This window comes from Caballeronia sp. GAWG2-1, assembly GCF_023631405.1.
Lineage (GTDB): Bacteria > Pseudomonadota > Gammaproteobacteria > Burkholderiales > Burkholderiaceae > Caballeronia.
The window spans coordinates 1-57,197 of record NZ_JALQDD010000039.1 but is presented as its reverse complement, the minus strand read 5'-3'; the positions used below and the strand labels follow the sequence as shown (position 1 = coordinate 57,197).

The window sequence follows — 57,197 nt, the reverse complement described above, 5'->3', positions numbered from 1 at the left end:
AATTCGGCAAGCGCGTTGTTCACGACGGCATGTATCGGCCGGCCGCTTTTAGCGAGCGCTTCGTCGAAGAGACGCGCGACGGATGCCTGATCCGTGATGTCGGCCTGAACCGCCACGACGCGCGGTCCAAGCCGCTCGACCAGCGCGTTCGCTTGCGCTTCGCTACGACGATAGTTGATGACGACACTGGCGCCTTCACGCGCGAGGGCTTCAGTGATCGCCGCGCCCAGTCCGCGCGCGCCGCCGGTGACGAGTACGTTTTGTTCAGACAGCAGCATCGACATCTCCAAGGTTTGTTCTGGAATAGCCGATGCATTATGCAGCATGGGGTTAAGCGGCGCGTAAGTACACACGCGCTTCAGGCGCGCCGCAGCCTTCGTTTAAGGCGTACGCAGTTGCGTCACGAGCAATCTTTGCGTCTAATTTAGCTAGACCATAGCGTGGCTTCGGACAGCGCCTGCGCGGCTATCAGCCTTTGCCAGAGCGCTCGAAAAAATTGCAAGCCACGCGCTTCTTGCCAGCAACCGTCAATGCAGCCACTAAACCCAATTCGCTCAGGCGAGATCGACTTGTCGCGGTCGCAGAATCTTTTCGAATTCTTTTCTTAAGATGCAATAGCAAGCGCACGCCTGCTTCTCTAGACCAGCGCGATCGAGAATTTCAATGCTGCCTCGGCCGTGCCGAATCAAGCCTGCATCGTGAAGTTTGCCCGTCGCCTCGGTGACGCCTTCTCTTCGCACGCCAAGGCTGTCCGCGACGCCTTGTTGAGTGACGCGCAAGACCATTGACGGCGCCCGGTCCGCTTGCGTCAATAACCATCGGCACAATTGCTGGCGCAGCGAATGATGTCGGTTGCATGCGGCTGTCTGTGCGACCTGTGTCAGCAACGCCTGCGTGTAAAGAAGCATTAAACGGCGCAAGAACGCCGAACGGCCAATGAGTTCACGCAACGCATGAGCCTTGATGCGGTACGCAGATCCGGGAAACTGGACCTGAACACGCGTTGGCATGAACTTGCCGCCCGTTAGCACCGGCAAACCTGTCATGCCCTCGCGCCCGACGGCGGCAATCTCGGTCGATGCACCGTCCTCCACCATGTGAAGAAGCGAGATGATCGACGTAGTCGGAAAATAGACATACTGCATTTGTTGGCCGGGATCATACAGGCGTTGTTCGCTACGCAGTTCGATCAACTCCAGATGGCGTGCGATCTCTTTCCACTCCGGCGCGCGAAGCGAACATAGCAAGGCATTACCATGCAGATCCGATGTCAAATTCAGCATGCTCTTCGCTCGTTTAAGCTATTGCATAACCTTAGCATTTTTTCGTTTGCAGGTTGCTTTTAGCCTTAAGCGGTTGTTGGTCCGGCAGCTATCCTGTCAAGCGAAAGCTATAAGCGCTTAGCGTCTTAGCGGTCGTTTTGTTAAGGCGCCATCAAGGTCTGATCTTAAGCCTTGAACGGCTTTTGTCGAAGTGGTGACAAGAAGCTAAGAAAATGCTTCTTCAGACGCTAAGGCATTAATAGCTGAATTTGGCTCAAGCGTCTTTGAAGATCGCCACCGCTGATTCTTCTTCTTAGAATCGAACGAATCGCTCTGTTGCCAGCCATCGTCGTGAGTCAAAAATCCGGGCACGACTATCTGTTGTTTTAGGCAAAGTCAGCCACCCGACCTCCGCCGCGCGCCGACTGCATGCTTGCCATCTTGCTGTCGATAGTGGCTCCTGCACTTTCAACAAATGCTCGCGAACACGTCCATGAACACAACCCAATGCTTTCTAAATAATTCTATTTTCCTGTCATATACATTTCATCATCCTGCCTTACATTCCTCTTTCGACGCTGCACGCGGGCCGAGTACCTAAGCAGCCTGATCCCCCGATCATCGATAAAAACAGGAACTCCCCATGTCCGACCGGACGAATCTTTCCCGCCGCCGCACGCTTAAACTTCTTGCGGGGGCGCCGATGTTACCGCTCGGCGGATTCGCCGCCGCCACGACGCTCGCCGGCTGCGGCGGCAGTGATTCCAATGCGGCCCCGGCTGCCACCGCGACGTTCGCAAGCGCGGCATTCACGTCGATGGCCGCACCCACGCTCAACGACCCCGCGTCGATGGCGACGACCACGGTGAAATCGTCACTCAACGTCACGTTCGCGGACGGCACCACGCAAGCGTACAAGCTCGCCTATCAACCGTTCTTCGTCACCGGCGACATGGTGCCGAACGGCAGTGGCGGCAACATCCTTGCAGGCGGTTATTACGATATCAACGGCCAGCCGATCATCGATACCTCGGTGCCGGGCAAGGAGCGTCAGTTCTATTCCGACTGCCCCGACGGCAGTTCGTTGCTCACGCTTGCCAATGCAACGGTGCCGGGCATCAAGGGCAAGACCGTATTCGCCGTGGTGCAGTTCGAATACACCACGCGGGATCAGAGCCTCGCGTCGCAGTACGGCCAGTTACCCTCGCCTATCGCGGTATTGACGCTCGATCAGAACCCGACGACGGGCCACCTCACGCTGGTGAAATATCACAACGTAGACACCTCGAAAGCGAACGGTCTGTGGATCACGTGCGGCGCGAGCCTTTCGCCCTGGAATACGCACTTGTCGAGCGAGGAGTACGAGCCGGACGCGTCGAGCATCGCGAAAAACGCGCAGTTCAAGGCCTTCAGCCTAGCGCTATATGGCGACGCGACGCGCGCCAATCCCTACCACTACGGGCACTTGCCGGAAGTCACGGTGAATCCGGACGGGACGGCATCGATCAAAAAGCATTACTGCCTCGGACGCATCTCACACGAATTGATCCAGGTGATGCCGGACCAACGCACCGTCATGATGGGCGACGACGCGACCAACGGCGGCTTGTTCATGTTCATCGCGGACAAAGCGGCGGACCTCTCGTCAGGCACGCTGTACGTCGCCAAGTGGACGCAGACCTCGTCGGCGGGCGCGGGATCGGCGAACCTCTCGTGGATTCGCATCGGCAATGCCACGAGCGCTGAAATCGAAGCACTCGCCGGATCACTCAAGGCAGCCGACATCATGGACATCGCCACCGCGGACCCGGCGGACGCCAGCTACACGAAGATCAATTTCAACGGCACGTTCAACTGGGTCCGCGTCAAGCCGGGCATGGACAAAGCGGCGGCGTATCTGGAAACGCACCGCTATGCGGCGCTTATTGGCGGCAGCCTGGGATTCACGAAGCTCGAAGGCACGACGGTCAACTCGAAGGACAAGATCGTGTACACGGCGATGTCCCGAGTCGAGAAATCGATGGTCAAGGGCAACGCGGCCTCGCGCGATGTCGCGGTCGACAAGACCATCGTCGCAGGCGCAGTGTACGCGCTCAATCTCAAGGCCGGTCAGAAAGACGTGACGGGCGCGGCGATAGACAGCGAATGGGTGCCGGTCGACATGGCCGCGCCCGCCGCGCTCGTCGGCGAGGACCTGGCTGCGCCCGACGCGCTCGGCAACCTCGCGAACCCCGACAAGATCGCGAATCCGGACAACCTGAAGTTCTCGGAGAAGCTGCGCACGTTGTTCATCGGCGAAGATTCCAGCACACACGTGAACAACTTCCTTTGGGCCTATAACGTCGATACCCAAACGCTTGCACGCGTGCTTTCGTGCCCGTCGGCGGCGGAATCCACCGGATTACACGCGGTCGACGAGATCAACGGCTGGACCTACATCATGAGCAACTTCCAGCATGCGGGCGACTGGGAGAGTCCGCTGCATGACAAGGTCAAGGCGACCGTCGATCCTTTACTGCGCGCGAATTATAAGGATCGATTCGGCGCGACTGTCGGTTATCTCACTGGCGACGCGAGCAGCATCAGGCTAGCGAAGGCTTGAGAAGCGGCATGCCGGCACTTCGCTGCGTCTGCAATGGATGAACCGAACTTGAATCTGCAGCCAGGCCCGCAGTGTCGCTCACGACCGTCGGGCCTGACGATAAAAATCGCTACGACGCGTTCGCCTCAAGCAAACTACTTGACGGCACCCGACGACATGTCCGAACTCTGCGGCATGGCTTGCGACGAGGCTTTGTTGCCCGGCTCATAGGTTCGGTTCACATCTCCCGGATCTCTGTTCCACGGACTCGACACTGGCTCGCTGTGGTAGGTCCTTTCGGACGTAGCCGCGCCATGAGCACCACCGCTGCCGCTCCCGCCGTTACCGTTTCCGCCCGCCAGCGCGGGCATGGACACCAGCGCGGAAACGAGTGAAGCCAACACGCACGAAACCTGGACATACGACGCAGTCTTTGCCATTTCGGAACTCCTTAAGGACCACAAGCCTCGACACCCGTGTTCGATTCGTCGGTCTGATTTTGATAGAGCCGCGACGGGTCAAACATGCCGCAGCAAAATCAATTACGTAGAAGCCTGGGTGTTGGATGCAGCATTTCTTTTATTCATCAGAGTATGCAGTTGCTTTTCCGCCAACGAGCAAAGACGATCGACGGGTACAAATCTGGCTAAAGCGCTCACTTGGAGCGCTGATCGAGGAACGAATTCAGCGCTCGGTCCCGACCATCCAGAGAAACTCATGCTCCCTTACAGCAGACAGGGCCAAGGCGACGTCACCTTCGTGCTCATGCATTTCTTAGGCGGCTCACACCGTACTTGGTTTCCTACCTTGCCTTTTCTCGACCATGAACACCTTTGCGTCGCGCTCGATACCCCCGGCTTCGGCGATGCCGCGCATATCGAAGGCTACAGCGTGAGCGAGATGGCCGATCACATCGACGCTACCATCCGTGCATTGCAACTCGAACGTTGCGTGCTCGTCGGTCATTCGATGACGGGCAAAGTCGCGGTTGTGCTCGCGGCCCGCAAGCCGGACTATTTGGCAGGCTTGATCCTCGTCGCGCCCTCGCCTCCCGGACCGCAACCTATGAGTGAGCAGGACCGGGAACAGCAACGAGCGTATGGCAAGACTCGGCCGGAAGCGGAAGCGTTCGTGGATGAATCGAGCGCACACCGCTTGCCGGATGATGTTCGCGAAGTCGCAATCCACGATGCCCAACGCGTCGATCTCGTTGCCTGGCGCGCATGGGTGGATGGCGGCAGCAAGGAGGATTGGAGCGATCGCATCGGTACGCTCGATTATCCGGCGTTGCTCGTTTGCGGCGCGGACGATAAGCAAGTGCCCGGTCCGGACGAGCAACGCATGACAACATTGAAGCATTTTCCGAATGGCAACGTGAGCGTGATCAATGGCGCAGGCCACCTCATGCCCTTGCAGACGCCGCGGATCTTGGCACAGGAGATGCTGAAATTCGCAAAGGCGCTTTAGCCACGATGACTTGCGTGGTTGCGGAATCAATCAACTAAGGGGAATTCATGGACTTGGGAATCAGGGGGCGCGTGGCGCTCATCACCGGCGCGAGCGGCGGCATTGGTCTCGCGGTTGCAAAACAATTGAGTGAGGAAGGCGTGCATCTGGTGCTGTCGGACGTGGATCAACAAAAGCTCGAAAAGGAAAGCGGCGCGCTCGCGCAATCCAGCTTGTTGATTGCGGCCGATATGACTAAGCAACAAGAGGTAGACGATCTCGTCAAGCGAGGCACGGAACGGTTCGGGCAGATCGACATCGTGGTTCATACGGCTGGCGTTACCGGTGCAAAAGGCGATCCGCTCGAACTGGCGGATGCAGACTACGAGGAAGCTTGGGCGACCGACTTTTTTTCGGCTGTACGTGTGGCTCGTGCGGCCATTCCGCCCATGCGTGCGAAAGGCTGGGGGCGCTTCGTTTGCATCACGTCCGAGAACGCGGTGCAGCCTTACTGGGAAGAGGCGGTGTACAACGTTGCCAAGGCCGCGCTTGCTGCATTCATCAAAAATCTGTCCTACAAAGAGGCTGCACACGGCGTGCTGTGCAATACCGTCTCGCCTGCATTCATCGAAACCGGCATGACGAACGGCATGATGGAAAAACGCGCCAAGCAAATGGGCGTGTCCTTCGACGAGGCGGTCAAGAGTTTTCTCGACGAGGAACGGCCGGGAATCGTTCAAAAGAGACGGGGTCAGCCCGAGGAAGTCGCGGCGGCCATCGCTTTGCTGGTTTCGGATCGTGCGTCGTTCATCAACGGCAGCAACGTTCGGGTGGATGGCGGCTCGGTTCAGGCAATCCAGAACTGATTTCGATTCGAAGCGCGCACGCTCGCCAGACATGCGCGCTTCAAAGCCAGCCCATTGCCGATGCCTTGAGCGTTGCCGCCGCGCGTGTCGAGCATTCGAGTTTGCGAAAAATATTCTCTACGTGTGTGCGCACGGTGCTTGGACTCAAGACGAGTTCGCGTGCGGCTTCCTTGTTACTCGCGCCGCGAGAGATCGCTTTCAAGACGTCGATCTCTCGCACGGAGAGCAGCGCCCGCGACGGGGCATCGCTTACCTGACGTCTTACGGGAGCGTCGGCGTCGGTGAGCAGCGCATCGACCGCATTGGCATCGAAGCGGCCTTTAGCGACTTCGTTGAGCATTCTCTGTGCGGCCTCGTTGGGTGAAAGCGCCGCTCGCCACGGACGCAGGGAACGAAGCGCCACCCACGCAACAGACGCGGCCAGCACGCGCGCTTCCAACCCAAGCGCCTGATCGCGCACGCCGCGAAAATAGCCCGAGCCGTCGAGGCGTTCATAGGCATACGATGCGACCTCCGCCGCTTCACCTATCGCGCCCGCCAGACGTCCCGCACGCGACGTCCAGTACGGCACCAGACGCACCTTTTCCCACGCGCTTTCGCTCAAACGCTCCGGTTGATTCCACACCGCGTTAGGCACCGACGCGCGGCCAATGCCGTGGATCAACCCGGCGTGATAGACCCGGGCGCGCGATTCATCGCTCGAGGTGAGCCGGGCGCACGCCGCCAGTGCCGTCGATGCAACCGCGCGCGAGAAGCCCGTCATCCACGGAAGTTTGAGGTCGATGACGTCTGCGATCAACTCCGGCGAAGTGGTCTGCCGCATGTGCGCGGTTGAAAGAACCGCATCGACTTCGGCGGGCGTCAGGCAATCCAACTCCTTCAGCCAATGCACCGCATGGCGCTTCGCATATCCTACAAGCACTGCCGGATAGCGCATGTCGGCGCGCTTCGCGATTTTAGCGAGCGCCCCGTCCACGCCATACACGCGGCTGTAGATTTCCAGATCGCCCGCTAGCGAGACGATGGACACAGGCACGGGAACCGCTTCGTGCGTGAGATGCGAAGGCAAGCCGCGACCGTCCCACGTCTCGAAGATGTGCCGCAACGCCGTTTCGGTCGCGCGCGCGAGTCCGAGCATGCGCGCCACTTCTCCCGCGACCTCGCAATGGGTCACGGCAAGCGGCGTGAGCGCCGCGCCAGCGTCGTCGAGCGCTTCGAGCGGTTCCGCCCAATCCGGATGATCCTCGAGCATGGCCTGGCGAAACGCTACATCGTCACCGAAAACCTGCGCGAAGCCCGACGCATTTGCCGTGCAACCGGACCAGCGCAGCAACGCCGCCTCGCGCACTACGTCGGCATTCGCGATCGCGAGACCGGCCGCACTCGCCAGACGCGAGGCGAGCCACGCCGTACGAGGCGAGTGGTCGGTTGGCTGCCCCATGCTCAAGTCACCGATGAAGGCGAGCGCCTTCACACAATCGAACACGAGCAAGGGAGACTGGCCGGCTTCCTGATCAGTCATGGGATGACCACGAGAGTTTTGCACGGAAATGCGCCCACTATACGCGACATCAATTTCCCATAGCCTCGGTCATTTGACCGATGCACAGTGCACGCGCGAGGTGCAAAGATCTCGGTCATCGTGAAGCGCCAACCAGTCATTGCAAGGAGTCACCATGTCCGACTACTCACTGCCAGAAAAAACGCTCGCCAACGCAGAGCGCTGGCTCAAGAACTACTATTTCACCCGCGCGGCGGTTTCGATCGTATGGGTGGCGCTGGCCTTCGTGGTCGGATTGCACTCCGTGGCCGGCGCTGCGGTTTTGCTGGTCATCTACCCGGCATGGGATGCGCTCGCGAACTATATCGACATGTCGCGAAGCGGCGGGAAGACCGGCAATCGCACGCAGGCGATCAACGTTGCGATCAGCGCGGCCACGACCGCCGCCGTGATCATTGCGCTCAAAACGAATACGGCATGGGTCCTCGGCGTCGTCGGCGTCTGGGCCATTTTGTCCGGGCTGCTTCAACTCGCCACCGCGTTACGTCGATGGAAGCGCTTCGGCGCGCAATGGGCCATGGTTCTTAGCGGCGCGCAATCGGCACTTGCAGGATGCTTCTTTCTGGCGCTTACACCCGCACCTCTTACGCTTGCGATTTCGAAGATAGCCGGTTACGCGGGCGTCGGTGCGGCCTACTTCCTTATCTCGGCCTTGTGGTTATCGGCTGCGCAATTTCGGCGTCACCGCGCGAGCACGGTCTGAGCAATCGAGCGCGCCGAGATGGGTTGCAGCGAAGAATGCTCATACAACGACCGCGATGTATGGGCACCTTTATTTGTAACCCTGCGCCTGTAGGCCGAACAGGTGCGCGTAACGTCCATTCAGCGCGAGTAGCTGTCGATGGCTTCCGCTTTCCAGTATCCGCCCCTGGTCCAGCACGATGATTTGGTCGGCTCCTCGCACGCTCGAAAAACGATGTGAAATCAGAATGGACATCCGCTGCCCTGACTGCGCCTGAAACTGCTCGAACACCCCAGCCTCGGCTTCGGGGTCGAGGGCGGCGGTCGGCTCGTCGAGAATCAGGATATCCGCGCTTTCCCGCATATAGGCCCTTGACAGCGCAATCTTCTGCCACTGCCCGCCCGACAGTTCTCGACCACCCGCAAACCAGCGTCCGAGTTGCGTCTCGTATCCGTTCTCCATCTGCTCGATGAACGCGGCAGCCATGCCCTTCTGTGCCGCTTCGCTCCATCGGGTCCTGTCCGAGAAGGCTTCGATATCGCCGACGCCCAAGTTCTCGCCAGCCTTGAACTGGTAACGAATGAAGTCCTGGAAAATAACACCGATCCGGCGACGCAGTGTGTATTCGTCCCACTCCTGGAGGTCCGAACCATCGAGAAAAATACGACCGGCGGACGGCGTGTAAAGGCGCGTGAGAAGCTTGATGAGCGTGGTCTTGCCCGAGCCGTTCTCGCCTACCAAAGCAAGTGTCTGCCCGGGCTTCAAATCGAAGCTGATGTCGGTCAGTGCCGGGCGCTCGGCACCCGGATAAGCGAACGACACCCGCTCGAACTGCAGACCTTGTCCCGGAAGCGTTCCCTGAGTCAGATGACCGGAGCTCACGTTTTCGGGCTGCGCGAGGAACTCGAACAAGTCGCTCAGGTAGAGACCATCCTCGTAGAGCCCGCCAATCGAGGACAGGCTGCTGCTCACCGCACTCTGACCTTGCCTGAACAGCACGAGGTACATCGTCATCTGCCCCAGCGAGATGGCTCCGCTCACCGTCTCAAGGACAATCCATCCATAAGCCGCATAGAACGCGATGGTGCCGACCACGCCGAGCAGAAAGCCCCAACCGTCTCGTCGCAGCGTGAGTGCGCGGTCTTCGGCATAGAGCTTCTCGAAGGTGTCGCGATAGCGCTGCAGAAGAAGCGGGGCAAAGCCAAACAGCTTGACTTCCTTGATGTTCGCTTCACTCGAGAGCAGAGACTCGATGTAATTCTGCTGTCTGCTTTCGGGCGTCCTTCGCCCAAAGAGCCGGAACGCGCTACCCGAGAATCGCGCTTCGGAAATAAAGCTCGGAATGGCACCGACGACCAGAATAACAAGCGCCCACGGCGAAAATCTCACAAGCAACACCGCGAAAGTCGTGACGGAGATGAGGTTTTGTACCAGACCGAGCGACTTCATCACGAGCGACAACGGCCGTGAAGACGCGTCTCGCCGTACTCTTACAAGGCGGTCGTAGAACTCTGAATCCTCGAATTGAACGAGACTCAATTTTTGAGCCTTCTCCAATATAAGCAGGTTGACCTTCTGCCCGAGTTGCGCGCGGAGTAGCGCCTGCAGCAAGGACAACGACCGCTGGCTTGCCGCAAGCGCGATGAGCACCAATGCTTCGAGGAGGAGATAGCGAACGACCGGCCAATGTAAGCGATGCGCTGGTTCGTGGGAGGCCGTGACGACCGCGTCGACGATACGCTGCCCAATGACCGCGGCCGCCGCGGGAAGCACGCCGGCAACGATGGTCGCGACGAGAAGCCCACTGAGAAATAGCGGTGACGTGCTCCAGACGAGCATGAACGCTTGCGTAGCTCGCTTGAGAAACTCGCCGACCTGACGCAGCATTTTCATGGTTCTGCTAGGCGACATTAGAATGAGAGATGATCCGGAATATGCAGTGGATGCCTGGTCGCACGTGGCGAGCCTGCCAACGTAGACGGTCCCGTTGTCCGCGAGACGAGCTTACCTCACAACGAATGGCAAGACCGCATGAACAGACGTGCGCAGACCGTATGAGCGGTCGGTAAGAAAACACGCTTCTCCGGGAACTCCCACCAACGGCATCCGCTGCTTCGCTTCCGGACGTGCAGAAATCTGGAGCTGCAATGGCTGGGAGCCTTGGAAATAGAATACAGTCCGGCAGTTCAGCACGCGGGTATGGCCGGCGTCCGGACGGCAAGATGGATTGACCACAAGGAAGACGCATGGACTTCGATGCAGTCGTATTGGGCGGGGGTATTGTCGGAACGTCGATAGCGATTCATTTGCAGCGCCGTGGACTCGCCGTTGCACTGATCGATCGCAAGCCTCCAGGCAATGAAACCTCACTCGGCAATGCAGGAATAATTCAGCGCGAGGGCGTTTATCCCTATGCTTTCCCTCGTGACCTCGCCAAGATTGCCAGGTATGCGAGCAATCGCGCCACGGACGTTCGATTTCATGCGGCGGCAATGCCTAAGCTGGTGCCGTTTCTTTATCGTTATTGGCATCATTCGCGCGCCGACCGTCACGCAAAGATTGCGAAGGCTTACTCGACCCTCATCGAGCACAGCGTCTCGGAGCATCGCGAGTTGATCGAAGCGGCCGGAGCGCAATCTTTAGTGCGAACGCAAGGCTGGATAAACGCTTTCCGAACTTCAAAAGCGTTCGAAGCGGCCATGGCGGAGGCGTCGCATTGGCAGGACGCCTATGGCATCCCGTTCGACGTTCTCGCCGACGGCGCTTTACAGGCAGCCGAACCCTCTCTTGGTCCCGCGCTCAGATATGCAATCCGGTACTCGTCGGCAGAGTCCGTGAGCGATCCATCGGGGCTCGTCGGCGCTTACGCAAACTTATTCGAAAAGCTCGGCGGCACGTTCTTCATTGGCGACGCGTCGACACTCGAGTCCGGGTGGCGGGTCACCACCGAGTCGGGTGTGGTCACCGCGGACCAGGTCGTCGTTGCCTTGGGACCGTGGGCCAATGACGTCACGACGAAGCTGGGTTACGCGTTGCCGCTCGAAGTAAAGCGCGGCTACCACATGCACTATGCGGCGAAGCCTGGAGCAACGTTGAATCAGCCCGTTCTCGATGCGGAAATCGGTTACGTCATCACGCCGATGGTTCGTGGCATCAGATTGACGACCGGCGTCGAGCTAGGCCTTCGTGACTCACCGAAAACGCCTGTGCAACTCGAGGCCGTGGAACCCTTCGCCCGTCAGACGTTTCCAATCGGCGAACGTCTCGACGAGGCGCCCTGGATCGGACGCCGGCCTTGCACGCCCGACATGATGCCTGTCATCGGCCGCGCACCGAATCATGAGAAGCTCTGGTTCGCCTTCGGGCACGCTCATCACGGGTTGACACTCGGCCCCGTTACCGGACGGCTCATCGCCGAGTTGATGACGGGCGAAGATCCGTTCGTGGACCCGCATCCGTTCCGGGCGGAGCGGTTTTAGGCCGCTTAGCGTTTGCAAGGCAAGTGCAGCAACGCGAGCACATCGAGGGAACATTCCCGCATGGCACGGCACGTCGTGTCATACCGCGAGCAACGGTGTTGTTATGATTGCGTCGTCGCGAGGCAACGTTACGCGACGACGCCCCTCGTCCTCGAGTTCCCTGATGCTCACGCACCATCTATCGTTTTTCAAGCGCCCTTGGTGGGGTGTCATGGCGCTGACTTTCGCGGCGTTCATCTTCAATACCACCGAATTCGTGCCCGTCGGTTTGCTTACCGCAATCGGTAACAGCCTGGACATGCGTCCGACCGACGTCGGCGTGGTGATGACCATTTACGCATGGACGGTGTCCGTCGCGTCATTACCGTTGACCTTGTTCGTCCGCGAAGTAGAACGCCGCACCCTGCTGATGCGCGTCTTTATCGTGTTCATACTCAGTCATATCGTGACTGGACTAGCGCCGAACTTCGAGATATTCGTACTGGGTAGAATCGGCATTGCGTTTGCGCATGCCGTCTTTTGGTCGATCTCCATCCCGCTCGTCGTGCGCCTGGTTCCACCGGACGGAGAGCGCCGTGCACTCGCGATGATATCGATCGGAACATCGGTCGCCATGGTGGCCGGTGTCCCCATCGGACGAGCGATAGGCGATACCTTCGGATGGCGCGCGACCTTCCAGATCATCGCAGGCGCAGCGGTGCTCGGCATGGGCGCGTTATGGTTGACGTTGCCAAAACTCGATAGCCAGGGTTCAGGTTCGTTGAACAGTCTGCCAAAGCTCCTCAAGACACCCGTGCTGGTTGCGCTCTTCGCGGTGACGGTTCTTACGGTCTGCGCGCACTTCACTTCCTACACTTATCTCGAACCGTTTGCTCGCGCCGTGACAGGCGCGAGCAATATCGAAGTGACATTTCTGCTGGTGCTGTTCGGTGCCGCGGGCGTTCCGGCCGCGGTCTGCTTCAGCCGCTTTTACGCCAACCGCCCGCGCCGGTTCCTGTTGTGGACCTTGTGTGCCCTTGCCGCTTGCTTGCTGTTGCTTTGGCCTTGCGGACAGTACGTCGGCACGCTGTCGATGCTCTTGCTGTTCTGGGGCGTGGCGATCATCTGCTTCGGGCTTGCCATGCAGGCACACGTGCTGCGACTGGCTCCGGATGCGGCAGACATAGCCATCTCGATGTTTTCCGCTCTGTACAATATAGGCATCGGAGCCGGCGCGCTGGTCGGAAAGTTCGTCGCGCGCGATGTCGGGCTAGCCTGGATCGGAATGTTCGGCGCAGCGGTCGCCGTGCTTGGCGCGGTAGTGTGTTGGCTCGCGTTCTTGGCGGCACGTCGTGGGACGCGGCGCGCTGCGCCCTTGTTAACTCACTAGCGAGCCGCGTGGTCGGGCGTGGTTGGTCGGATGTCATCCGACCCGTGTCGACTTTCGTGAACCGCACGTCTTGCAAGAGCATCGAATACTCGAGGCCGGTGAGTGTTCCTTGCGACAAAGAAATCGAATAGGCGCGCTCCCGCGCGTGCATCTGAGTAACTGGCTTCGATCGTCGTTCTTGCGCGCCTGCGTCGCACGAATCGTCGGGACGAAACAGCATTGGAAGTCGCAAACAAAGAGGCTATTAGCAGCACATGGATATCTTTTATCACGCGCCAAGTTTCGAGCAGAACGTCAAGAACGGGCTGGTTGGTTCGATTGGCTCCAGCAGCGCCAAACTGGTAACGCTCTCCCAGCGGCTGCCCAAGCGGATCTGGGTCTTCAAGACGCCAAGAGGTTTGAAGGGCTCTATTCAGTTGCTCGCGTCATTGCTCGTTTGCGATGAACCCAGCGTCGCGGTGCAGTCCGACCAACCGCACATGGTCTTCTACGACGTGTTTTCGCCTGAATCCGTGATTTTTACGGAGTCAGGGACGCCCGAGCGCATCGAAGAAGTCTCGGGGTACTTCCAATACCGGTGGCATGCCGCCTTCAGCGCCAGTTTTAGAGGCGACGTGGGACTGCAGGCCATGGAAGCCGATGTCGTGCGAGGGCTGGAGGCACTGGTTTCCGGTTGGGAAAGAGTACATATGCTCGAACGTGTGAAGAACGTCGACAGCGTTCGGCCTATCAATCCCTTCGCGCCGCGCTGAACAGTCGGAAGCCAGCCGTTACGCTTGGTGTAACCGAATACGCCGTGCGACAAAGCACACGGCACATCCGTGATGGTGGTCGTGGCGCGGCGGCCGCCGGCGTCCGCCTTCAGCCGCCCCGTTTATTCTTCTCCTAACCCGAACAGTGCATTCTGCGCCGGGGTGATTCCGCAAGAAGCGCAAACGCTGCAGTATGGCTTCAAGCCGCTGCAGACCGGTTCCGAGCCAAACAAGTGCTCGCCGGGACGCGGCGCCATAACCACTCCTTGTTCGGGATACACCATGACCGCGATTCCTGTCATTCGATACCAGTCCGAGAATATCGATGGGCTCAACGTGTTCTACAGAGAAGCGGGGCCTTCGGAAGCCCCCGTGGTGCTGCTGTTGCACGGCTTTCCCACGTCCTCGCATATGTTCCGCAATCTCATTCCCATCCTGGCCGAAAAGTATCACGTAGTCGCGCCCGATTACCCGGGCTTCGGTCAGAGCGATGCGCCCGATCACACCGTCTTCAAGTACGGCTTTCAGCATTACGCTGAAATCGTCGATGCGTTGCTCAAGCGTCTTGGCATCGACCGCTTTGCAATGTATGTGATGGACTACGGCGCGCCGGTGGGATACCGCCTCGCGCTCATGGACCCGGCGCGGGTGACGGGGCTCATCGTTCAGAACGGCAACGCGTATGCCGAAGGGCTGCGCGAATTCTGGAACCCGATCAAAGCGTATTGGGCAGACAATTCGGTCAAGAATCGCGAAGCGCTGCACAGTCTCGTGACGCTGGACACGACGATTTTTCAATACACGGACGGCGTTTCGGATGTATCGAGAATCAGCCCGGATAACTGGATTCACGATCAGGCGCTGCTCGACCGGCCCGGCAACCGCGAAATCCAGATGGACCTCTTTCTGGACTATGGGACGAACGTGCCGCTCTATCCTGAGTTTCAGGCGTTCTTCCGTGAGCATCGGCCGCCGACCATCATCGTGTGGGGCAAGAACGACAAGATCTTCCCGGAGGAAGGCGCGCATCCTTATCTGCGGGATCTTCCGGATGCGCAAATACACATTCTCGAAACGGGACACTTCGCGCTGGAAGACAAGCTCGACGAGATGGCGCCACTCTTGATCGATTTTCTCGATCGCTCGCTCGTGCGATCGAAGACGTAGTAAGCGGGCAGATACCGCAAAGCGCGACGTGACCGCCGCAACCATCGTCCGTCGCGCGCTTGGTACCGAATGTGTCCGATTCAAAATGTCGACGCTGCGTATAGGACGTCCGCAAGAACTTCGCTCGCGCAGCAACGGTCGGAATCGGTCTCACTCGTGTAGACTGCGCCGTGATTTCGACAGATCGGCTGCCTCGACGCGGCTTATCCCGCCGGGTCCGGCGTGTGTCGATATCCGCGTTCGACGCGACCATCGACGCTAAATGGTCTCGAACAACCGGTAGCAGGCCGGAGCGATTACTCTTTCGAGCCGCCAGCGCAAGAACAAATAAAAAAGGGCATCTCTGGAACACCCCCTGACTGAAGCGCAAGTCCAATCTTCGAATAATGATTGGATATGCGAAGCCGCATGTGACAACGTAACCGACGTCTCGACGAATTCCCGATCCGGCGAATTCGATACTGCGACAAGCGCCCTCGCCGTCAATGGCTGGTGTGTCGTGCCAGATTTTCTGACACAGCCTCAGACACAGGCATTGGCTACCGAATGCATGGCGATGTATGCAGCCCAGTTGCTGACACCCGCCCGTGTGGGTGCCAAACGCGCGGCCACGCTCTTGCGCGGCGACAGTACGCGCTGGTTCCAGCCCGATGCGTTGAGTCCGCGGCAGCAGACGTTCGCCGATCGCATCGAAGCGCTGCAGATGGCGCTCAACCGCGCACTGTTTCTAGGCCTGGTCGATAGCGAATCACACTACGCGGTGTATCGGCCAGGTACCGGATACACACGTCATCTCGATTGCCTGCGCAATAACGACAGCCGCGTGATTTCCGCCGTGTTCTATCTCAACGAAGCGTGGCAGGACGTCGAAGGCGGCGCACTGCGGCTCTACCTTGCCGATCAGACACATCACGACGTCTTTCCACGCGCCGGGACGCTGCTGTTGTTTCTCTCGGCACAATTCGAACACGAGGTGCTGCCTGCGACGCGCGATCGCATGAGCATCGCGTGCTGGATGAGGCAACGAGTGTGACGCTGGCGGCACGCAAGCCACGTTCATACGTTCGCTGGCGGCCGCATGACTGAACGAACGATAGCGAGCGGCCCGGGCCCTCGCTATCGTTGTCCTGCTTCTACGCTTTTACGCTTCGTGACTGAGCGCGGCAGGCGGAATCGGGCCGCGTACGAGCAACCAATAGCCGATCACCGCAACAGCGGCAACGCCCGCTCCCACGAACAGCGCGGGCTGGAACGAATGCGTCTTTTGCACGATGAAGCCCGTGACCACCGGCGCCAGCGCCCCGCCGAAGTAGCCGCCGAAGTTCTGCATCGCGCCGATCGACGCGGTGCAGTTGGCGGGCGCGGCAACGGACGCCGTCGCCCAGGCTGCACTGCTCGATACATACAGAAGCAACATCGAGATGGAGATGAACACGACGGCCAGCGTCGCGCTGTGCGTGAGGCCCGTTAGAATCGTGAAGACGCAGACACCGAAAAGCGATGCGGCCATCGGGTATTTCCGGCTGTTGACCGCCGATACGCCGCGCCGCGCAAGCACGTCGCAGATCTTTCCGCCGGACAAACTACCCACCACGCCGAAGAGATACGGAACGGCCGCCACCCATCCCGACTTCGAGATGGTGAGATGAAATTCCATTTGCAGGTACGTCGGCAGCCATGCGTTGTAAAGCCACAAGACGTAGATCGTGCCGAAGAAACCCAGCAGCATGCCCCACGTCGTTCCGAACTCCAACAGACGGCGCCACTCGCGCCACGTCGGGCGGGTCTGCACTTCGCCATCGACATCGGTCAGATAGGCGCGCTCCCGATGCGTCAGGTCGACCTGACGCGGGTCGCGATGCACGAGGTAGAAGCACAGCGCCACGACGAGGCCCGCGATACCCATGATGCCGAACATCCATCGCCATCCGACAGTCAACATGACGACCGTGAGCAAGGGCGCCGATATGGCGGTGCCGAGCGTCGACGAGCTGTTCCAGATGCCCGTGGCGGCACCGCGCTCTTTCTTGCCGAACCAGTCACGAACGACTTTGGCGCTCGTCGGAAATTGCGGCGCCTCGCCTATGCCGAGCACCATGCGCGCCGCGAAGAACTGAGCGAAACTGGTCACGACGCCGCCGAACGCTTGCGCTATCGACCACATCGCAAGGCTTACAGAAAGCATGACACGCGCACCGAAGCGATCGACCAGCGCACCCGCTGGGAGTTGCGCAAAGGCATAAGCCCATAGAAACGCCGACAGCAACAAACCCATTTCCCCGACCGAAAGGCCGAGATCCTGCCGGATAAGCGGATTCGCAATGGACAGCGTCGCGCGGTCGATGTAATTGATGACTCCGCTCAGGAGCAGCAAAGCAAGTGCGGTACGCTGAATTCGCCGCACTCTCGGTGAAGCCTGGTCATTCGATGCCATGCTCTCAGCATCGCCAAGGTCGGATTCCGGGACATGCGGCGCCGTGGTGGATTGCTCCATGTATCTGTCTCCTGGATGTTTGGTTTTATCAGCGAAGCCGTTTTTAAGATCCGAACGCGAGCAATACTGCATTGGACTGACGCACGATAGCTCCGCCTTAATTAGAAATCCAATCAATTTGCGCGTGATGTGGCCCGGGGAAAACCCGCGTTCTGCCTTGGATCGAGGCGTGCATGAAACGGCAGCCGCCACAAGGTTACCGCGCGCACTCGCCGTAGTTGTAGCAGCAACGGCCGTTGTCACCAGACTGAAATTGGTCTATATTTAGTCTCGTTCAACCTGTAGAACGGAGTATTCGATGCACATTGCCGATCATGTGAAGCCGATCAGCTATTTAAAGAGCGAAGCGGCACAAATCGTCAAGGACCTCGCCGAGTCGGGCGAGCCGCTAATCATCACGCAGAACGGCGAAGCAAAGCTCGTTGTGCAGGATGTGCGAACTTACGAAGCCGCCCAGCAGACACTCGCCATGTTGAAGATTCTGGCAATCGGTCAAAAGCAGATCGAACGCGAGGACTATGTCGAAGGCGATGCATTCTTTTCGGAACTCGACGGATTGGACCGCGAGGAAAGGCTTCGTTGATGCCGGTGCTGTTGAAGTACCGGGTGTTGCCGACAGCCCGAATCGGCATCGAGGAACTGAGAAGTTATATCGTCCGTACTTTCGGCTGGGAAACGTGGCGCCAGACCTCTGCGCACTTGCAGGAGACGATCACGCAAATCCGCCAGTTCCCCGAGAGCGGCCATATTCCGGTTGAACTCGAAGGTTTCGTCGACGACACTTTCCGGCAAGTCATTTCCGGCAAGAACCGAATTGTCTATCAGGTGCGCGAAGGCGTTCTGTACATCCATCTCGTCTGCGACACGCGACGCGATCTGCAAGCGCTCCTTCAGCGAATCGTGCTGCGGCTGATCTGAACCTAGTGGTACCGCACGTCAAGGACGTGCGGTACCACTTAATTGCCGGCATCGTCCGTGGATGAGGCCTCGTCCTTCGTTTCCTCGTGCTTTATATGCGGCTTCTTTCCGGGCTGCGGCGCGTGTTCCGCGTCCGGCGCGATGTCTTCGCCGTGATGTTTCTTTTCCTGCTGCACTTTTTTGTCGTGCGCGACGTTACGGGGATCGGTCATGGATTATCTCAACGGTTGGTTCGACTTGGCCGCTCAAGTTCGCGACACCGAAAAGGCAGCGCAGATTCCGGGCCAGCTACCGGCGCGAAGCTGGCGACGCGTTCCGTTGAGCTGCCAGTTCGCATCGAGAAATTTGCCCGCGGTTGGCAAATCGAGCGCACAGGCGCCGAAGGACTTCGAATCCGCGCCGATGTGAGCCACGGCCGTGTCCGGCTCAGCGCGTAGTCAGCGTCTTCGCATTGGCATGCGCCGGCATGTCGTTGCCGCGCACGGCTCTCATCCGCGCATCCTGCCTTAGGCCCCAGATCCATGTCACAGCGAGACAGGGCAGGAGCGAAGCGATCGAATAGCCGACGCCCGCAAGCGGGTTGCCGGTCAGATTGACGAGCGCGAGGCTGATCAAAGGCAGAAACCCGCCGAACACCACGTTGCCGAGTTGTTGTGCAAGGCCGAACCCGGTCGTGCGGCTCTGCGGAGGAAAACACTCGGCGACGAACGCAGGCAGTGGCGCCATGATCATCGCGGTCAGCACGGCGAGTACGGCGATCAGCAGCGAGACGGAGATCCACTGCGACGACGCCGCGCTGGCCCTGATGCCCGCAAACGCCGGATAGACAGCCGCGATCCACATGACGATGCCGATCAGCATCACGCGCGCGCGCCCGATGAGATCCGACAATCGGCCGAACACCGGATAGAGCGGCGCGGCGATCAAGATGCCGGCGCCGAGACACACGTTGGCCTGTGTCGGTTCGACTTTGAGGACGTTCTGCAAGAAATAAAGCATGTAGACGATCGAGGTGTACAGCGACACCGAGGTGCCGCCTTGCGCGCCGAACATCGCCACCAGAATGGCTTTCCAGGACGTTCTGCTCGACAGTGTCTCCTGCAAGGGCCGCTTCGACAGCCGGCCTGCGTCGCGCATCTCCGTGAATACCGGCGTCTCCGTCATGCCGAGCCGTATCCACGTGGCGACGGCCACGATCGGCGCGGAGATCAAAAACGGCGCCCGCCATCCCCACGATTCGAAGCTGGCCGTATCGAGCGAAAGCTTCAGGGCCGAGACAACGACGAGCGCAAGTAGCAAACCGATGCTCGCCGTGCTCTGCAAGACGCTGGTCGCCATGCCCTTGCGGCCTTCCGGGGCATGCTCCATGACGTACACGACAGCCGAACCATACTCGCCGCCGAGCGCGACGCCCTGCACGATGCGCAATGTGAGCAGCGCGATGGGCGCGGCAATGCCAGCAGATGCATAGGTAGGCAAACAACCGATGCCGACGGTGGCAATTCCCATGATCGCGAGCGTGATGACGAAGGTCTTCTTGCGTCCGATGCGGTCGGCCATCGGACTGAAGATCACGGTGCCCAGCGGGCGGGCCACATACGCGATGCCGAACGTGGCAACGCCGGCCAGCGCCGCGACGGACTTGTCCGTGGAAGGAAGGAACAGATGCGTGAGCGTCGCCGTCAGCGCGACGTAGACGAAGAAGTCGTAATACTCGAGCATCGTTCCGAGACTGGACGTCACGATTATGCGCAACATGCCGGGCCGACCATGCACCTTGCCTGATTCTTTGTTCATGTGTGTCTCCTCCAGTTGGTCATGTCAGGCGGCGCCGCCTTCGCCGCGCGGCGCCTTTCGTCGGGCCTGCTGCTCGATGAATGCCGACACCGCCTGTTTGTGCTCGTTCCCGCACAGCAAGATGGCCTGCATGTTCGCCGCCAATTCGAGCGCGGCGGGCAACGTACAGTGCGACGACTCGCGCACCAGCTTCTTCGACATACGCAGCGCGAGCGGCGGACTGCCGGCAATGCGCCGCGCAAGCGCGAGCGCTTCGCTATCCAGCATGTCGTCGGGATAGACGTTCGCGACGATACCGAGCCGCCTGGCCTCGTCGGCATCGATAAATTCGCTGGTCAGCGTCAGTTCGAGCGCCTTCGCAGGTCCCACGATGCGTGACAGAAACCACGCGCCGCCGATACCGGAAACCAGGCCGAGTCGAAGGAAGCTCTCGGCGAAGACCGCGCGCGCGCCGGCGACCCGGATATCGCACATCAGCGCCAGGTCGCAGCCTGCGCCGACCGCCGCGCCGTTCACCGCGCAGATCGACGGCACCTCCATTTCGCCGAGCGCGCGCGTGATCCGGTGCAGACTCGTACGCAGGCGTTCACGCACTTGCTCGACGCCGCCGTCCATTAGATCCTTGCCGCTGTGCATGTCCTTGACGTTTCCGCCCGTGCAGAAATGCTTCGACGACGATCGCAGCAGCAGGCAGTGCACATCGGCCCTGCGATCGACGGTTTCGAGCACGTCCGATAACGCTTCGGTCATTGCCACCGTGAGGGCGTTGCCATTCGCGGCGCCATCGAGCGTGACGTTCATCACGCCTTCGTCGACTGTGTAGCGCACGAGCGGCGCATCGCCGCGTTCCATGTCCTGCATGGTCTGTCTCCTAAGCTAAATGCGTTCTTGTCCGACGCCGCGCGCCTACGTCGTACCGGCATGCGCCGCGCTCGCGCGTATCACGCCGGCGTTCAGCAACGCGGCGATTTCCTCTTCCTCGATGCCGTAAAACCCCAGCATGTCGAGCGTATGCTGACCCGTCGTCGGAGCGGGCGTCTCGTCGGGCGGGGCTGAATCGGATGGCCCGAGCGCGAAGCCGTGGCTCTGCATACGGCCCGCGACCGGATGCTCGACCGTGCGGGCAATGCAGCTCTCGCGATACTCCGTCGTCTCGATGACCTCGCGATACGTGGTGACGGGCGCGCAGAGAATATCTCTAGCCGAGAGCAGGTCGATCCACTCGCCCGTGCTCCGCCGGGCGAAATGCGCGTCCAGAATCGTGTGAAGTTCGGCACGGTGACGCACGCGGGCGTCGTTGGTGGCGAAACGCGTATCCGCTTCGAGGCCGGGCGCATCGAGCAACTCGCACAACGCACTCCAGCGGCCGGGATGGTAGGCCACGACCATCATCCATCCGTCGCGGGTGCGGAAGGCTTCGTTTGGGCACGCATACGGCGCCGCGCTGCCGACTTTCTCCGGGTCCGCTCCTGACGCAAAGAACGCCGCGAAGCTGATCTGCTGCAGCATCAGCGTTGCGTTGTAGAGGCTCACGTCCAGGTGTTGCCCCGTTCCGTTCAAGCGCGCCGTGTGCAACGCGCCCAGCACGGCGATCGTGGCGAGATAGCCGCCCATCATGTCGGCTACCGGCACCGGCACTTTCAGCGGATCGCCGTGCGCCGTCCCGAGCGTGCTCATGAGTCCGCTCACGGCCTGTATCACGCCATCGACGCCGGGCCGCTTCGTGTTCTCGCCGCGTTGACCGAATGCCGAGATCGAGCAATAGACGAGTTTCGGATTGGCGGCGCGCAGCGCCTCGTAGTCGAGGCCCAGCGACGCCATGACGCCCGGCCGAAAATTCTCGACGAGCACGTCCGCGCGGCGCGCCATGGTCGCGACGGTCCGCCGCCCGGCGTCGGTCTTGAGATCGATGGCAAGGCTGAACTTGCCGCGATTGACGCTCATGAACGTCGGGCTCACGCCGTTCTGCCATGGCGGCCCTATCTGCCTGCCGATTTCGCCGCCAGGCGGCTCGATCTTGACGACGTGCGCGCCGAGGTCGGCGAGCGTCATCGAACAGACCGGTCCCGCCAGCACATGCGAAAAGTCGAGGACGCGCACGCCTTTCAAGCTATCTCGAATCATTGTCGTGGTCCTGTCTCCGGGTCCGACGTTGCGTCGAGCCATGGCGCAGATTAGAGCCGCGCCATCACCGGAACAATCGACTTTTTCGAAACGAGGCTTTGAGTTTTTGTTAAGAGGTGCCGCTAGTCTGTACGAGCGAGATCAACCAGTCGCGAAAAGTCGTCAAGGCTGCGGAAGGACGGCGGGTGGCGGCCCACGCGAAGTAATAGGTATACGCGCCACGGTCGAGCTCGAAGCGAAACGGCGCGACCAACTGGCCGCTGTCGAGTTCGGCCCGGACCAGCGCTTTTTGCGCGATTGCCACGCCATGACCTTCGATTGCGGCCTGATACGCCAGCAGTGAGGTTTCATAGCGCATTTCGCGACGGCGCCCATCGAGCGGGAAGCCCGCCGCCTTCATCCACAGCGCCCAGTCGTCGGCGCGCGCGAGCGAATGCAGGAGCGTCTCGCCCTGCAACCTGCCGCGCGCACGGGTCTTGCGCGATGGCGCGGCGACGGGTACGAGTTCATTCGGAATGAGCCTTTGGGCGGAAAGACCGGGCCACTTGCCGTCGCCGAGCTGGATGCCGCCGTCTATATCCTCACGCTCGAAATTGAGCGGTGCCGACGACGTGGTGAGTTGGACATCGACGTCCTCATGCTGGCGATGAAAACTGGCAAGCCGCGGTATGAGCCAGCGCACCGCGAACGTCGCGGGGCATCGAATCTTGAGCACCTGCGAGCGCCGCCCTGCCCCGCGAATGCTGTCGGTTGCCTGGCGCAGTCCTTCGAAAAACGGCATGAGTTCGGCGAGATAGCGCGCGCCCGCCGAAGTCAGTTCGAGCCTGCCCCTGACGCGCTCGAACATTTCCACGCCAAGAAAGCCTTCCAGCGCTTTTACTTGCCGGCTGACGGCCGCCGGTGTCACGGCGAGTTCGTTCGCCGCTTTCGATACGCTCAGAAGACGTCCGGTAGCTTCGAAAGCGCGTATCGAATTCAGAGAAGGCAGCAGCGCGGGACGGTCCATGAACTTCTGCGTGATTTACGGAGGTTCTAATACTGACGTAAAAGCGCGGCTAATGCACTCCGTCTGCGGCGGTCTTCAAGTGGTTAATGCAACCTCGTTTTAACTTCTTGATGATGCAATCGGGATATTCGTCGCGCCGGATGAACACGGTATCAATAACTCGTCGTCTTCTTTGGATTGAACGCCTCAAGCAGCGGCGATGAATGGCCCGCTCTGATTTTGGTGATAACCGTCTCACGGCATACGCGTTCCATGCCGACTCCTCGAAATCGAGTCGCCACGCTTCTTATGTTCGGGAGATTGGCAGCCGGTTGGGTACGTCGTTTGCGCCATGGCTCCTGCAAGACGACACTAAACACTTTCCTGGAGTTAAAGATGGCAACGACGGACTCGAATCGCGCTGGCGAAAAGAACCTGACCACCCCGACCGACCTCGGCAACGACGCCCGCACGGAGGTGTCCGCAGGATTGACCCAACTTCTCGCGGACGTCTTCTCCTTGTTCGTCAAAACGAAGAACTTCCATTGGCATGTAAGCGGCCCGCACTTTCGCGATTACCACCTTTTGCTCGACGATCAAGCCGCCTTGGTCTTCGCGATGATCGATCCGGTCGGAGAACGCGCTCGTAAGCTGGGCGGAACGACCTTGCGCTCGATTGGGCAAATCGCTTCGCTCAAACGACTAGGTGACAACGATGAGGCGTTCGTCGCGCCCGAAGCGATGCTGGATGAATTGCGCCAAGATAACGAACTACTGATCAAATTCATGCGTGAACTCCACGAACTTTGCGACGACAAGGATGACGTGGCAACGGCGAGCCTGCTCGAGAACTGGATCGATCAGACCGAAGAACGGGTGTGGTTTCTCTTCGAAACGACTCGTCATACGCGCTGAGTTCTCCGGTAAAAGCACGGTCGCACGGTGCGACAGGGCATGGACGCGACCGTTAGCCTGTTTCCGCCTGGCTTCGTTCACTTATCTGGATGGGTTGCAAGCTCGCTCATGTGAGCCAGCATATCGGCGGGGTCGACAAATACGTGCAAGGCCCCTGCCCGCTGCAGCTCGGCCTCGCCCACACCGCCCGACTGCAGCCCTATTCCGTAGGCATGGCAACGGCGCGCGCCAAGCAAGTCCCAAGTGCTGTCTCCGACGACATAGCTGTATTCGATTGCAACACCTAGCTGCTTGGCTGCGGCCATGAACACATCCGGCTCCGGCTTGCCATGCTCGACTTCGCTGCTGGTTGCAACTACGGCCGTTTTGGCATCGATGCCCAGCTTTTCGAGGTTTGCCGCAGTTGCTTCCGGGCTTCCGCTGGTTGCGATGGCCCACGGTATATCGGCCTTGGTCAAGGCAGCAAGCAACGCCTGCGCGCCCGGCAGAGGCAATATCTGCGGCGACAGTTCCTTCAACAGTTCGCCCTGCCGACGCTTTACGCGATCAATGCAGTCCGCCGACGTTTCGCCAGCGATCTCCCGAAAAATCTGCGCTGCGAACAGTTCGCTACTCATCCCGATTTTTCGATGGATTCTCGATCCAGGCAGCGCAAGGCCCTCGCTCGCAAGCGCTTCGGTCCAGGCGGAGACGTGTTGGTAGACGCTGTCGACGAGCGTTCCATCGAGATCGAAGATAAAGGCCGTTTTCATCGTGTATTCCTGAAGCATGCCGGTTGACTGAAAAGCTACTTGGAGATGCGAACGCGTGACGGGCTGCGCCTCTCTTTCCTCCCTGTCGAGATCCGACATGACCCGCGCACGCGCGCGGGCGCTTGCAGTTTGCCGATGTTGACTAGCGTCGAGTGTGAGTTGAGCCGTTTTCCCGGATGCTAGATGTTCGGCATCCTTAGGTCCAACCCCAAAGGCTCACGCTTGCCAGGGGTCTTCCCTAACGCTGCGCACGATGGATGCCTGGGCGTGTGTCACAACTGCTATCCACTCCGATTTGCTTGGTGCGCCGCTAAAAATGCGGCATTCATTCGCCTTGAGGTTGCGCATGACGGTCGCTTTCACTGACAATCACCAAGCCACTCGTCGAGCCGCGTCCGGGCCGTCGATCGAAAAGTTATTCAGGAGATCGAGGTTTGACCCCAGAATACACACTGCCGCGATAGCGTCCGGCATACCGCCTTCAATAAGACTGTTCGAGCAGACTGATCTCGTCGAGGAATGACATGGCCCCGAATTCGCAGCGAACGCCGGCGTCGGTATCGTCGAAGCTGGTTGCACAACGTCTGCGCAAGCAACAGGAGCTGGCAGTTGCGTTTGGCGCCACGGCTTTCGGGTTGCTTCACTTCCCTAAGGTTCTCGACGAGGCATGCCGGGTCCTGTCCGAGGGAATGAATGCGAAGCATACAAAAGTGCTGCGCTACGTCGCCTCAAATCACACGCTCATCATGACGGCGGGTATTGGATGGGACGACGAGGATTGGCTCATTCCAGTGGAAGCGGAAGCGAGTAATCCTGCTGGGGCGGCGTTCCTCACGCGCCGCATCGTCGTAAGCGGCGACATCGACGTGGACAAGCGATTCAACGTTCCTCCAATCATGGCCCGGCATGGACTCAAAAGCGCGATCAATGTCCCGATTCAAGGTATGGGAGAGCCGTTCGGCATTCTCGAGGTGGATAGCACGCATAGCCATGCTTTTGCCGACGTCGACGCGGTGTTCATTTCGGCTATCGCCAACATCATTTCCTTCTGCCGGGAACAGAGCCTGGCCGAGGACGGACTCGGCGCGGCACAACGCTTTTCGCCTCAACTCGTGGGTGCGAGTTCCGACTGCGTGTTGCTGGTGACGACGGACGGAAAAATCGAATTTGCCAACGAAGCCTGCCAATCCGCATTTGCATTCGAGGAAGGCTCCAACCTCGTCGGGGCTGCTCACACCGCGTTATGGCACGACGATGACCAAGCACGCATTGCACAGGCCGTTCGCGCAGCCATTGCAGGGAAGTCCACGCGCGTCGATGGGCGCAGCGCGTCTACCATCATCGGCGACGAGCAGTCGTGGGATGTATCCATTTCCCCCGTGCTCAATGAGCACGGCGCCATTACCGGCGCGTTGATGGTGCTGCGGAACATCACGGAATGGCGCTCGCATGAAGACGCGCTCGTCAAGATGGTCTCATCGCAGGAAGCCAGGCTGGAAGACTCGGCTCTGGCAATCAAGGAAGTGCATCATCGCGTCCGCAATAGTCTCCAGTTGGTGCAGACTCTTCTCTCGCTGCAGGCAAGTTTGGCAGCAGACGCAACCGTCAAGCATCAACTCCAGGCAGCGGCCACGCGAGTGGATTGCATTGGATCGGTACATGAGCGTTTGTATTCGACTAATAACGCCTTGAAAACCGATGCGCAGGATTATCTAAGCGGCGTGGTCGATCACATAACCGCATTAGACCCAGGCAGATCGATCTCGGTCGATGCGAGAGGCGTCTCATTGAGCGAGACGCAGATGACCACATTGGGACTCGTCGTGGCTGAAATGACGATGAACGCGTTGAAGTACGGTCGTGGGCATATTCATGTGGGCCTGACGGACGAAACGGGTAATCTGACGTTAGTGGTCGAGGATGAAGGCAACGGCTTTCCGGAGAATTTTCCTACGCCTAGCGGGACCGGTCTCGGAACGCGCTTGATTCAGCGGTTCAGTGGCGCGTCTGGAGGCAGCGTCCGGGTCGACAGGTCGGTTTCGTTTAGTCGACTGGTTGTAACGTTCACCAAGAGGTGATGGGCGACAGGCCAGCGATGGATCGAGAGCGCAACGTTGCTCTTAACGATGGTGTGAAATTCCTCATCGGCCGTCGATTGTCACAGCGAACGCGGGATGCTACATCAGCGCGCCGCCAACGACGCTCGCAGCAGCGCCGTGGTCCCGGACCTGCTAGCTTGCATGCCATGACAACGAAATTGTCCGAGCTTTCCTGACGTGCATTGTTTGGTCGCGCACAGAGTCCTGAACCCGCACGCGTAATATTCCGTAAGCATCTATTTAGCGCGGAGCCGATTGGACGAATGCCGTATTGCGGATTCGGTCCACTACGCGCGTCGAGATTCAATAAAACAAAGCGAGCATGCCCGCGGTCCACCGACTGTGAGTGTACGTGCGCGTATAAAGATTTCACCGGGGGTGTCGCTGTTTCATGACACGTCACTAAACTAAAAGAACTCATTCTGACCAAATGCAATCGTCAATTCTTGCCAAGCCTCCCAACGCGGACGAGACAAGACTTTCTGCGCCAGATAAGTCCATTAACGAATCGACACTCCGTGGATTGGCAGGTAAAGATCGACAAAGCTCCAAGCCGTCCGCTTTGCCAGAAAGAAAAGCGAAATCAGAAAGCGCCGCCCTCGCTCCTCGATCAGTCTTTCATGAACCGTGGTGGCTCGATATTGCAACCGATGGCAATTGGCGGTCAGCCAAAGTTCGGCGCGGCGACGAAATTGTCGGCGAGATGCCGTACTCGCTAAGCCGCAAAGGACTCTGGCGCACCTCGCAAATGCCACCGCTCACACGGACGCTCGGACCGGCTTTCAAGATCAATGAAACCGATAAGACGCGCGCGATGCTGGATCGCATCAGCATCACGGAAGAACTGATCGGGCAGATTCCCGACGTCCACAGCTTCTATCAGATCTTCGACCCGCGCGTGGAAGATGCCCTTGCGTTCGGCCTGAATGGCTTTACCGTGTCGACGCGATACACGTTGCAGTTCTCCGCCAATCGCTCCATCGAGGAACTCTGGAAAGGTCTGCATTACAAGACTCGCAATATGATTCGTACCGGTCAGAAGTTCGTGACCGTGAAGCCACTCGAACCTGCGCAATTCAACCGGTTCTACGAAAGCAACCTCGAAGCACGCAGTCGTTCGAATGTCTATGGATCGAGCGTGATGCAACGGCTCGTCGATGCATTCGTCGAGCGCGGCGCGGGATATCTGCTTGGCGCCTTCGACGCGACCGGCGCGCTCGCCGCCGCGATAGGCGTCACCTTCGACAATCATGCCGCGTATTACATGCTGTCTTCGCGCACGCGGGATGCTCATGGCGGTGCGATCAGCGTGCTCGTCTGGCAGGCTATCGAAGACGCCATGAAACGACAGTTGACCTTCGACTTCGACGGCATTCCCAACGCAAGCACGTTCCGCTTTCTTAGCGGGTTCAAACCCGTGCTCAAGCCGCGCATCGTGATCGAGCGGCATAGTCCCGTCTGGTCGATGGCCAAGGCAGGCCGCCGTCTGATTCGCCCGAGAAAATCGGACTGGTTCGTCTCGACGGTTTGACTGAACGCCAGGGGTGCGCTCGAGCATTTCATAGAGAACGGAGTCTGTGTCTTCCGCAAGGAAGCACATGGCAGCGGTAAATCCAAAATAACAAATCGGCCAACGTTATGCAGCGACTGAACGGCAATGCAACACGCCAGCAGACTGGCATCAGCATCATCAGCGATCCGGAAAACTTTCTTGCTCTCCGCGACGAATGGAACTCGCTATGGTCCCGTATAGGCGGACATCATTACCAGTCATTCGACGTTTGCTGGCTCTGCTGGACGCGAGTAGCCAAGCCGCGTGGCGGTAGCTTGCATTGCATCGTATATCGGGAGCGCGGAGAACTCATGCTCGTCTGGCCTCTGGTGCGCCGTCGACGCTCGCTATGGACGATCCTCGAGCCGCTGGCATCGGGAACGGCCGACCATACGAGCATCCTCGCATCGACCGGATCGGAAGCGGCTATCGAAGCTGCGTGGCAGGCCGCCAGCAAGGGAAGCCGCATCGATCTGTTTTCTATTCCCTACGTGAGCAAAGGCACGCGGCTCGACCGTCTTGCGTCGGGGCACGGCGGTCTCGTCGTAGCCAGACAGGACATCTCGGCTCTGGCGCTCCTGCGCCAGGAACCCGACTGGACGGCGTATTGCAAAACGCTCTCAACGTTGTCGAAGAAGAAGCCCGGCGCGCTGGAGCGCCGCTTCATGAAAGAGGGTGCGCTTGAAATCAAGGTGCTCGACGCTCGGGATGTGAGCGAGCATCGCAAATGGGTCGATTGGATGCTCGCGCAAAAGCGGCAATGGGCCGAACGAAACGGCAAGGATGGCCCGTGGCTGCAATCGGAGGGATACCGCGACTATCTGGTCGATCTGCTCGATGGAAGCCGTGGGAAGTCGCTGGCATTGATGTTCGTGATGACCCTCGACAATGCACCGGTGTGCGCCAACATGGTCGGACTGGCGCTGACTTGCGCAAGTGGTCTGATCGCGGGTTTCGATCCGAGCTTCGCCAAGTTCTCTCCCGGCGCCATCATGATGGAGCGCTGCGTCAAGTGGGCATGGGAGAACCAGTTGGATCTCGATTTCGGCGTCGGATCGGAACCCTTCAAGGCTTACTGGAGTCGCGGCAACGTTCTTCACAACACGAGTTTCGAACTCGCGCTCTCCCCGTGGGGACGAGTCGCTTTCCTCGCGAAAGATTGCTTGAAGAAGCTGGCCGAGTGGAAGGCGTCGCGAGCGAATGGCAGCGAGGTGCAAGGATCGGTTCAGCCAGCCGATGCCGACATGGCAAAGTTTCCGTCCTCGCTGCCGGGGAAAAGCGTTGCAGGTCTCACGCGCTCGCGAATGAGTGCGCAGTGAGCTAGCGCGATCGCGCTACTCGCTCACCGGCTGCGAGCGCGCAGCGCTCGTCAGTGCTCGCAAAATTCTCTCAGCGCCGCGACGAGCAATTCGGGTTGTTCCTCGGCGAGAAAATGTCCGCACTTGGGCAGCGAACCGCCGCGCACGTTGTCGGCGACGGCGCTCATTCGGCTGACCATGTGCGGGCCCCAACGCTTCTCGCCGCCCAACGCGAGAACCGGGACGCTTGCCGGCAACCGCGCCGCCGCGCGGTTATCTATGACATCCTGAGGGAATTGCCGATACATCTCCATCGCCGCCCGGAACGCGCCGGGATGCGTATAGGCACGCACATATTCGTCCATGTCGCGCGCCGATATGGCAGCGGGGTTATCGGTTCGATCGTTGATGAATGCGCTGATATAAATACGCTCACGGCCACCGCAAATCAGGGCTTCCGGCAGGAACGGCTTCTGATGAAACGAGAAGTGAAAGAGCAAGGGACTCGATGCGATCTCATCCCAATCGCCGATGCCCGGAATGGACGCGTCGAGCACGGTGAGCGAACGCACGGGAAACTGCCATGCGAAGGCGTAAGCGACCATCGCGCCGATATCGTGACCGACGACATGGGGCGGCTCGTCGCCGAACTTCCTCACCAAACCGAAGAGGTCTGCCGCGAGTTGCTTTTTCGTGTAGCCCGCTTCCGTCTTGTCGGAGAAGCCCACGCCTCGAAGATCAGGGACGATCAAAGTAAAGTCTTCGCCGAGCGGCAGGAGCACGCGGCTCCATTCCCACCAGTTCTGCGGAAAGCCATGGATCAGAAGCATGATTGGCGCTGTACCAACGGGCCTTCCGCCGGTCACGTAATGCAGTTTCACGTCTCCGACAATGTCTGCGTCATGCCGGAATCCGTCGGGGAGAACGTCTGGGGAGAATTGTCCTTCTGAAAACATCTGCATACTCCGGATCGAGTTATTGCATCAATTGAGGAGCGAACGCTTAAGCCTTAGCCAATTGCCGCGCCGATGATTTCCGCAAGCTGCGCGGGTTGCGAGAAGAATGGTGAGTGGCTCGTCTCGATGGTCACGACCTCGGCGCCCGGCACGTCGGCTTGCATCAGCCGTTGTTGCGCGATTGGAAGAGCGAGGTCCTTCGTGCATTCGATGAAGACTCGCGGAATCGATCCATAACGCTCCTTCGTCGTGTCGATTCGCGCAGCGTAAGGCGCCGTGGCATTGATGCGGGCAACGTTGGCCGCGGCCACGGCCACGTCCCGATCGCTGCAATCACCATAGAACGACGACCGCACTTTGCGGACGTCATCGACGTTCAACGCTACGCCCTTGCCATCCGGCGTTGCATTCACAATCTCGAAGAGCGCTTTTACCGAAGGATCGTTCGTATAGCCTTCAGATAAAAGGTAATCGTTGGCCGATTTACCCGGCGGCGTCATGAACGCGGCAAGGTAGATGAGCTTGCTGATCTTCTCCGGATATTCCTCGGCAAGGTAAGTGAGCGACACGCCCCCCATGCTATGTCCTAGCAACACGAAAGGCTCGTGCGCGCTTTCGAGCAACGCGGCAACGGACGCCGTGTAGTCGGCCATGTCTTCGACTTGATCGTAGGTTGCGGGATCGAATCCGTGCGATTTCAAGTCCGGGTGGATGACGGAGTGTCCGCGCGCTGCAAGCAACGTGGCCACCTTCTGAAAACAACCGCCCCAATGCCATGCGCCGTGTATCAACACGATGGTTTGCTTCATCTGCGCGCTCCTTGAAATGGGTTTAATCGCGAGAGATGTCGATGCACGCTGGTCTACAAGCGATTCATATGCATCCCGGCGTCGAGCTCGAAGGCACTTCCCGTCGAGAAGGCGAACGTTCCGATGGCGAGCGTCGCGACCGCGCGTCCGATGTCGTCGGGCGTGCCCCATCGGCGAATCGGCGTAAGTCCATCACGTATGCGTTCGTCGAAACTGGCCGCCGAAACCGACGTCATGTCGGTGCGAATGATGCCGGGACGAATCTCGTGAACCGCGATGCCATGCTCGGCAAGACGCGTGGCGAAGAGCTTGACCATCATCGAGACGCCCGCTTTCGAGATGCAATATTCGCCACGGTTAATGCTGACGGTTTCCGCGCTCGTCGATGAAATGCACACGACGGATCGATACAAACTCGAATCAGGCTCATTCAGCATTCGACGCGCAATCCGCTGCGTCAGAAAGAAGGGGCCGCGCAGGTTGATGTCGAGATTGCGATCGTAGCTTTCGACCGAGACATCGAGCAGGTCACCGCGCGAAAGCACGGACACGCCAGCATTATTGACGAGCGTGTCGATGCGTCCGAACGCGGACCACGCGCGCTCAGCGAGGTCGTCCTGCTCGTTCAGCTCGGCGATATCGCCTAGCGCCATCGCCCATTTGCGGCCTCTTGCTTCGACTCCCGCGATGGTTTCCCGCATGGCGTCGTCATCGCACAGATCGTTGATGACGATGTCGAATCCGGCATCCGCGAGATGCCAGACAATGCCTCGGCCGATGCCTCTTCGACCGCCTGTGACCATCGCGACTGGCGCGTTACGCTTCATGCAATCTCCCTGGCTGGTTCATGTTGTTCGTCGACCATCGGTTTCGAATGCTAATCTCGTCCGGTGCTTCGAACCTATCGATCGGATAAAGACAATGTCAGACATCGACGTCAAGCTGCTCACCGTCTTCGCGGAGACCTACAAGACGGGCAGCGTCTCGCAGACGGCAGTCAACCTCGGTCTCTCGCAACCGACCATCTCGTTCAATCTTTCAAAGCTGCGCGAGCACTATCGCGATCCACTCTTCGTGCGTTTCCCTCATGGGATGGAACCCACGCCATTTGCCACCGACCTCTACGGACGAGTGCTCGACCTGCTTGCGTCGTTCGAGGTCGTCTCGAAGTACCAGACCCAATTCGACCCCGCACTGGCCAATCGCGACTTTCATGTGGCATTGACCGACGTTGCACAGAACGTGTTGCTGCCTCGCTGGCTCAACCGGCTACGTTCGATTGCGCCCGAGGTCAAACTGACGATAAGTCATATCGCCGACGAAACGGCTGGCTTGATGCAGACTGGCGAAGTCGAACTTGCTATCGGCTACATGCCTCAACTCAACGAAGGCTTCTATCAACAACGGCTGATGGAAGAAACGTATATCGGCATCATCGCCGCGGATCATCCAAGACTCAGCAGCCGGCCGAGTGTCGCCGAGTTCCTGGCGGAAGGACACATCGCGGTTACGCCATCGGGCACGGGTCACTCCATTCTCAACCGTGTCTTGCGCGAGATGCGTCTCACGCGAAGGGTCATGCTCGAAGTACCCAGTTACCTCGGCGTTGCTGAAACTGCGGCTCGCACCGATCTCGTCGCGATGATCCCATCACGACTTGCCGTACTCATGCTCAAGGAAAAATCGATTCGATCGTTCGCGTTGCCGTTCGATCTTTCGGCTTATGTGGTGAAACAGCATTGGCATTCGCGTAACCATCACGACGCGGGGCATCGATGGCTGCGTTCCGTCGTGGCAGATCTCTTTCTCGAAGATTCGACGTCATCGTAACCTTGAGTCGAGTATCGGCAGATAGTGAAGTGGTGTCCATAAAGCCAGCTTGATAAGCCTTATCCAATCCATCGATAGGCGCGCAACGGACAGTGCGCTATCTTTGAAGAACGAACTGCCGCACGGCATCGGCGAATTCCGCTGGTCTTTCTTCCGGCACGTAATGACCGCAATCGTCGATAAGCCTCTCCGTCACGTTCGATGCCACGCGACGCAACGTGTGGGCCGATGCCGGTCCGTATCGCCATTGCGCGCCGATGGCGAGGCACGGCGTCTGAAGCGGCGAACGTCCCCAGACCGCGTTGTCCTTTCTATCGAGCGGTAGCGTGCGGTAATAGCTGAAGGAACAGCGCAAAGCGCCGGGTCGCGCCAATGCGCGCGCATAGACTTCAATGTCGTCGCGGCTGATCGAGTCGGCATCGAACACGCCGACCGTCTCCCGATGCACGAAGTGATCGACGAACAGGAACTCGCGGCCGCTCACGAGCGACTCTGAAATATCCCTGGCCATGTTGAAGCCAAAATGCCAGCTACCGCCGCGCGAAACGTCCATGGCCTCTTCTTGCCCGAATGCCGGAAGACTGCTCTCGACGAAGACGAAGTGACTGACCGCATCCGGCCACTGAGCGGCATATGCATAGGCCACGTGCCCGCCGAGATCGTGCCCGACGATAGCCACTTGCCTCACGCCGAGCGCTTCGACCAGATCATGCAATCTGCGAGCGATGGTCTTCTTGTCGAAACCGGACTCGGGCTTCGAGGAATCGCCGAAGCCCGGAAGATCCGGCGCGATGACATCGAAGTCACGGCTCAACAGCGGCATGACGCGCCGCCATGCCCATGAGGTTTGCGGCCATCCGTGCAGCAAGAGCAGCGTCGGCCTGCCGTCGGGTGTTCCGCTACGCCGGTAGGCCAGCCGAGCATCATGCAGGCGATGGGAGCGCAGCGACGTGTTGTCATCGGTCATGGTGAGGCTCCTGCCTACCGCTCAGGCTCTGCGCGGACGCACGCAGATCGTCCAGTGGCGTCGAAGAGATGATCTCCAGAACCGGGACACCGGAGAAGTCCACGTCGTTCAGAGCCTTGAGGATCTCGTCGAAGCGCACCGAGCCCAAACCCACGCGGTCGTGGCGCCATTGACTGCGTGTGCCGTCGGACAAGTGCAACTGGCCAAGGCGTGCCGCGCATTGCCTGACTGCATCGGCCTGATCTTCTCCGACGAACTCGGCGTTGGACACGTCATAGGCGATCAGCAGCCTCTCGTGTGGCAGAGCATCGAAAAAGGCGAGCATCGCGGCGGTCGTGGGAATAGGCGTTTGCGGATGAAGCTCGACGTAAAGCTTCTGATCGAGACGTTCCGCCACGCGCAGAAGCTGCTCCAGGCTATCGCGCAGCAGAAGCTCGGTGTCCTTTTTCGGCGGAGGAAAGAGCGAAGACACCCTGCCCGGCACGACGACGATTGCCCCGCAGCCCAAGTCCGAAGCGAGTTGCATCGTGTCGATGTAGAGATCGACGGAGTATTGCCTGAACGGCTCGACCCGGCTTACCAGATTCAGATCGAGCGCAGGCAGGTTCAAAGATTCGATCCGAAGGCCTTCGCTTCGAAGCGTACCGGCAAGACTCGATCTATCGGCAGCGGATAGTTCATCCGGCCAAAGATGACCGGGTACGACTAACGCATCGAAGTCGTTCAGGCCGATCTCCTGCATCTTTCGCATGGCGCCAAGCGCCGTCTCTTCCCACATGAATGAGAAGGTGCTGCCTCCAAAGGATCGCGCGAGTTTTTGCATGCCTTCCTCAAGCCGAAGTTGGAATGAACTCAGTTGTGAACGTGTTTCCTTAAAGGAACAAGCAATCTATCTTGCTGCTCATGAGATTTGGCGTCATTTCTCCGGAAAAATCACATGAAGCGCGAACCAATTGGACAGCAGGCACTTCGGGAAAAACCCTCGTTTGTTTCCATACAAGAAGTCACGGATAAAAATCGTTGACTTCCAATTGCTGAAACTTTAAACAGAGAGCATCGCTTCGATAAAGACGCAGCCTCGACATGCGCTCATTCGCGTTTCATGAGGACGATGAGAAGGTCATCGTCGACTGCATCGAATACATGCCTCGTCTGCTTGAGGCAGCGTCGCAACAATCACGACACTAGGAGACAGCGATGAGCAGTGCGGTAAAGCAATTGAACGTCCAGCAGTTCCTGGATACGAGGCCATTCAGCGGCTTTCATTGGAAGATCCTTTTGCTGGGACTCGTCGTCCTGATTCTCGATGGCTTCGATGTGGTCGCGATGGGATTCATCGCACCCGCGCTCATCGCCGACTGGAAGATCAGCCGGGCCGCGCTCGGGCCAGTGTTGAGCATGGGATTATTCGGCCTCGCGATCGGCGCGCTGACGGGAGGTCCGTTGGCCGACCGCTTCGGCCGTCGCAAGGTCATCATCGCCGCGGTCATCTTCTTCGGCGTGATGAGTCTCGCCTCGGCCTGGTCGCCGAACATCGAAGTGCTTTCGGTGATGCGTTTTCTGACTGGACTCGGCCTCGGCGCATCGCAGCCGAACGCCGCGACGCTTGCTTGCGAATATGCGCCGGAGAAGCATCGTTCGGTCATGGTAACGGTCATCTATTGCGGCTTCACGCTTGGCGCGGCGGGCGGCGGCTTCCTCTCAAGCTATCTCGTGCCGACTCACGGCTGGCATTCTATACTGGTCGTCGGCGGCATCGTGCCGCTTCTCTTCGCGGTTCTGCTGTTCTTCGTTTTGCCGGAATCCGCGAAGTTTTTAGCTCTGAAGCACGAGGGACGCACGGCGCTTGCGAAGATCATCAACGAAATTCAGCCCGGCACGGTAAACGGTTCGACCGGCTTCGTGACGCCCGAACGCGAACACGCCGGCAAGGGCGTGATTCGCCTCATCGTGTCGAAACCGCATACCACGGTCACGCTCGCGCTCTGGGTCGGGCTCTTCATGAACTTGATGACGGTCTACTTCCTGAACAGCTGGCTGCCGATTATCGTCAAGGACAACAACTTCTCGCTGGCTGACGCGGCGCTCGTCGGCGCGATGATGCAAGTGGGCGGCACGCTCGGGAACATCGTCATTGGCTGGGAGATGGATCGCTTCGATTCGCGCAAGGTCATGATCGCGACACTATTCGGGGCGCTCGTCTTCACGGTGGCGGTGTCGCAGATGAACGTCGGGCTAGCCGGTCTCATCACGCTCGTGTTCCTGCTCGGTTATTGCACGAACTCCACGAACACCGGCTGGACGGCGATGGCCGCGAGCTACTACCCAACGGAGATTCGAGCGACAGGCACGAGCTGGATGACGGGCATCGGCCGCTTCGGTGCCATCTCCGGTGCGTCGGTCGGTGCGGTGCTTCTGAGCTTCAAGTGGAACTTCGGGCAGTTGTTCCTCTTTTTGACGGTGCCGATTGCAATCGCCATCGTCGCTGCGTATGTCCAAGGCCGCGGCCGGGGGAACGCAGCGCCGGTGTTGCGCGACGCCACCATGCATTGATGATGGGCTCTGCTGCTGGCCGAAGGCGCTGCGTCGTCATCTCCAGATCGACAAGACGGATGCGGCCAGCAGCAAACCCATCGCAAGATTGACCACGCGCCAATGACGCGGCGTTCGAAGCAACCGTGCAAGCATTGCACCGAGCGCGCACCACAATACGAGCGACCCGCATGCCGCAACGCCGAAGGCCGCGCCGAGGAGAATCGCAAGCCGGTTGGGACTGTCCGCCGCTAGCGCGAAGGACGCCGCGGCGCCGACGGTCATCGCCCAGCTTTTCGGGTTGAGCCACAAGAGCAGGATGCCGTTGATCAACGTGACCGGCCGCGCGGGACCACTGTTCTCATTCGGCGGTCCGCTTCGGGCGACGCGCCATGCCAGCCACAACAAGTACGCGGAACCAAGCGCTTTCACAGCGGTTTGCAGCGCGGGCATCGCGAGCAAGATACCGGCAAGCCCGAGTGCGGCGAACGCGCCGAGCACGGCAAGACCGATGGCGATGCCGAGCATCAACGGGATCGAGCGCATGAAGCCGAAGCGCGCGCCAGACGCGGTGGCAAGTGTAGTGGCGCCGCCGGGCGTGATGGTCGCGACGACTGCGAAGAGGAAAAGCGGGAGGTTGAGCGAGGCCATGAACATGCGTGCGGGTATCGAGACTTGCACTCTACTGATCGCCCACGCATCAGCAAAACCAAAAATCTTGATGGCATGCATTACGATGCATAATGCGTCGATGCCTCGAAACTTCGATCTCGATCTCATCCGCACCTTCGTCACCGTGGCCGACAGCGGCAGCATGACGGTTGCCGCGAATCGGCTGCACATGACGCAAGGCGCCATCAGCCAGCAAGTCAAACGGCTTGAAGACTTGCTCGACTGCCTCTTGTTCGTGCGCAAGACGCGCAAGCTCGAACTCTCACGCAAGGGTGAACAGTTCCTCGTGAAGGCGCGCCAGTTGATGCGGCTCAACGACGATATTTGGTCCGACATGACCGGGCAGTCGTTAAGCGGCAGCCTTCGCGTTGGCGTGCCCTACGACCTCGTCACCGCGCTTGCGCCCGCGATGAAAACGTTCGCCGATGCTCATCCGCACGTGGAAATTTCGCTGGTATGCGGCGCATCACGCGAACTGCGCAACGCGTTGAACAGCGGTCTGGTGGATGTGTCGCTCGTCGAATACGTTGCGAGCGAGGCCGAAGGCGAAGTGATCCGCATCGAGCCGCTCGTGTGGGTGACGGGCCGCGGCAGTGAAGCGTGGCGCAAGCGCCCATTGCCGCTGTCGATGGTCGACGAACGCTGCGCCTTCCGTCCGATGGTGCTGCGCGCGCTCGCGGACGAAGGCATCGCCTGGCGCACGGTGTTCGAGAGCGGCAACATCGAGGCGACCGCAGCCACCGTGCGGGCGGGCCTTGCGATCACCGCATGGCTTGCCTTTACCGTACCCACCGACCTCGAAAGGCTTGCGCTTCATGAGTCCGGCTTGCCTGCCCTTCCGCCATTCGCCATCTGTCTGCAATTGCCGCAATCGATCCAGCCTGCCGCGCTGGCGTTTGCAACGTGCGTGCGCGAGTCGATGCGCGAGGATGTCGCCTTCCCGTTCGAGACATGCTGACTTCCTTTTTTCATAGCGGCGATGCCATCCGCAGCCGACGCGTGAGCGACATCGTTTTGTCGACCACACTCGACTTGCCCGAGCCGCCTGCAAGTCTCATCGCCGACTGGCAAAGAGAAGCGATGTCGCGGCTCGTTCTCGAACCCGGCGATGTCGAGGTCATGCCATTGGCGCGAACTCGCGCGCGCTGGACGGACTACAAGCACTGCGTGCGAGCTATCGTCGACTGGACGAACGCGCTCGGACTACCCGGCGTGCTCGCCGCCAGCGACATAGCGCTCATGGCCTGTCGTGGCGCGAGATACCATCATGACGGAGCGCAATATGGCGGCGCGGCTTTTTGCAATCTCTTTCTGAGCGAAGACAAGGGTCTGGACGTGCATTTCCCCGCTGCGAGTCATCGCATTCCGTTGACCCGTGGAACCGCCATGATCTTCGATACGGGCCAGCCTCATGGCGTCATTCAACGCGATAGCGAAAGCTTCAACGTGTCCGACTTCGCGCCCGACGAGGACTACGTTCAAGTGTTCCTGAGCTGGGAACTTCCGATCGAAAACGCCTGCGTGGCACAAGCACTGCAAGTGGAGTTCGATGTGGATGGCGCGAGCTCGTCGCAACTGGATGACGAGCAAGTGTGGTTCGAAGGCGCGCCAGCCGATGTGTGCCCGGAGACGGGTCGATGGCATCGGCTTGGCTAATCGGCAGGCGATTCATTTGCCGACACGCGCCTGCAAATGTGCGGGATAGCGTTCACCCTGTACGATGATATTCGCGAGCCGCGTATCGATATCGCGCAGATTGTCCGCCGTCAACTCAATGGAAGCACCACCGATGTTTTCCTTCAGTCGATGCAGCTTCGTCGTGCCGGGAATCGGCACGATCCACGGCTTTTGCGCGAGCAGCCACGCGAGCGCGACTTGCGCGGGCGTCGCGTTCAGACTCGTGGCGATCTGCTTGAGCACGTCGACCAGCGCCTGATTTGCCTTGCGATTTTCTTCCGAGAAACGCGGGACGACATTGCGAAAATCGGTTTGATCGAAACCAGTGCTCGCGTCGATTGCGCCCGTCAAAAAACCCTTGCCGAGCGGACTGAACGGCACGAAGCCAATTCCGAGTTCTTCGAGCAGCGGCAGGATTTCTTTCTCGGGCTCACGCCACCATAGCGAATATTCGCTTTGCAAAGCCGCAACCGGTTGCACGGCGTGCGCACGGCGAATGGACTCGACGCCCGCTTCCGACATGCCGAAATGTCTGACCTTGCCTTCCTGAATCAGCTCCTTCACGGCGCCGGCGACATCTTCCATTGGCACCTCGGGGTCGACGCGATGCTGATAAAGCAAGTCGATGCGATCCGTGCGCAACCGCTTGAGCGCCGCGTCCGTCACCGCGCGAATGTTGTCCGGCTTGCTGTTGACGCCCTTCTGCACGTCGCCGCCCTCGAAACCGAACTTCGTTGCGATCACGACTTGATCGCGGAACGGCGCAAGTGCCTCGCCGAGCAGTGTTTCGTTCGCGCCTTGCGCATAGGCTTCGGCTGTATCGAAGAAAGTCACGCCTTGCTCGAAGGCAGAGCGGATGAGTTCGATCGCATCGGCCTTCTCCGCTGCAGGGCCGTAGGCAAAGCTCAGTCCCATGCAGCCAAGGCCGATTGCCGATACTTCGAGACCACTCTTCCCGAGAATACGTCGGTTCATCATGCGACTCCTTCGTCGTTTGCCGGCACGCCGCCGCGATACTGCTTGTCCGTGACCTTTTCCATCCAGTCGACGGGACTGCCGTCGAGCTTCTCGGCAATGGCGATATGCGTCATTGCCGTGGTGGCGGTCGCGCCGTGCCAGTGCTTCTCTCCGGGCGCAATCCAGACGATGTCGCCCGCTCTGATGTCCTCGATTGGTCCGCCATCGCGCTGCACCCATCCGCGGCCCGCGATCACGATGAGCGTCTGACCCAGCGGATGCGTGTGCCACGCGGTGCGCGCGCCTGGTTCGAACGTCACCGTTGCGCCGCCGATGCGCGCGGGTTCGTCGCCCGCAAACGGCGCGTCGATCCTCACCGTTCCGGTGAAATATTCAGTTGGGCCCGTCGCCGAGGGCTGCGAGCCGCATTCGATGATCCGCATGTGCGTTCCTTGCAATAGTTATCTCGACGTTCAATGTAGCAACGCGACTTCCTGCGATAAAGAGCTAAAATCGGCATGAAGTTAGAAGCCAGGCTTATAAATCATCATGGCACGTTCCGATCTGTCCGATATCACCGCGTTCCTCGCTGTCGCCCGCGAGGGCAGCTTTACGAAGGCGGCCGCGAAGCTTGGCGTTTCGCAGTCTGCGCTGAGTCAGACGGTGCGCAATCTCGAAGCACGGCTGGGCCTTCGCCTCCTGACCAGAACGACACGCAATATATCGCCGACTCAAGCTGGCGAACGGTTGATCCAGTCGGTCGGTCCCAGGCTCGATGAGATCGAGGCCGAACTAAGCGCGCTCACCGCCTTGCGGGATACGCCGGCGGGCACCGTGCGCATCGCTGCTGGAGAACACGCGGCGGAAATGCTGCTATGGCCGGTGATAGAACGGCTTTTGCCCGACTATCCGGACATCACGATCGAGCTCTTCATCGACAACGGACTCACGGATATCGTCGAACAGAGGCTCGATGCGGGCGTGCGGCTCGGCGAGCAAGTGGCCAAGGACATGGTTGCGGTGCGCATCGGTCCCGATGTGCGCATGGCCGTGGTTGGCACGCGCGACTATTTCGCCGCGCATCCGAAGCCGAAGACACCGCGAGACTTGACGGCGCATAACTGCATCAACATCCGGCTGCCGACGGCCGGCGGCATTTATGCGTGGGAGTTCAAGAAAGGCGGACGCGAGCTGAACGTGCGCGTGGAGGGACAACTCGTCTTCAATAGCGCGACGATGGCCGTGAAAGCCGCGCTTGCGGGAGTGGGCCTCGCCTTCGTGCCCGAAACAGCGGGTCTTATCGCAGATCGAAAGCGGTGCGCTCTTGCGGGTGCTGCCTGACTGGTGCCCGTCGTTTTCAGGTTTTCATCTTTACTATCCCAGCCGACGTCAGCCGACTCCTGCGTTCGTCGTCGTTGCCGATGCGCTGCGTCGCGGCGTATAGGTTCGCGGCGACCCGTGTGCCCGAACTCGGTCAGTCGAGGTTGAGCGGCTGCTCGTGCGGAGCGTGACTAGCCACGCGCTGCTCATTGTTTGTCTTCGAATGCCTGAGCTCAATTTCCGACTAAGAGCCGCGCGCCGAGGCTCAATAAGAGCGCGGGCAGCATGACAATCGCACCGACCTTCAGGAACTGCATGAAGCTCACTTCCTCGCCTTCGCGCCGGATGGACGAGAGCCAGAGAATGGTCGCCAGCGAACCGGTGATCGAGAAATTGGGACCGAGGTCCACGCCGATCAGCAACGCATCGATCACGCGTTCGGGGCTATGTGCTTGCAGCACGGTCGCGCTTGCAATGAGACCCGCTGGCAAGTTGTTGATGGCGTTGCTGCCGAGCGCGATGACCACGCCCGACACCGCCGCCGTTACCGCCTGATTCTGCTGCGACGCGAGCGCCAGCAAATGCGAAAGCGCCGTGACGACGCCCGTATGCGCCAGCATCTCCACGAGCACGAAGAGGCCAGCCACGAGCGGCAGCACGCTCCACGATATCTCGCTCATCAGCTCGACCGGAGATTGACGTTCTTTCACGAGCACCACCAAAGCGGTGCCGATGCCGAGGATCGCGGTGGGCAGGCCGAGTTGCATGTCGAACGCGGAGACGGTGAGCAGAGCCACCGCCGTGACGCCGATGCCCGCGAGCGTCACTTTGCCGTTCGCGCTGAGCGGTTCGACGTTCAGATCGCGAGCGCACGAGCCAGCGAGTTCGTCGCGCTGCGTCCAGCGCAGCATGAAATACGTCGCAACGATCGACAACACCGAAGGCAAGGCAAATCGCGCAATCCACGAGCCCAGCGCGGGCGTGTGATTCGCGTAAAGCACGAGATTCGCCGGGTTCGAAATCGGCAACACGAAGCTCGCCGCGTTGGCGATGAACGCGCACACGTACAAGAGCGGCAACGGCTTCGTATGCGCCTTCCTCGCCGCAGCGAAAACAGCGGGCGTGAGCACGACGGCGGCGGCATCGTTCGAAAGGAACGTCGTCACCACGACACCGAGGAGATACACGAGCAGAAAGAGCTTTCGGGGCGAGCCCCTGGCATGGTTCACGGCAAGCACCGCGATCCAGTCGAACAGGCCTTCGCGCCTGCCGAGTTCCGACAGCAGCATCATGCCGATGAGAAACAGGTAGACGTCGCTTCCCTTGCCTATCGCCTGCCACGCGAGATTCAGCGGTAGCAACCCGAGCGCGACGAGCAACACGGCGCCCGTAACCGCCCAGATCGCCTCGGGCCATTTGAAGGGACGCAGTATGACGCCGGCAGTCGCGGCAAGCCCGATGCCCCAGGAGAGAAAAATCGGATTCATGTAGCGAGAGAGGGTTCGTTGGCAGAATCGCGATGGATGCCGCATGCCTTCTTGAGCGCGCTGCCAAAGAATAGCCACAACAAGAGCGAGCCGATGGACACGGCTCCGAGTACGAGAAACGCAACCTTATAGCCGAAGTGCTGGGCGAGCATGCCGCCGAGCGCCGGACTGAGCGCCGCGCCGATTCCCTGCACGGTCATCACCACGCCCTGCCCGACATTCACGCGCCCCGTGCCTTGCAGCAAGCGCACGACGAGCGCGGGAACGGCCACGCTTTGCAGCCCCGCGCCGATGCCGTCCAGCGCCTGCACGGGCCACACGCCCCAGGCGTTGATGAACATCGCCGCGACCAGACCGCGCAGCGGCAGTGCAAGAAAGGTGATGAGAATCACGCCCCAGTAACCGATACGTTGAATGATCCGGCTTGCGAAAAACGCGGCGGCCACCATCATGAGTTGCGCGATGACGATGGTTTGCGCGGTAAAGGCGCTTGGATCGCCCTTGTGTGCCGCGACGACGGCAAGGCCATAGAGCGGCAACATCGCCGCATTGCCGAGGTGGAACATCGCGAGTGAAGCGGCAAGCAGCAGCAACGGCTTGCACGTGAGCAGCATGCGAAAGCCGCTTGCGTGCTCGTGTTCGCGCTCCTTCGAGGACGAAGCGCCGAGCCCGCGCGCACTATCGTGATCGATCGAATCTCGCCGGATCAGAAGCGTGGAGATCACGGTCATCGCGCCGAACAAGCCCGCGAGCACGAACACCGCGCCGAAGCCGAAACGCCAGCCGAGCCACCCAGAAAGCGCCGCAGCCACGACATTGCCTGCGTGATTGGCCACCTGGTTGCGCCCGAACTGCCGGTCGAAACCGCGTTCGCGCACCATGCCGAGCGTGACGCCAGCCACCGCCGGACCGAGCGCCGCGCCTGTCACCGCCGTGAGGATCTGCGACGCGGCGACCATCCAGTAATCGTGCGATACCCATAGCACGAGCGAGGCGAGCGTCGTCATCACGCCTGCCACGACGATCAGGCCGCGCTTGTAACGCGTGGCATCGACGAGTGCGCCCGCTGGCGAGGTCGCGAGCATCCCCGCAATGCCGCCGAGCGTCATCACGGTTCCGATAGCATCCGTATGCCAGCCCTGAGCCTGCAAAAAGACCCCGAGAAATGGTCCGATGCCGGCTTGCACATCGGCCATGAAGAAGTTCAGGCCTTCCAGCGCGTAGAGAGGATTCATTGGGTGATCACCCCTTCAGGTGGTTCAGGCTTTGGTAACAATCGTCGGATGAAGCGTGCAGATCCCCGAAATGTACCCAACTCAGCATGTCGCTCTCCTCGTCGTGCTTGCTTTACGCGTCGATCAGTTCGGCGATCTCGTCCACTTCGATCGTGCAGCCATGACGATTTTTGACGCCATGCCCCCACGCCTGGACATGCGCGCCCGGAGTCAGATACGCGACCAGTTCGGCGGCGGCATGCGGCGGCATGCGCAACGACGTGCCATCGTCGAGCAATGCGCCGCGCAACTCGCCTTTCGGACCGAAGAGCGAGAGCACCACTTCACCGCTCGCGTCGATCGGCTCGCGCTCGACGTGCGGCTTCTCATGCGGCTTGCCATCGTGATGCGGGCCTTCGTCGAGAATGACCTTGCCCGTCTTCGTCACGAGCGCGACCGCCGCGATCATGTCCGCGCCGCGCGGCTTCACGCCACGCACGCCGACTTCATCGCCCACGGCGATTTGCCGCGCGATCTGGCGCGACAGATGAGGCGGAAAATGAACCTGCCGCGCATGACGGGCGCCGAGCACGAAGCCATCCAGTTCGCCGTGCGGATTCAAAAGGAAGCGCGTCACGGTGCCACGCGTTTCGGGAAGGCTGTCAGGGTCGATCCAATGCATGTTTTGATTCCTCGTTCAGATGTCGATGAAAGTTCGCTTGTAACCGGCAGGTTCAAGGGTTGGCCGGAGCGCGGTCATAAAGCCGCGTGAGTTTTCCCGGTGCGCCGAATGCCGTCGCCTGAAGCGCGGTGCCGTACTGATTGCGCGTGCCGTAGCCTTGCGCGGATACCTTCGCGCCCGTGTGGACGAGACTCGGAAACTGCTGCGCGACCGGAGGCGTGAGCTTGATGACGGTGCCATCCGCGAGAATCACGCCGTCCGGTTCGCCGCGCGGAGCGGTCGTGACATGGGCCACTTGCCCCTGTGCGGTCAGATGCGCGAGCCCCGCGCCACGCAATTCACGCGGCATGGGTTGCGCGCCCGGAAGCGGCGGCGTATCGACGAGTTGCTGGCCGCTTCTCGAATCCGCGATGCGTTGTGCCTTGAGATTGCCGCCCGCATCGCGCAAGCCGCTGATTTGCACGCTGTCGCCGGCACGCATCGCGGAGACGAGCTGCGCGCTCATATGCGGCGGAAAGCGCACGAGCGCGCCGTCGTCGGTCAGAAAGCCGTCGACGTCGCCATCCGGGTTGGTGAGGAAGCGGGCCACCGTGGCCCGTGTGTCCACTGCCGTGCCGGCGTCGGCTGATTCGAGCGGAGCCTGACCAGGCGGCGGCGCGGGCATGGCAGTCGGTGCGGGCGCGGCGGCAACCGGCGGAGGTACGACGGGCGCCGCTGCCGGTGGCGCAACGGGTGTCGCCGCGGCTTGCGTCTGAGCAACGCAGCCCGTGCTGGTCACGAGCAAAGCGGCACAAGCCGCCGCGCCGAACACGCGAACAGCGTTGAGTTGAATGGGATACTTCGAGGTCGATTGCATGACTCACTCCTCCACTAGGTGCGCAGTCTTTTGCAAGCCCTATGCCATGAGCCTCGACCCCTTGCAGCCTATGGGCGACGCCATGTCACGCGACCACGGTGTCAAGGAATCGGACACACGCAGTCCGGTTGCTTGACACTTGCCGTCTGCTCAGTCGCCGGAATTGGAGGAGTCGACGTTCGCCAGACGCGTATAGAGCGACTGGCGGCTGATGCCGAGCCTGCGCGCGGCTTCTGCGCGATTGCCATCGGCGAGTGCGAGTGCACGGACGATCAGCGCCCGTTCGAGTTGCGCGAGCGCGTCGTTGAGCGGCAGTTCGGCGAGACTGGCGGGAATGGCGTCGTTGACGCTGGCGGCGGTATCGAAGAGAAAGGCGAAGTCATCGCGCGTGAGCAGCGCGCCGGGCGCAAGCGCGCTCGCCCTTTCCATGGCGTTGGCGAGTTCACGGACGTTGCCGCGCCAGCCGAAGGTGACGAGCAGACGTTGTGCATCGGATGACAGATGCTTGCGCGTTTCCGGCGATGCCGCGAGCGTCGAGAGGAAGTGCTCCGCGAGCGGCAAGATGTCCGCAACGCGTTCACGCAAAGGCGGCATATGCAGAGGAATCACGTCGAGCCGGTACAGCAAATCCTGACGGAACGTTCCTGCCGCGACCATGGCCGGAAGGTCACGATGCGTCGCGGCCACGATGCGCACATCGACGGCTATGGTTTGATTCGCGCCGAGCGGCGTGACCTGGCGCTCCTGAAGCACGCGCAAGAGCTTCGCCTGCATGGCAAGTGGCATGTCGCCCACTTCATCGAGGAACAGCGTGCCGCCGTGCGCCTCTTCGAAGCGCCCGCGCCGTTGTGCATGCGCGCCAGTGAACGCGCCCTTGCCATGCCCGAAGAGCTCGCTCTCGAGCAAGTCCGCTGGAATCGCCGCACAGTTCACGGCGACGAACGGTCCCCCGGCGCGCGCCGACGCGCGATGCAGCACGTGCGCCGCCACCTCCTTGCCCGTGCCCGTTTCTCCGGTGATGAGCACGGTCGAACTCGTGCCCGCCGCGCGGCCAAGACGCTTTTGCACGTCGCGCATGGTTTCGCTGATGCCGAGCAATTGCGGCTCGCGCGACCGCGCTTCGTCGGCGAATGCCGGCGGCGCGGCGGCGGGCGCATCGGCGTGCGCGGCGAGCATGCGTTCGAGCAACGCGGCGATCTCGTCGCGGCCGACAGGCTTGGTTAAATGCTCGAACGCGCCGAGCCGCATTGCGCCGATGGTGTTGTCGCTCGTCGCGTGCGCGGTGAGCATTGCCACAGGCACGCGTCGAAGGTCTGCGTTCTCGCGCAGCGATTCCAGGACCGAGAGACCGTCCGCACCGGGCAGCCGGAAGTCGAGAAAGATGCAGTCGGGGGTGTCGTGCTCGCGCAGCCGCTCGAACGCCGCCTCGCCGGAGCGCGCTTCGAGCGGCGTGTGACCCAAGTCCTGAACGGTTTCGGCGAGGCCTTCGCGGAAGGCGTCGTCGTCGTCGATGATCAGTATGGTCGCCATGGCAAATCGATCACAAAGCGCGTCACGTTGGAATCTTCCGCAAGAAAGGCGCGCCCGCCATGCGCCGATGCAATCTCACGAACCACGGCAAGACCGAGACCCGAGCCGTCGGGGCGCCCCGTCACGAACGGCTCGAAAATGCGCTCTCGTTCGGCCACGTTCACGCCGGAACCATCGTCGATGACTTCGACTCGCAGACGTTTGCCCTGCGCACATTGTGCGCCATACACGCGCACCTTCACGTGTCCGCCCGGTGGCGCATGCCGCAACGCGTTGACCACCAGGTTGTCGAGCGCGCGCGCCAATTGCGCGGGATCGAAGACGGGCTGGGGCGCGCCTGTCTCGACCTCCGCGTGCAGGGAGACGTCCCGGCATTGCGCGCGCGACTCATGCGACTGCACGATCTCCGCGAGCCAGACGTGCGGGTCGACCGCGCGCGCGTCGATGGTCACGGGCTGCGTCAGGGCAAGCAGGCTCGTCACCTGTGATTCGATGCGGCCCACCTGCTCGATGATCGTCTTCAACGCGGCTTCGCGGCGCGTGGCGTCGCCAGCAAGCGCGTTTTCCGCTTTCAGACGCATGGCGCCTGCGGGGTTGCGTATTTCGTGCGCGATCTGCGCGGCCATCTTGCCCAGCGTGCTGAACCGCTCCGCCTGCGCGAGTTGTGTGCTCAGTGCGTTCGCTTCGCGCTGCAGGCGCTCGGCGCGTTCGACGTATCGATTGAGCGCCGCGACGATCTGATCCAGGTCCTGCTCGCCGAGCCGTTCCAGCCGCTTGCCTTGCTCGAACGCGCCCGCTGGCGCAAGCGCCTGTTCGAGCCGCGTGAGGTTGCGTTTCCAGCGTCTGAGGGCCAGCGCAAGAAAGAGCGCAAGCACGACGATGATGGTAAGCACGCCCGCGAGAATGCTCGCAGCGCGCTCTCCATACGGCCCGAGCGGTGGATGCGCGCGCGTCAGCATCCACGCAAAGAGGCCGGTATGGCGCGGCACGGGACACGCGACGGCGACCACGGCATCGCCGCCGCTCGACACGACATCCTCTTGCATCTGGCTCGCGCTCGCCGCGTTTTTTAGCGTTCGCAGAATGAGCGGCGTTTCGGCCTCGGGGACATCGCGCTTCACGCCGCTGCCTTCGTACGTGGGAAAGGCGTACGCGAGAAAGCCGTTCGGTGCGCCCTTTGCAGGGGCCGCGGTCCAGAAGCCGCCTTCGATGCCATCGGTGCGGATCAGCACGAGGTCGAGGACCGCGTGCATGAGATCGAAATTGGTTTCGCCGGGACGTTGCATCGACAAGTCATAGCGCGATGCGACCGCCGCGCAGGCTGCGGTTGCCTGGCTTTTCGTGGCGGTCACGCGCTCGCCGAGCGCCGAGGAAAGCATGAGCCACACGGCGGCCGTGAGCAGCCCGCAGAGGACCGCCACGAGTATCCAGAGCGCAAAGAGCTGTGCGGAGAACGACGGTCGCGGCATCAAGATAGGGAGACTGAATGGGTTGGCGCTCTTGTAAGCAAGTATCTCGCCTAGCTTGGATCGGGAAGCGATTGTTCAAGCATTGGATGACGATGTCGAATGCTTTCGTTTTTGCGGCATATTTGTGTGGTGCAGTGAATCGCTCCTCCCAACTTCGTGATACGGTAGCGCAGCACGTGTCTCGTCGAGGCATGACGCAGCGTTGACGCAACGGGCTTACCGCATCTTTGTTCCATCGATCATGCAGTTCGATTTCCCATTCGGGCGACCATCCTTCAAAGGCTGGTCGCCCGTTTGTGCATTTGGGCTCGCAAAACCGTGAGCAGAGTTAGAAGTGTTTTTATTCTCATCTGAGATGAGAGTCGCTTGAATATTTTTTGCGCGCCTCCATGCGAAAGGCAAGAAGTGCGCGCGATGGGAAACGACATGGCTTCCGCACAAGAACTCAGAAAATTTCGGGCAAACCTCGCCGATGAACTTCACAGCGCCGCGATCTACGAGACGCTGTCACGCGTGGAACAAGACCGCTCTCGGAGCGAAGTCTTTAGCGAACTCGCCGCATCCGAACGAATGCATGCACTCGTGTGGGCCGATAAACTCAGGGCAAACGGAAAAAAGGCGCCTTCCGGTTTCAATGCCAAGACTTATCTCATGCAAGCGCTCGTCCATTTGCTCGGACCGCGCTTCGTGCTTCCGTCGATTGCGGCTGCGGAGTTTGCCGACCGCAACAAGTACGCGGGCAATCCGGACACCGCACGCATGTCGGAAGACGAGCAACGACATGCGAGCGTCGTGCAGGCAATGGCAAACTCGGGCATGCCCGCGGCGTCGCAAGGCGCGGACATCGCGCAAGGCGAGTCGTGGCATCGCGGCGTTTCATCCGGCAACGACTTGCGCGCCGCCGTGCTCGGCGCCAACGACGGCCTCGTCTCGAACTTCTGCCTGATCATGGGCGTGGCGGGCGCTGGCTCGGGCAACAAGGCCATCCTGCTGACCGCGCTTGCCGGATTGATTGCCGGCGCCTGTTCGATGGCACTGGGCGAATGGCTTTCGGTGACCAATGCACGCGAGCTTGCGCAGGCGCAGGTATCGAAGGAAGAGAACGAACTCGAGCACAGCCCGGAATCGGAAGAACACGAGTTGACGCTCATCTACAAGGCGAAAGGACTGAGCGCGGAAGAAGCGAGGCGCGTGGCCGCGCAGATCATGCAAGACAAGGACAAGGCGCTAGATGTGCTCGTGCGCGAGGAACTGGGTCTGGACCCGGCTGAACTCGGTGGCAACCCTTGGTCCGCGGCGGCCGTGTCGTTTTGTCTGTTCGCCGCCGGCGCTATTTTTCCCACGATGCCGTTTCTGTGGACATCCGGCACGACCGCCATTGTTCAGTGCATCGGCTTCAGTGTGCTGGCGCTGGTGGCTATCGGCATGTTCACGTCGCTCTTCAATGGCCGCAGCGCAAGCTTCTCGGTGATGCGCCAGGTTGTCGTGGGACTGGCTACTGCCGCGTTCACGTTCGGCATCGGGCACGCGCTGGGAGTGGCGGTGTCTTGATGGAAGCAAAAGCTCGACATTACCGTCACGTCAAAGGTCGCGGCGAAACCACTTCGCGAAGACGCCAGATTCCGCGAGCGAGTGGGTAGCCTGACGCCGCGTTCCTTGCGCTCGCGCGACAGAGACTGCATTCAAGCCATCGTTCTTCAGCTTGGCCGCCTCTTCAAAAAAATAATGCGTTTCGCGAGCAACCAGATCGCGTTCATTGTCCATCGTGATGATGTGATAGCAGTCGTCGAGGAAAATCTTGCGTCGACGTGTCGAACCGATACCGCGATACACGACATCGGCGTTCGCGGTGGTGGAGATGTCGTCGTCTATTGCATGAATCAGCAGGCAGTCTGCTTTGATCTTTGCGATGTTTTTGGTTACGTATTTCGCCAGGGCTTTGGCTTCGAAGATATGGTGCATCGATAAAGTGGCGGCGCCGATTTCGGAATCCCCTCGACGCTGCATGCTCTTTGCCACTTTTGCCCTTAGCGCCTCGTTCTTCAAACCGAAGGGCGAGCGCTCACGCAAGCTGTAGAAATTCCGGATCGGTGTTTTATAGGCGAGACCTAGCATCCAGTGATACCAGGGAATGGTCCAGCCGTCGTAGTCGAGCGTGACGGAGAGTAACGACAGCGCAAGAATTTCAGGCTCCTCTATGGCGAGCGCAAGCGCCAATGTGGCGCCAATGCAAAGACCGCCTACCGACACGCTGCCATACGCGCCCGCGAGTTTTCGATAATGCGCCCTGACCTGCTCGCGCCACTCGACGGACGTGCCGCATTCGGTTCCAAGTCCATACCCGGGCAGGTATGGGACATGCACGGCAAAGCCTTGTTTGGCGAGCGCCCGGGCCACATAACCCATTTCCTGCGGCGTGCTTCTCAAGCCATGAAGCAATAAGACAGCATGATTTCGGCTGCTTGCGGCGTGGACGATATCCTGCATCAATACGTTTTGAGCGCTCATTCAATAGACTCGGGCGGAACTTTCAAAATCAGATACGCGCCGTGCGAGGTAGGAAAGCGCTCCAAGCGACATGTCAAATCGGAACCAATGACATCACGGCGAGGCAATCTGACAACCCAGCTTCTCGTGACCTCGTCGCTCGATTGTTCGAAGGCCGAGGCAAACGTAGACGCGTCGCCTTCGGAAAATGTCGCCATTAGGCGCGATGAAGCCGATTCTCCTTCCAACGGCGCAAGTTCTTTTTCGAACGATTCGTTGACGTACTCATAGGACGACCCAACCTTCCCTATGTATAGGATATCGGCGCTTTCGTCCGTGAACTGACGAAGCAATCGGTCTGAAATCAAATGCGACGCCTCCGCGCTTCTTCTACGCTTGTCGGACCGTAAAAGCATTTGATGTCGGGACCGCGCGACTTCGGCAAAAAGTCTGGCTTCGTGTTGAGTGCGTCTAAGCCACTCGATCATGCAGAGGAAAAGAAGCGTAGCCGTTGGGAAAGCAACGAAAAGAATCACGTCCTCTTTGTCGAAGTATCCGAAATTGGCATACGGTGGTACGAAAAAATAGTCGGCGATAGGCACGCCAATGGCCACCACGAGTATGGCTGGACCAATACCGAGAAAGAACCCCACGAGGACCGCCGCGACCGTGAAGAAAAGTGCAGGCATGTGCGCTTCCAGCACGGGGTGCATCAACTCTCGCGCACCGAAGGCAGCAAGCGCGGCGACCAGTGCCACTCCATAGCGCCAGGCGCCTCTGGGCGCCCAGCTCCTTGCGTTGTTTAACACTCGTACTCCACGGAGTTTTGGATGGTGCGTCTCGGCGTCTGAATACGTCATTCATGCTCACCCGTTGCGCGCTTTTCCGTCCGACAAACCACACCACATGCCAGCCGCGACGCGCACCATCTTTCGCTTCGATGAGCCTTGACTGAGATCGCGATGATTACGGCCATACTAAGCTTTGGATACTTAGGCGACCCTTGGCAAGCCGTTTCGCATGATCGATTACATTACGCATACGCATGGCGACAAGGCACCAGACGTGTGGTTCTTTTGACGTGGACGTGAGGGTTTTGCTAGACGTGCCGATGAGTGTCGACGCGCGAGGCGTCGACACGGCTTTCGTCGTGAGGGCGTTACACCTGCGCGTAAATCGAACTGCCCAAGGTCAGCGTGGTGGCGTTGCTCGCCGAGGCAAAGCGAATCTCGTAGAGATCGCGGCCGAAGTTGCCCGGCACCTTAACCGACATGCCGCCGCGGTCATCTGCAAGCGGCACGAAGAGTTGATAGCGAAGGTCGCTATTGCCATACAGCACGTAGCCCGGCAATTCGGGCAGGCTGGTGAGATACGCGGGCTCGTTGCCGTCGACCACTATTGGCACCGCTGTCGGCGAGTCGTTCGTCACGCGCCATTGCGTGCCCAGGCGTTGCTGCCACGCGGCGTCGAGTGGCGCGAGCGCGGCAAGTTGCTGGCCGATGGGTAACGTAAGGAAGGCATAGCCCGCGCCAGGGACGACGCGTTTCATCAGATAACGATAGCTGAATGGGGTGCCGTCCTCGTCGGTTCCGGTGACGACCGCGAAACGGTACGAGGCCGTATCGCTATTGCTCCAGTACCATCCGTCGCTGCGGTACTGATAGGCGCCCGCGCCAAGCTGCCCCCACGTGCGCGTCACACCATTCCACTGGTTGAGTTGCACACTGCCGTCGTCGTTGGCGATCACCTGAAGCGGCGAGTCCGAGTTGCCGTAGATGCCGGCCGTGTCCGCGATAACCGGACCCGTAGCCGCTGAAGGCGCCGTGCCGCCGACCGTGGGCGGCAGCGCGGCGATGGTGCCGTCCTCTTTCAATGCCGAAAGCACGATGCTCTCCGCAAGCTTGCGCGCGTCGTAGCCCGTATTGCCGGTCACCATCAACGCCAGTTGCGCCTTCGGCACGATGAAGAATTCGCTCGTGAAGAAGGCCGTGCCGCCGTCCTTTTCCCATCCGAGAACGCCGGCAGCGGCTAGCCCCGGTTGCACGACTGAATCCCATGCGAGACCCCAACGCCATTCCGGCGATGGATTGATCAGGAGCCCCGCTGTCTGGTCCGTACCCATCTGCGCGATGCCCGCCGCGGACACGATCTGCTTGCCCTCGAACGCGCCGCCGCCGAGGAACATCCGCGCGAGATTCATCATGTCGCCGGGCGTCGAACTCAGCCCGCCCGTCGCGTAAGCGTTGACGAACTCCTGATATTGCGTGCCGTTCACATAGGGATACGAGAACGAGCCATCGGTCGGCACACTCGTCAGATAACTCGAATTGGTCATCTTCAGCGGCGCGAGAATGTTCGCCTCGACGAAGCTCGCGAAGCTTTGCCCGGTCATTGCCAGGACGAGTTGCTCCACCATCGTGAAGCCGTCGTTGCAATACACCGCAAGCTCGCCCGGCAAATGCTTCAGATGAGTGTTGGCGAGCTCGGCCTGCGTGTCGGCCGCATAGCCGGGAACCGGCGAGAACGTGAATAGATTGCGCGAATTGGTACCGGGAAAACCCGACGAATGCGACAGCAGATGGCGTGTCGTGATTCGCGTGTACTCGGGGGAAAGCATCGAGAACGTGGGCAGATAGCGGACGATGGGGGTATCGAGCGTAATCAGTCCACGGTCCTGGAGGATCGTTGCGGCAAGCCCTGCAAAGAGCTTGCTGACCGATCCGATATTGAAGCGCGTCGCTGTCGTGGCCTGGGTCTGGCTCGGCACCGACGATGCGCCGAACGCCTGCTGCCACACGACGTCGTTGCCCTTGAGCATGGCAACCGAGATGGCGGCCACGGGCTGCGCCGTATTGCCGATGGCTTGCTGGATAGCCTGCTGGCCCATCGCAATGGTCTGCGGGTAAGAGGCGGCGTGGTTGTCGTCGCCGCCGCAACCGGGCAGCAGTGTCGCTAGCATGCCTGCGCCGGTGAAACCGAGGAACTGCCGGCGTCCCGAGCTGGAAGGTTTGTCGTTATTGCGGTCAGATGGAAGCACGGCGGTTCTCCTTGTTGATCCAGAGCCTACGTAGTGCGGTTTCTGCCTTGCGCGGCGAATTATAGCCTTCCTAACGGCTTCTTAGCATCGAAAATTTTGCTCTTCGGTGCGGTGTATTCGTCTCCCGTCGACATCGCCTGGACAAGCGTCATTTGCCGCTTCGCCTTTCTCGCGAAGCGGCTTTGCATGAGTCGTCGCTTAGCGATTTTGCGAACGCAACGTAACGGCCCAGAAAACGAGCGCAGCCACACTTACGGCGAACCCGAGGACGCAGACACCCATCCAGCCCGCTTGCGCATACACGTAAGTGGACGCCGCCGCGCCGATACCGCTCCCCGCCGAATAGAAAAGCATGTAGCAGCCCACGAGACGCCCGTGCGACGCAGTCTGGCCGCTCAAAATCATGCTTTGATTGACCACGTGCACTGCCTGGCCGCCGAGGTCGAGCAACGCGATTCCCACCATCAACGCGATCATGCTCTGCGACATGAGGCTTATGGGTATCCACGAAGTCACAAGACAGATCAGCGCGATGCCAGTGGTCCACTGACCGAGACCTCGGTCGGCCAGATAGCCCGCCCTCGCTGCGGCCAGCGCCCCGATTGCGCCGACCAGCCCGAACGCGCCGATCTGTGTATGCGACAGCGAGTGCGGCGGCGCGCTGAGCGGCAAGACCAGCGCGCTCCAGAAAATACTGAACGCCGCGAACATGAAAAGGCCGATCACGCCACGAACCCGCAACACGCGCTCGGATGCAAGCAGCATGAACATCGACCTTAGCAGTTGAGCGTAGGTCAGCTTGAGCGGGCTCATGTGCGGCGTCGGCACTGCGTTCCAAAGCACGAGCAGCATGACGGCCGCCAGTAGACCCGATATGAGATACACCGAGCGCCATCCTGCAAGGTCGGTGATGACGCCAGCGAAGCAACGCGCCATTAGCAACCCGACTACCACGCCGCTTTGCGCGGCGCCAACTACGCGACCGCGTTCCGATTGATGCGCAAGTGTCGCCGCGTACGCGATCAATCCTTGCGTCATCGCGGTGCCGAGCATCCCGACGCCGACCATGCCGATGAGCAATATCGCCGGCGAATGCGCGAAGCCGACCATGGCCAGAGCAGCCGTGAGAAAGACGAGCTGTATGCACATCAGGACCTTGCGGTTAAGCAGATCGCCAAGCGGTACGACCAGCAGCAGAGCCAGCGCGCAGCCAACTTGCGTTGCCGTGATGACGCCGCCAACGGCTGCCTGCGTAATGCGGAAGTCTTCGGCAATGGCGTCGAGCAGGGGCTGCGCATAGTAGACGTTCGCGACACTTACCGCGCAGCACACTGCGAGCAGCAAAACGAGGACGGACGGCAGTGAGCGCGGCGCATCTTCTGCGGGATTGTCGTTTTGTTCTGTCGCGTCGCACGGTGTGCTTCCGGCATTCATGAATCGCCCTGCCCTTATATCTTTAACCAGTTTCATAATGCAACTAGAATCTAGCCTAGACAAACTTGTTTTAAAATGCAACTGGTTGAGGTGGGTCGCTAAGACGGATATCGGTTCGGATTTGACTGGAGAAATGCAAATGGCGCAGCGCAAAAGTCTTGCGGATTCATCGTGTCCCGTCGCACGGGCACTCGATATCGTAGGCGAGCGATGGGCGCTGCTTATCGTGCGCGATGCGTTCGACGGCGTGCGTCGCTTCGGCGAGTTTCAGGAAAGTCTCGGGATCGCACGCAATATTCTCACCGACCGCTTGCGACTCCTCGTCGATGCGGCCGTGCTCGAAGTGGTCCCTGCGTCGGACGGCTCCGCCTATCAGGAATATGCGCTAACGCCGAAGGGCGAAGCGCTGTTCCCTGTGATTGTCACGTTGCGGCAATGGGGTGAAGCCAACCTTTTTGCACGCGGCGAAAAGCATTCGCAGCTAATCGATCGCGCGAGCGGTAAGCCGGTGGCTAAGCTGACGTTGCGTACGGCTAGCGGTATCGCGCCCGCGGCGCGTGGAACATACGTTAAGAAAGTCACGGCGTGACGATCTTTTTCGGTGTGAAAGGCACTCAGAACAATTGATTTCAACGTTGAGTAAACCAGACTGCGCCGATGAATGGTCTGGGCCTACTCAAGGTCATCCGCCTTTGAGATCGTCAACTCGCCCGACTTAACGATCGCATGTTTCAGTCGCTGAACTCAATCGCACCGTCTCCGCTTGATTCGTTGCCTTCGGCGCGTCGACGGATTCGTCTGCGGTGCCGACACGAGTGCATTGTGGCTTAGCGAGTTCGAACCATCATTCGATTGACGCCATTGCGTGCGGGCTCTCCTTGCCATGTACTCTCGGCACTCGACAAAAGACCTTCAGAGCGCAGCCGCGTCTGCTTCAGAAATCGTGAGTCGGAGACAAGTCCCAAGGGTGTCTGTTTGTGACGTTCACTTTCCAGAGCGCTGTCTGCCGCTTTAATACACCCCCAATTTCGAATGCGTATGGACGCTTGCCCTTAAAAGCCGTCTTTATAATTTTTAGCGTTTAAATTCATTCACTTAGAAAATAGTAACCGCCTTGGTGGCTTGCTTGGCATGCCTCTCGCATATGTAGCTGCGAGCGTAACAAGTTATCGCTCGACCAAC

Annotated in this window: 50 protein-coding genes and 1 pseudogene (1 of these 51 running past the window's edge); 22 read left to right on the top strand and 29 right to left on the bottom strand. The window is 60.1% G+C overall.

Annotated elements, in window-relative coordinates:
- Together NCR98_RS26320 and NCR98_RS26315 are read right to left on the bottom strand one after the other, a co-directional pair.
- Window positions 1-278, bottom strand: partial view of a 3-oxoacyl-ACP reductase gene (locus NCR98_RS26320; protein WP_250494728.1) — the start only. It extends 484 nt beyond the left edge of the window; 278 of the gene's 762 nt are visible here — the first part of the coding sequence; its start codon is at window positions 276-278; the stop codon falls past the left edge of the window.
- Between the two features lie 276 nt (window positions 279-554).
- Window positions 555-1,283 (bottom strand): Crp/Fnr family transcriptional regulator, encoded by a 729-nt coding sequence (locus NCR98_RS26315; protein WP_250527793.1) that lies wholly within the window; start codon window positions 1,281-1,283, stop codon window positions 555-557.
- Window positions 1,284-1,905: 622 nt separating this feature from the next.
- On the opposite strand from NCR98_RS26315, the gene NCR98_RS26310 reads away from it, so the two are divergent.
- From NCR98_RS26310 to NCR98_RS26300, 3 genes are all read left to right on the top strand, one after another.
- The gene (locus tag NCR98_RS26310; RefSeq protein WP_250527792.1) at window positions 1,906-3,864 is read left to right on the top strand and encodes a PhoX family protein; all 1,959 of its coding nucleotides are present in this window, start codon (window positions 1,906-1,908) and stop codon (window positions 3,862-3,864) included.
- 348 nt (window positions 3,865-4,212) lie between these two features.
- Entirely contained in the window at window positions 4,213-5,310 is a 1,098-nt protein-coding gene (locus NCR98_RS26305; RefSeq protein WP_250527791.1) for an alpha/beta fold hydrolase, read from the top strand.
- 47 nt (window positions 5,311-5,357) lie between these two features.
- Window positions 5,358-6,155, top strand: coding sequence for an SDR family NAD(P)-dependent oxidoreductase (locus NCR98_RS26300; RefSeq protein ID WP_250527790.1), 798 nt, complete (start codon window positions 5,358-5,360; stop codon window positions 6,153-6,155).
- Between the two features lie 40 nt (window positions 6,156-6,195).
- Here the strand turns inward: NCR98_RS26300 and NCR98_RS26295 are convergent, their stop codons facing one another.
- On the bottom strand, window positions 6,196-7,677 hold the full coding sequence (locus tag NCR98_RS26295; RefSeq protein ID WP_250527789.1) for an HD domain-containing phosphohydrolase: 1,482 nt from the start codon (window positions 7,675-7,677) through the stop codon (window positions 6,196-6,198).
- A 154-nt stretch (window positions 7,678-7,831) separates the two neighbouring features.
- Between NCR98_RS26295 and NCR98_RS26290 the strand changes: the two genes are divergently transcribed.
- Window positions 7,832-8,419 (top strand): DUF308 domain-containing protein, encoded by a 588-nt coding sequence (locus NCR98_RS26290; protein WP_244830465.1) that lies wholly within the window; start codon window positions 7,832-7,834, stop codon window positions 8,417-8,419.
- Between the two features lie 69 nt (window positions 8,420-8,488).
- On the opposite strand, the gene NCR98_RS26285 is transcribed toward NCR98_RS26290, so the two are convergent.
- On the bottom strand, window positions 8,489-10,291 hold the full coding sequence (locus NCR98_RS26285; protein WP_250527788.1) for an ABC transporter ATP-binding protein: 1,803 nt from the start codon (window positions 10,289-10,291) through the stop codon (window positions 8,489-8,491).
- A gap of 353 nt (window positions 10,292-10,644) precedes the next feature.
- On the opposite strand from NCR98_RS26285, the gene NCR98_RS26280 reads away from it, so the two are divergent.
- The 5 genes from NCR98_RS26280 to NCR98_RS26260 all read left to right on the top strand — a co-directional run bounded on the left by NCR98_RS26280 (window position 10,645) and on the right by NCR98_RS26260 (window position 16,198).
- The gene (locus tag NCR98_RS26280) at window positions 10,645-11,877 is read left to right on the top strand and encodes an NAD(P)/FAD-dependent oxidoreductase (protein WP_250527787.1); all 1,233 of its coding nucleotides are present in this window, start codon (window positions 10,645-10,647) and stop codon (window positions 11,875-11,877) included.
- Between the two features lie 163 nt (window positions 11,878-12,040).
- On the top strand, window positions 12,041-13,246 hold the full coding sequence (locus NCR98_RS26275; RefSeq protein ID WP_284503958.1) for a sugar transporter: 1,206 nt from the start codon (window positions 12,041-12,043) through the stop codon (window positions 13,244-13,246).
- A gap of 254 nt (window positions 13,247-13,500) precedes the next feature.
- Window positions 13,501-13,998 (top strand): hypothetical protein, encoded by a 498-nt coding sequence (locus tag NCR98_RS26270; RefSeq protein WP_250527785.1) that lies wholly within the window; start codon window positions 13,501-13,503, stop codon window positions 13,996-13,998.
- Window positions 13,999-14,280: 282 nt separating this feature from the next.
- On the top strand, window positions 14,281-15,165 hold the full coding sequence (locus tag NCR98_RS26265; protein WP_250527784.1) for an alpha/beta fold hydrolase: 885 nt from the start codon (window positions 14,281-14,283) through the stop codon (window positions 15,163-15,165).
- Between the two features lie 550 nt (window positions 15,166-15,715).
- The gene (locus NCR98_RS26260; protein WP_250527783.1) at window positions 15,716-16,198 is read left to right on the top strand and encodes a 2OG-Fe(II) oxygenase; all 483 of its coding nucleotides are present in this window, start codon (window positions 15,716-15,718) and stop codon (window positions 16,196-16,198) included.
- A 108-nt stretch (window positions 16,199-16,306) separates the two neighbouring features.
- On the opposite strand, the gene NCR98_RS26255 is transcribed toward NCR98_RS26260, so the two are convergent.
- Complete coding sequence (locus NCR98_RS26255) at window positions 16,307-17,659, bottom strand: MFS transporter (RefSeq protein ID WP_250527782.1); 1,353 nt, start codon at window positions 17,657-17,659, stop codon at window positions 16,307-16,309.
- A gap of 298 nt (window positions 17,660-17,957) precedes the next feature.
- Here NCR98_RS26255 and NCR98_RS26250 point away from each other — a divergent pair, with 298 nt between their 5' ends.
- Together NCR98_RS26250 and NCR98_RS26245 are read left to right on the top strand one after the other, a co-directional pair.
- Window positions 17,958-18,242 (top strand): type II toxin-antitoxin system Phd/YefM family antitoxin, encoded by a 285-nt coding sequence (locus NCR98_RS26250; RefSeq protein WP_244830477.1) that lies wholly within the window; start codon window positions 17,958-17,960, stop codon window positions 18,240-18,242.
- On the top strand, window positions 18,242-18,577 hold the full coding sequence (locus NCR98_RS26245) for a type II toxin-antitoxin system RelE/ParE family toxin (RefSeq protein ID WP_250527781.1): 336 nt from the start codon (window positions 18,242-18,244) through the stop codon (window positions 18,575-18,577). Before NCR98_RS26250 ends, NCR98_RS26245 begins: the two co-directional genes overlap by 1 nt.
- Window positions 18,578-18,615: 38 nt before the next feature.
- Here the strand turns inward: NCR98_RS26245 and NCR98_RS26240 are convergent, their stop codons facing one another.
- The 5 genes from NCR98_RS26240 to NCR98_RS26220 form a co-directional block, all read right to left on the bottom strand.
- A complete protein-coding gene (locus tag NCR98_RS26240; RefSeq protein WP_244830479.1) occupies window positions 18,616-18,789 on the bottom strand; it encodes a hypothetical protein in 174 nt (57 codons plus the stop codon).
- Between the two features lie 214 nt (window positions 18,790-19,003).
- Entirely contained in the window at window positions 19,004-20,374 is a 1,371-nt protein-coding gene (locus NCR98_RS26235; RefSeq protein ID WP_250494714.1) for an MFS transporter, read from the bottom strand.
- Between the two features lie 24 nt (window positions 20,375-20,398).
- A complete protein-coding gene (locus tag NCR98_RS26230) occupies window positions 20,399-21,235 on the bottom strand; it encodes an enoyl-CoA hydratase-related protein (RefSeq protein ID WP_250527780.1) in 837 nt (278 codons plus the stop codon).
- Between the two features lie 45 nt (window positions 21,236-21,280).
- The gene (locus NCR98_RS26225; protein WP_250468242.1) at window positions 21,281-22,498 is read right to left on the bottom strand and encodes a CaiB/BaiF CoA transferase family protein; all 1,218 of its coding nucleotides are present in this window, start codon (window positions 22,496-22,498) and stop codon (window positions 21,281-21,283) included.
- A gap of 109 nt (window positions 22,499-22,607) precedes the next feature.
- Window positions 22,608-23,504 (bottom strand): LysR substrate-binding domain-containing protein, encoded by an 897-nt coding sequence (locus NCR98_RS26220; protein WP_250527779.1) that lies wholly within the window; start codon window positions 23,502-23,504, stop codon window positions 22,608-22,610.
- 375 nt (window positions 23,505-23,879) lie between these two features.
- On the opposite strand from NCR98_RS26220, the gene NCR98_RS26215 reads away from it, so the two are divergent.
- Window positions 23,880-24,398, top strand: coding sequence for a Dps family protein (locus tag NCR98_RS26215; RefSeq protein WP_244830484.1), 519 nt, complete (start codon window positions 23,880-23,882; stop codon window positions 24,396-24,398).
- A gap of 77 nt (window positions 24,399-24,475) precedes the next feature.
- Here NCR98_RS26215 and NCR98_RS26210 read toward each other — a convergent pair whose 3' ends face one another.
- The gene (locus NCR98_RS26210) at window positions 24,476-25,150 is read right to left on the bottom strand and encodes an HAD family hydrolase (RefSeq protein WP_250494711.1); all 675 of its coding nucleotides are present in this window, start codon (window positions 25,148-25,150) and stop codon (window positions 24,476-24,478) included.
- A gap of 524 nt (window positions 25,151-25,674) precedes the next feature.
- On the opposite strand from NCR98_RS26210, the gene NCR98_RS26205 reads away from it, so the two are divergent.
- The 3 genes from NCR98_RS26205 to NCR98_RS26195 all read left to right on the top strand — a co-directional run bounded on the left by NCR98_RS26205 (window position 25,675) and on the right by NCR98_RS26195 (window position 30,120).
- Entirely contained in the window at window positions 25,675-27,228 is a 1,554-nt protein-coding gene (locus NCR98_RS26205; protein ID WP_250527778.1) for a sensor histidine kinase, read from the top strand.
- 769 nt (window positions 27,229-27,997) lie between these two features.
- The gene (locus NCR98_RS26200) at window positions 27,998-28,780 is read left to right on the top strand and encodes a GNAT family N-acetyltransferase (protein ID WP_250527777.1); all 783 of its coding nucleotides are present in this window, start codon (window positions 27,998-28,000) and stop codon (window positions 28,778-28,780) included.
- Window positions 28,781-29,112: 332 nt separating this feature from the next.
- Entirely contained in the window at window positions 29,113-30,120 is a 1,008-nt protein-coding gene (locus NCR98_RS26195) for a GNAT family N-acetyltransferase (protein WP_250527776.1), read from the top strand.
- Between the two features lie 50 nt (window positions 30,121-30,170).
- Here the strand turns inward: NCR98_RS26195 and NCR98_RS26190 are convergent, their stop codons facing one another.
- The 3 genes from NCR98_RS26190 to NCR98_RS26180 form a co-directional block, all read right to left on the bottom strand.
- Complete coding sequence (locus NCR98_RS26190; RefSeq protein WP_250527775.1) at window positions 30,171-30,929, bottom strand: alpha/beta fold hydrolase; 759 nt, start codon at window positions 30,927-30,929, stop codon at window positions 30,171-30,173.
- A gap of 179 nt (window positions 30,930-31,108) precedes the next feature.
- On the bottom strand, window positions 31,109-31,864 hold the full coding sequence (locus NCR98_RS26185) for an alpha/beta fold hydrolase (RefSeq protein WP_250527774.1): 756 nt from the start codon (window positions 31,862-31,864) through the stop codon (window positions 31,109-31,111).
- Between the two features lie 53 nt (window positions 31,865-31,917).
- Window positions 31,918-32,691 (bottom strand): 3-ketoacyl-ACP reductase, encoded by a 774-nt coding sequence (locus NCR98_RS26180; protein ID WP_250527773.1) that lies wholly within the window; start codon window positions 32,689-32,691, stop codon window positions 31,918-31,920.
- 94 nt (window positions 32,692-32,785) lie between these two features.
- Here NCR98_RS26180 and NCR98_RS26175 point away from each other — a divergent pair, with 94 nt between their 5' ends.
- Window positions 32,786-33,694 (top strand): LysR family transcriptional regulator, encoded by a 909-nt coding sequence (locus NCR98_RS26175; RefSeq protein ID WP_250527772.1) that lies wholly within the window; start codon window positions 32,786-32,788, stop codon window positions 33,692-33,694.
- Between the two features lie 97 nt (window positions 33,695-33,791).
- Here the strand turns inward: NCR98_RS26175 and NCR98_RS26170 are convergent, their stop codons facing one another.
- Complete coding sequence (locus tag NCR98_RS26170; protein ID WP_250527771.1) at window positions 33,792-34,661, bottom strand: alpha/beta fold hydrolase; 870 nt, start codon at window positions 34,659-34,661, stop codon at window positions 33,792-33,794.
- Entirely contained in the window at window positions 34,651-35,412 is a 762-nt protein-coding gene (locus tag NCR98_RS26165) for a sugar phosphate isomerase/epimerase family protein (RefSeq protein WP_250527770.1), read from the bottom strand. The genes NCR98_RS26170 and NCR98_RS26165 overlap by 11 nt, the downstream gene beginning before the upstream one ends.
- 446 nt (window positions 35,413-35,858) lie before the next feature.
- On the opposite strand from NCR98_RS26165, the gene NCR98_RS26160 reads away from it, so the two are divergent.
- Complete coding sequence (locus tag NCR98_RS26160) at window positions 35,859-37,214, top strand: MFS transporter (RefSeq protein WP_250527769.1); 1,356 nt, start codon at window positions 35,859-35,861, stop codon at window positions 37,212-37,214.
- Between the two features lie 36 nt (window positions 37,215-37,250).
- On the opposite strand, the gene NCR98_RS26155 is transcribed toward NCR98_RS26160, so the two are convergent.
- Window positions 37,251-37,844 (bottom strand): LysE family translocator, encoded by a 594-nt coding sequence (locus tag NCR98_RS26155; RefSeq protein ID WP_250527768.1) that lies wholly within the window; start codon window positions 37,842-37,844, stop codon window positions 37,251-37,253.
- A 100-nt stretch (window positions 37,845-37,944) separates the two neighbouring features.
- Between NCR98_RS26155 and NCR98_RS26150 the strand changes: the two genes are divergently transcribed.
- Both NCR98_RS26150 and NCR98_RS26145 read left to right on the top strand, forming a co-directional pair.
- Window positions 37,945-38,823: a LysR substrate-binding domain-containing protein gene (locus NCR98_RS26150; protein ID WP_250527767.1), complete on the top strand. Its 879-nt coding sequence runs from the start codon at window positions 37,945-37,947 to the stop codon at window positions 38,821-38,823.
- Window positions 38,817-39,521, top strand: a complete 705-nt coding sequence (locus NCR98_RS26145) for a hypothetical protein (protein WP_250468228.1) — start codon at window positions 38,817-38,819, stop codon at window positions 39,519-39,521. The genes NCR98_RS26150 and NCR98_RS26145 overlap by 7 nt, the downstream gene beginning before the upstream one ends.
- 12 nt (window positions 39,522-39,533) lie before the next feature.
- Here NCR98_RS26145 and NCR98_RS26140 read toward each other — a convergent pair whose 3' ends face one another.
- Both NCR98_RS26140 and NCR98_RS26135 read right to left on the bottom strand, forming a co-directional pair.
- Complete coding sequence (locus tag NCR98_RS26140) at window positions 39,534-40,517, bottom strand: aldo/keto reductase (protein WP_250527867.1); 984 nt, start codon at window positions 40,515-40,517, stop codon at window positions 39,534-39,536.
- Window positions 40,517-40,942 (bottom strand): (R)-mandelonitrile lyase, encoded by a 426-nt coding sequence (locus NCR98_RS26135; RefSeq protein ID WP_250527766.1) that lies wholly within the window; start codon window positions 40,940-40,942, stop codon window positions 40,517-40,519. Before NCR98_RS26135 ends, NCR98_RS26140 begins: the two co-directional genes overlap by 1 nt.
- Before the next feature lie 106 nt (window positions 40,943-41,048).
- On the opposite strand from NCR98_RS26135, the pseudogene NCR98_RS26130 reads away from it, so the two are divergent.
- Window positions 41,049-41,943 (top strand): annotated as a pseudogene (locus NCR98_RS26130) (LysR family transcriptional regulator).
- Window positions 41,944-42,052: 109 nt separating this feature from the next.
- Here NCR98_RS26130 and NCR98_RS26125 read toward each other — a convergent pair.
- The 6 genes from NCR98_RS26125 to NCR98_RS26100 all read right to left on the bottom strand — a co-directional run bounded on the left by NCR98_RS26125 (window position 42,053) and on the right by NCR98_RS26100 (window position 49,057).
- Entirely contained in the window at window positions 42,053-43,306 is a 1,254-nt protein-coding gene (locus NCR98_RS26125) for an arsenic transporter (protein ID WP_250527765.1), read from the bottom strand.
- Window positions 43,303-44,541: an MFS transporter gene (locus NCR98_RS26120; protein WP_250527764.1), complete on the bottom strand. Its 1,239-nt coding sequence runs from the start codon at window positions 44,539-44,541 to the stop codon at window positions 43,303-43,305. Before NCR98_RS26120 ends, NCR98_RS26125 begins: the two co-directional genes overlap by 4 nt.
- A 112-nt stretch (window positions 44,542-44,653) precedes the next feature.
- Window positions 44,654-45,202: a hypothetical protein gene (locus NCR98_RS26115; RefSeq protein WP_250494695.1), complete on the bottom strand. Its 549-nt coding sequence runs from the start codon at window positions 45,200-45,202 to the stop codon at window positions 44,654-44,656.
- 52 nt (window positions 45,203-45,254) lie between these two features.
- Window positions 45,255-46,058, bottom strand: coding sequence for a hypothetical protein (locus NCR98_RS26110; protein ID WP_250527763.1), 804 nt, complete (start codon window positions 46,056-46,058; stop codon window positions 45,255-45,257).
- Window positions 46,059-46,208: 150 nt separating this feature from the next.
- A complete protein-coding gene (locus NCR98_RS26105) occupies window positions 46,209-47,588 on the bottom strand; it encodes a sigma-54-dependent transcriptional regulator (RefSeq protein WP_250527762.1) in 1,380 nt (459 codons plus the stop codon).
- A complete protein-coding gene (locus NCR98_RS26100; protein ID WP_250527866.1) occupies window positions 47,573-49,057 on the bottom strand; it encodes a sensor histidine kinase in 1,485 nt (494 codons plus the stop codon). Before NCR98_RS26100 ends, NCR98_RS26105 begins: the two co-directional genes overlap by 16 nt.
- A 426-nt stretch (window positions 49,058-49,483) precedes the next feature.
- On the opposite strand from NCR98_RS26100, the gene NCR98_RS26095 reads away from it, so the two are divergent.
- Window positions 49,484-50,608 (top strand): VIT1/CCC1 transporter family protein, encoded by a 1,125-nt coding sequence (locus tag NCR98_RS26095; RefSeq protein ID WP_250527761.1) that lies wholly within the window; start codon window positions 49,484-49,486, stop codon window positions 50,606-50,608.
- A gap of 30 nt (window positions 50,609-50,638) precedes the next feature.
- Here the strand turns inward: NCR98_RS26095 and NCR98_RS26090 are convergent, their stop codons facing one another.
- From NCR98_RS26090 to NCR98_RS26075, 4 genes are all read right to left on the bottom strand, one after another.
- Complete coding sequence (locus NCR98_RS26090) at window positions 50,639-51,565, bottom strand: alpha/beta hydrolase (protein ID WP_250527760.1); 927 nt, start codon at window positions 51,563-51,565, stop codon at window positions 50,639-50,641.
- On the bottom strand, window positions 51,562-52,302 hold the full coding sequence (locus tag NCR98_RS26085; protein WP_250527759.1) for a DUF4118 domain-containing protein: 741 nt from the start codon (window positions 52,300-52,302) through the stop codon (window positions 51,562-51,564). The genes NCR98_RS26090 and NCR98_RS26085 overlap by 4 nt, the downstream gene beginning before the upstream one ends.
- Before the next feature lie 401 nt (window positions 52,303-52,703).
- Window positions 52,704-54,581: a serine hydrolase domain-containing protein gene (locus tag NCR98_RS26080; RefSeq protein WP_502799811.1), complete on the bottom strand. Its 1,878-nt coding sequence runs from the start codon at window positions 54,579-54,581 to the stop codon at window positions 52,704-52,706.
- 198 nt (window positions 54,582-54,779) lie between these two features.
- On the bottom strand, window positions 54,780-56,015 hold the full coding sequence (locus NCR98_RS26075; RefSeq protein ID WP_250527758.1) for an MFS transporter: 1,236 nt from the start codon (window positions 56,013-56,015) through the stop codon (window positions 54,780-54,782).
- Window positions 56,016-56,154: 139 nt separating this feature from the next.
- Between NCR98_RS26075 and NCR98_RS26070 the strand changes: the two genes are divergently transcribed.
- On the top strand, window positions 56,155-56,604 hold the full coding sequence (locus tag NCR98_RS26070; RefSeq protein ID WP_244830522.1) for a winged helix-turn-helix transcriptional regulator: 450 nt from the start codon (window positions 56,155-56,157) through the stop codon (window positions 56,602-56,604).
- Window positions 56,605-57,197 lie beyond the last annotated feature (593 nt).

Bases quoted from the DNA above. Each gene is read 5' to 3' on its own strand.
- NCR98_RS26315 (WP_250527793.1), bottom strand. From the start codon at position 1,283: ATGCTGAATTTGACATCGGATCTGCATGGTAATGCCTTGCTATGTTCG.
- NCR98_RS26310 (WP_250527792.1), top strand. From the start codon at position 1,906: ATGTCCGACCGGACGAATCTTTCCCGCCGCCGCACGCTTAAACTTCTT.
- NCR98_RS26305 (WP_250527791.1), top strand. From the start codon at position 4,213: ATGGACACCAGCGCGGAAACGAGTGAAGCCAACACGCACGAAACCTGG.
- NCR98_RS26300 (WP_250527790.1), top strand. From the start codon at position 5,358: ATGGACTTGGGAATCAGGGGGCGCGTGGCGCTCATCACCGGCGCGAGC.
- NCR98_RS26295 (WP_250527789.1), bottom strand. From the start codon at position 7,677: ATGACTGATCAGGAAGCCGGCCAGTCTCCCTTGCTCGTGTTCGATTGT.
- NCR98_RS26290 (WP_244830465.1), top strand. From the start codon at position 7,832: ATGTCCGACTACTCACTGCCAGAAAAAACGCTCGCCAACGCAGAGCGC.
- NCR98_RS26285 (WP_250527788.1), bottom strand. From the start codon at position 10,291: ATGAAAATGCTGCGTCAGGTCGGCGAGTTTCTCAAGCGAGCTACGCAA.
- NCR98_RS26280 (WP_250527787.1), top strand. From the start codon at position 10,645: ATGGACTTCGATGCAGTCGTATTGGGCGGGGGTATTGTCGGAACGTCG.
- NCR98_RS26275 (WP_284503958.1), top strand. From the start codon at position 12,041: ATGCTCACGCACCATCTATCGTTTTTCAAGCGCCCTTGGTGGGGTGTC.
- NCR98_RS26270 (WP_250527785.1), top strand. From the start codon at position 13,501: ATGGATATCTTTTATCACGCGCCAAGTTTCGAGCAGAACGTCAAGAAC.
- NCR98_RS26265 (WP_250527784.1), top strand. From the start codon at position 14,281: ATGACCGCGATTCCTGTCATTCGATACCAGTCCGAGAATATCGATGGG.
- NCR98_RS26260 (WP_250527783.1), top strand. From the start codon at position 15,716: ATGGCGATGTATGCAGCCCAGTTGCTGACACCCGCCCGTGTGGGTGCC.
- NCR98_RS26255 (WP_250527782.1), bottom strand. From the start codon at position 17,659: ATGGAGCAATCCACCACGGCGCCGCATGTCCCGGAATCCGACCTTGGC.
- NCR98_RS26250 (WP_244830477.1), top strand. From the start codon at position 17,958: ATGCACATTGCCGATCATGTGAAGCCGATCAGCTATTTAAAGAGCGAA.
- NCR98_RS26245 (WP_250527781.1), top strand. From the start codon at position 18,242: ATGCCGGTGCTGTTGAAGTACCGGGTGTTGCCGACAGCCCGAATCGGC.
- NCR98_RS26240 (WP_244830479.1), bottom strand. From the start codon at position 18,789: ATGACCGATCCCCGTAACGTCGCGCACGACAAAAAAGTGCAGCAGGAA.
- NCR98_RS26235 (WP_250494714.1), bottom strand. From the start codon at position 20,374: ATGAACAAAGAATCAGGCAAGGTGCATGGTCGGCCCGGCATGTTGCGC.
- NCR98_RS26230 (WP_250527780.1), bottom strand. From the start codon at position 21,235: ATGCAGGACATGGAACGCGGCGATGCGCCGCTCGTGCGCTACACAGTC.
- NCR98_RS26225 (WP_250468242.1), bottom strand. From the start codon at position 22,498: ATGATTCGAGATAGCTTGAAAGGCGTGCGCGTCCTCGACTTTTCGCAT.
- NCR98_RS26220 (WP_250527779.1), bottom strand. From the start codon at position 23,504: ATGGACCGTCCCGCGCTGCTGCCTTCTCTGAATTCGATACGCGCTTTC.
- NCR98_RS26215 (WP_244830484.1), top strand. From the start codon at position 23,880: ATGGCAACGACGGACTCGAATCGCGCTGGCGAAAAGAACCTGACCACC.
- NCR98_RS26210 (WP_250494711.1), bottom strand. From the start codon at position 25,150: ATGAAAACGGCCTTTATCTTCGATCTCGATGGAACGCTCGTCGACAGC.
- NCR98_RS26205 (WP_250527778.1), top strand. From the start codon at position 25,675: ATGGCCCCGAATTCGCAGCGAACGCCGGCGTCGGTATCGTCGAAGCTG.
- NCR98_RS26200 (WP_250527777.1), top strand. From the start codon at position 27,998: ATGCCACCGCTCACACGGACGCTCGGACCGGCTTTCAAGATCAATGAA.
- NCR98_RS26195 (WP_250527776.1), top strand. From the start codon at position 29,113: ATGCTCGTCTGGCCTCTGGTGCGCCGTCGACGCTCGCTATGGACGATC.
- NCR98_RS26190 (WP_250527775.1), bottom strand. From the start codon at position 30,929: ATGCTTCTGATCCATGGCTTTCCGCAGAACTGGTGGGAATGGAGCCGC.
- NCR98_RS26185 (WP_250527774.1), bottom strand. From the start codon at position 31,864: ATGAAGCAAACCATCGTGTTGATACACGGCGCATGGCATTGGGGCGGT.
- NCR98_RS26180 (WP_250527773.1), bottom strand. From the start codon at position 32,691: ATGAAGCGTAACGCGCCAGTCGCGATGGTCACAGGCGGTCGAAGAGGC.
- NCR98_RS26175 (WP_250527772.1), top strand. From the start codon at position 32,786: ATGTCAGACATCGACGTCAAGCTGCTCACCGTCTTCGCGGAGACCTAC.
- NCR98_RS26170 (WP_250527771.1), bottom strand. From the start codon at position 34,661: ATGACCGATGACAACACGTCGCTGCGCTCCCATCGCCTGCATGATGCT.
- NCR98_RS26165 (WP_250527770.1), bottom strand. From the start codon at position 35,412: ATGCGAAAGATGCAGGAGATCGGCCTGAACGACTTCGATGCGTTAGTC.
- NCR98_RS26160 (WP_250527769.1), top strand. From the start codon at position 35,859: ATGAGCAGTGCGGTAAAGCAATTGAACGTCCAGCAGTTCCTGGATACG.
- NCR98_RS26155 (WP_250527768.1), bottom strand. From the start codon at position 37,844: ATGGCCTCGCTCAACCTCCCGCTTTTCCTCTTCGCAGTCGTCGCGACC.
- NCR98_RS26150 (WP_250527767.1), top strand. From the start codon at position 37,945: ATGCCTCGAAACTTCGATCTCGATCTCATCCGCACCTTCGTCACCGTG.
- NCR98_RS26145 (WP_250468228.1), top strand. From the start codon at position 38,817: ATGCTGACTTCCTTTTTTCATAGCGGCGATGCCATCCGCAGCCGACGC.
- NCR98_RS26140 (WP_250527867.1), bottom strand. From the start codon at position 40,517: ATGAACCGACGTATTCTCGGGAAGAGTGGTCTCGAAGTATCGGCAATC.
- NCR98_RS26135 (WP_250527766.1), bottom strand. From the start codon at position 40,942: ATGCGGATCATCGAATGCGGCTCGCAGCCCTCGGCGACGGGCCCAACT.
- NCR98_RS26125 (WP_250527765.1), bottom strand. From the start codon at position 43,306: ATGAATCCGATTTTTCTCTCCTGGGGCATCGGGCTTGCCGCGACTGCC.
- NCR98_RS26120 (WP_250527764.1), bottom strand. From the start codon at position 44,541: ATGAATCCTCTCTACGCGCTGGAAGGCCTGAACTTCTTCATGGCCGAT.
- NCR98_RS26115 (WP_250494695.1), bottom strand. From the start codon at position 45,202: ATGCATTGGATCGACCCTGACAGCCTTCCCGAAACGCGTGGCACCGTG.
- NCR98_RS26110 (WP_250527763.1), bottom strand. From the start codon at position 46,058: ATGCAATCGACCTCGAAGTATCCCATTCAACTCAACGCTGTTCGCGTG.
- NCR98_RS26105 (WP_250527762.1), bottom strand. From the start codon at position 47,588: ATGGCGACCATACTGATCATCGACGACGACGACGCCTTCCGCGAAGGC.
- NCR98_RS26100 (WP_250527866.1), bottom strand. From the start codon at position 49,057: ATGCCGCGACCGTCGTTCTCCGCACAGCTCTTTGCGCTCTGGATACTC.
- NCR98_RS26095 (WP_250527761.1), top strand. From the start codon at position 49,484: ATGGCTTCCGCACAAGAACTCAGAAAATTTCGGGCAAACCTCGCCGAT.
- NCR98_RS26090 (WP_250527760.1), bottom strand. From the start codon at position 51,565: ATGAGCGCTCAAAACGTATTGATGCAGGATATCGTCCACGCCGCAAGC.
- NCR98_RS26075 (WP_250527758.1), bottom strand. From the start codon at position 56,015: ATGAATGCCGGAAGCACACCGTGCGACGCGACAGAACAAAACGACAAT.
- NCR98_RS26070 (WP_244830522.1), top strand. From the start codon at position 56,155: ATGGCGCAGCGCAAAAGTCTTGCGGATTCATCGTGTCCCGTCGCACGG.